This is a genomic window from Bacillus sp. 05T21, from assembly GCF_056396785.1.
Window position 1 is genome coordinate 1 of sequence record NZ_JBFTMD010000030.1, and the last position, 48,625, is coordinate 48,625.

50 protein-coding genes, 2 tRNA genes and 2 rRNA genes are annotated in these 48,625 nt (G+C 36.3%); 53 read left to right on the forward strand and 1 reads right to left on the reverse strand.

Going from position 1 to position 48,625, the window contains the following annotated elements; genetic code table 11:
* The 10 genes from rrf to rsmI form a co-directional block, all read left to right on the forward strand.
* Positions 1 to 112: ribosomal RNA gene (gene rrf, locus AC1DKZ_RS28465) — 5S ribosomal RNA — on the forward strand; the annotation flags it as partial.
* A 199-nt stretch (positions 113 to 311) separates the two neighbouring features.
* A complete protein-coding gene (locus tag AC1DKZ_RS28470; protein ID WP_002091596.1) occupies positions 312 to 491 on the forward strand; it encodes a sigma factor G inhibitor Gin in 180 nt (59 codons plus the stop codon).
* 79 nt (positions 492 to 570) lie between these two features.
* On the forward strand, positions 571 to 1,992 hold the full coding sequence (locus AC1DKZ_RS28475) for an aminotransferase class I/II-fold pyridoxal phosphate-dependent enzyme (protein ID WP_476997570.1): 1,422 nt from the start codon (positions 571 to 573) through the stop codon (positions 1,990 to 1,992).
* A gap of 1 nt (position 1,993) precedes the next feature.
* Complete coding sequence (gene tmk, locus AC1DKZ_RS28480; protein WP_002009634.1) at positions 1,994 to 2,620, forward strand: dTMP kinase; 627 nt, start codon at positions 1,994 to 1,996, stop codon at positions 2,618 to 2,620.
* 35 nt (positions 2,621 to 2,655) lie between these two features.
* Positions 2,656 to 3,639: a DNA polymerase III subunit delta' gene (gene holB, locus AC1DKZ_RS28485; RefSeq protein ID WP_113938530.1), complete on the forward strand. Its 984-nt coding sequence runs from the start codon at positions 2,656 to 2,658 to the stop codon at positions 3,637 to 3,639.
* Positions 3,640 to 3,644: 5 nt separating this feature from the next.
* Positions 3,645 to 4,472, forward strand: coding sequence for a PSP1 domain-containing protein (locus tag AC1DKZ_RS28490; protein ID WP_002009637.1), 828 nt, complete (start codon positions 3,645 to 3,647; stop codon positions 4,470 to 4,472).
* Between the two features lie 14 nt (positions 4,473 to 4,486).
* A complete protein-coding gene (gene yabA / locus AC1DKZ_RS28495; RefSeq protein ID WP_002009639.1) occupies positions 4,487 to 4,837 on the forward strand; it encodes a DNA replication initiation control protein YabA in 351 nt (116 codons plus the stop codon).
* 120 nt (positions 4,838 to 4,957) lie between these two features.
* The gene (locus tag AC1DKZ_RS28500) at positions 4,958 to 5,698 is read left to right on the forward strand and encodes a tRNA1(Val) (adenine(37)-N6)-methyltransferase (RefSeq protein ID WP_002138893.1); all 741 of its coding nucleotides are present in this window, start codon (positions 4,958 to 4,960) and stop codon (positions 5,696 to 5,698) included.
* Positions 5,685 to 5,975 (forward strand): GIY-YIG nuclease family protein, encoded by a 291-nt coding sequence (locus tag AC1DKZ_RS28505; protein WP_002130207.1) that lies wholly within the window; start codon positions 5,685 to 5,687, stop codon positions 5,973 to 5,975. The genes AC1DKZ_RS28500 and AC1DKZ_RS28505 overlap by 14 nt, the downstream gene beginning before the upstream one ends.
* Positions 5,944 to 6,819: a 16S rRNA (cytidine(1402)-2'-O)-methyltransferase gene (rsmI, locus tag AC1DKZ_RS28510; RefSeq protein WP_219300699.1), complete on the forward strand. Its 876-nt coding sequence runs from the start codon at positions 5,944 to 5,946 to the stop codon at positions 6,817 to 6,819. The genes AC1DKZ_RS28505 and rsmI overlap by 32 nt, the downstream gene beginning before the upstream one ends.
* Positions 6,820 to 6,839: 20 nt before the next feature.
* Here rsmI and AC1DKZ_RS28515 read toward each other — a convergent pair whose 3' ends face one another.
* A complete protein-coding gene (locus AC1DKZ_RS28515; RefSeq protein WP_000843037.1) occupies positions 6,840 to 7,124 on the reverse strand; it encodes an AbrB/MazE/SpoVT family DNA-binding domain-containing protein in 285 nt (94 codons plus the stop codon).
* Between the two features lie 520 nt (positions 7,125 to 7,644).
* On the opposite strand from AC1DKZ_RS28515, the gene metG reads away from it, so the two are divergent.
* The 43 genes from metG to AC1DKZ_RS28730 all read left to right on the forward strand — a co-directional run.
* Positions 7,645 to 9,627 (forward strand): methionine--tRNA ligase, encoded by a 1,983-nt coding sequence (gene metG, locus AC1DKZ_RS28520; RefSeq protein ID WP_476997571.1) that lies wholly within the window; start codon positions 7,645 to 7,647, stop codon positions 9,625 to 9,627.
* Positions 9,628 to 9,792: 165 nt separating this feature from the next.
* Positions 9,793 to 10,560 (forward strand): TatD family hydrolase, encoded by a 768-nt coding sequence (locus AC1DKZ_RS28525; protein ID WP_002091591.1) that lies wholly within the window; start codon positions 9,793 to 9,795, stop codon positions 10,558 to 10,560.
* 260 nt (positions 10,561 to 10,820) lie between these two features.
* Positions 10,821 to 11,378, forward strand: a complete 558-nt coding sequence (gene rnmV / locus AC1DKZ_RS28530) for a ribonuclease M5 (RefSeq protein WP_476997572.1) — start codon at positions 10,821 to 10,823, stop codon at positions 11,376 to 11,378.
* The gene (rsmA, locus tag AC1DKZ_RS28535; protein WP_476997573.1) at positions 11,375 to 12,253 is read left to right on the forward strand and encodes a 16S rRNA (adenine(1518)-N(6)/adenine(1519)-N(6))-dimethyltransferase RsmA; all 879 of its coding nucleotides are present in this window, start codon (positions 11,375 to 11,377) and stop codon (positions 12,251 to 12,253) included. Before rnmV ends, rsmA begins: the two co-directional genes overlap by 4 nt.
* A 117-nt stretch (positions 12,254 to 12,370) precedes the next feature.
* On the forward strand, positions 12,371 to 13,234 hold the full coding sequence (yabG, locus tag AC1DKZ_RS28540; protein ID WP_476997574.1) for a sporulation peptidase YabG: 864 nt from the start codon (positions 12,371 to 12,373) through the stop codon (positions 13,232 to 13,234).
* 238 nt (positions 13,235 to 13,472) lie between these two features.
* Positions 13,473 to 13,736 (forward strand): biofilm formation stimulator Veg, encoded by a 264-nt coding sequence (gene veg, locus AC1DKZ_RS28545; RefSeq protein ID WP_002009653.1) that lies wholly within the window; start codon positions 13,473 to 13,475, stop codon positions 13,734 to 13,736.
* Positions 13,737 to 13,827: 91 nt separating this feature from the next.
* Positions 13,828 to 14,007, forward strand: coding sequence for an acid-soluble spore protein SspF (sspF, locus tag AC1DKZ_RS28550; protein ID WP_002094215.1), 180 nt, complete (start codon positions 13,828 to 13,830; stop codon positions 14,005 to 14,007).
* 196 nt (positions 14,008 to 14,203) lie between these two features.
* Positions 14,204 to 15,073 (forward strand): 4-(cytidine 5'-diphospho)-2-C-methyl-D-erythritol kinase, encoded by an 870-nt coding sequence (ispE, locus tag AC1DKZ_RS28555; RefSeq protein WP_012260164.1) that lies wholly within the window; start codon positions 14,204 to 14,206, stop codon positions 15,071 to 15,073.
* 54 nt (positions 15,074 to 15,127) lie between these two features.
* Positions 15,128 to 15,976 carry a pur operon repressor gene (gene purR, locus AC1DKZ_RS28560; protein WP_002091587.1) on the forward strand — a complete coding sequence of 283 codons (849 nt, stop codon included), beginning with the start codon at positions 15,128 to 15,130 and terminating at the stop codon, positions 15,974 to 15,976.
* 123 nt (positions 15,977 to 16,099) lie between these two features.
* Positions 16,100 to 16,474, forward strand: a complete 375-nt coding sequence (locus AC1DKZ_RS28565) for a RidA family protein (protein ID WP_000869819.1) — start codon at positions 16,100 to 16,102, stop codon at positions 16,472 to 16,474.
* A 152-nt stretch (positions 16,475 to 16,626) separates the two neighbouring features.
* Positions 16,627 to 16,920, forward strand: coding sequence for a septation regulator SpoVG (gene spoVG / locus AC1DKZ_RS28570; protein WP_000454042.1), 294 nt, complete (start codon positions 16,627 to 16,629; stop codon positions 16,918 to 16,920).
* 326 nt (positions 16,921 to 17,246) lie between these two features.
* Positions 17,247 to 18,626 carry a bifunctional UDP-N-acetylglucosamine diphosphorylase/glucosamine-1-phosphate N-acetyltransferase GlmU gene (glmU, locus tag AC1DKZ_RS28575; RefSeq protein WP_476997575.1) on the forward strand — a complete coding sequence of 460 codons (1,380 nt, stop codon included), beginning with the start codon at positions 17,247 to 17,249 and terminating at the stop codon, positions 18,624 to 18,626.
* An 18-nt stretch (positions 18,627 to 18,644) separates the two neighbouring features.
* Positions 18,645 to 19,598 (forward strand): ribose-phosphate diphosphokinase, encoded by a 954-nt coding sequence (locus AC1DKZ_RS28580; protein WP_002091580.1) that lies wholly within the window; start codon positions 18,645 to 18,647, stop codon positions 19,596 to 19,598.
* Between the two features lie 72 nt (positions 19,599 to 19,670).
* Positions 19,671 to 20,231, forward strand: coding sequence for an aminoacyl-tRNA hydrolase (gene pth / locus AC1DKZ_RS28585; protein WP_087943057.1), 561 nt, complete (start codon positions 19,671 to 19,673; stop codon positions 20,229 to 20,231).
* 70 nt (positions 20,232 to 20,301) lie between these two features.
* A complete protein-coding gene (locus AC1DKZ_RS28590; RefSeq protein WP_002091576.1) occupies positions 20,302 to 20,526 on the forward strand; it encodes an anti-sigma-F factor Fin family protein in 225 nt (74 codons plus the stop codon).
* Between the two features lie 105 nt (positions 20,527 to 20,631).
* A complete protein-coding gene (gene mfd, locus AC1DKZ_RS28595; RefSeq protein WP_002009668.1) occupies positions 20,632 to 24,162 on the forward strand; it encodes a transcription-repair coupling factor in 3,531 nt (1,176 codons plus the stop codon).
* Positions 24,163 to 24,297: 135 nt separating this feature from the next.
* Positions 24,298 to 24,834 (forward strand): stage V sporulation protein T, encoded by a 537-nt coding sequence (spoVT, locus tag AC1DKZ_RS28600; RefSeq protein ID WP_002009670.1) that lies wholly within the window; start codon positions 24,298 to 24,300, stop codon positions 24,832 to 24,834.
* 231 nt (positions 24,835 to 25,065) lie between these two features.
* On the forward strand, positions 25,066 to 26,667 hold the full coding sequence (locus AC1DKZ_RS28605; protein ID WP_476997576.1) for a putative polysaccharide biosynthesis protein: 1,602 nt from the start codon (positions 25,066 to 25,068) through the stop codon (positions 26,665 to 26,667).
* A 12-nt stretch (positions 26,668 to 26,679) separates the two neighbouring features.
* Positions 26,680 to 28,140: a bifunctional methyltransferase/pyrophosphohydrolase YabN gene (gene yabN / locus AC1DKZ_RS28610; RefSeq protein WP_476997577.1), complete on the forward strand. Its 1,461-nt coding sequence runs from the start codon at positions 26,680 to 26,682 to the stop codon at positions 28,138 to 28,140.
* A 14-nt stretch (positions 28,141 to 28,154) separates the two neighbouring features.
* Positions 28,155 to 28,430 carry an RNA-binding S4 domain-containing protein gene (locus AC1DKZ_RS28615; RefSeq protein ID WP_002009677.1) on the forward strand — a complete coding sequence of 92 codons (276 nt, stop codon included), beginning with the start codon at positions 28,155 to 28,157 and terminating at the stop codon, positions 28,428 to 28,430.
* Positions 28,431 to 28,488: 58 nt separating this feature from the next.
* A complete protein-coding gene (gene yabP / locus AC1DKZ_RS28620) occupies positions 28,489 to 28,797 on the forward strand; it encodes a sporulation protein YabP (protein WP_001059101.1) in 309 nt (102 codons plus the stop codon).
* Complete coding sequence (yabQ, locus tag AC1DKZ_RS28625) at positions 28,794 to 29,447, forward strand: spore cortex biosynthesis protein YabQ (protein WP_476997578.1); 654 nt, start codon at positions 28,794 to 28,796, stop codon at positions 29,445 to 29,447. Before yabP ends, yabQ begins: the two co-directional genes overlap by 4 nt.
* Positions 29,444 to 29,803: a cell division protein DivIC gene (divIC, locus tag AC1DKZ_RS28630; protein WP_002124547.1), complete on the forward strand. Its 360-nt coding sequence runs from the start codon at positions 29,444 to 29,446 to the stop codon at positions 29,801 to 29,803. The genes yabQ and divIC overlap by 4 nt, the downstream gene beginning before the upstream one ends.
* 87 nt (positions 29,804 to 29,890) lie before the next feature.
* Positions 29,891 to 30,379, forward strand: coding sequence for a S1 domain-containing RNA-binding protein (locus AC1DKZ_RS28635; RefSeq protein ID WP_002063394.1), 489 nt, complete (start codon positions 29,891 to 29,893; stop codon positions 30,377 to 30,379).
* 159 nt (positions 30,380 to 30,538) lie between these two features.
* A tRNA-Met gene (locus tag AC1DKZ_RS28640) sits at positions 30,539 to 30,612 on the forward strand.
* Positions 30,613 to 30,625: 13 nt separating this feature from the next.
* Positions 30,626 to 30,697 (forward strand) — tRNA-Glu (locus AC1DKZ_RS28645).
* A 261-nt stretch (positions 30,698 to 30,958) separates the two neighbouring features.
* The gene (gene spoIIE / locus AC1DKZ_RS28650; RefSeq protein WP_002091571.1) at positions 30,959 to 33,430 is read left to right on the forward strand and encodes a stage II sporulation protein E; all 2,472 of its coding nucleotides are present in this window, start codon (positions 30,959 to 30,961) and stop codon (positions 33,428 to 33,430) included.
* 203 nt (positions 33,431 to 33,633) lie between these two features.
* Entirely contained in the window at positions 33,634 to 35,064 is a 1,431-nt protein-coding gene (gene tilS / locus AC1DKZ_RS28655) for a tRNA lysidine(34) synthetase TilS (RefSeq protein ID WP_404449617.1), read from the forward strand.
* Complete coding sequence (gene hpt / locus AC1DKZ_RS28660) at positions 35,061 to 35,603, forward strand: hypoxanthine phosphoribosyltransferase (RefSeq protein ID WP_002124550.1); 543 nt, start codon at positions 35,061 to 35,063, stop codon at positions 35,601 to 35,603. The genes tilS and hpt overlap by 4 nt, the downstream gene beginning before the upstream one ends.
* Positions 35,604 to 35,688: 85 nt before the next feature.
* On the forward strand, positions 35,689 to 37,590 hold the full coding sequence (ftsH, locus tag AC1DKZ_RS28665; RefSeq protein WP_002091565.1) for an ATP-dependent zinc metalloprotease FtsH: 1,902 nt from the start codon (positions 35,689 to 35,691) through the stop codon (positions 37,588 to 37,590).
* Positions 37,591 to 37,812: 222 nt separating this feature from the next.
* On the forward strand, positions 37,813 to 38,601 hold the full coding sequence (locus tag AC1DKZ_RS28670) for a type III pantothenate kinase (RefSeq protein ID WP_002009692.1): 789 nt from the start codon (positions 37,813 to 37,815) through the stop codon (positions 38,599 to 38,601).
* A 6-nt stretch (positions 38,602 to 38,607) separates the two neighbouring features.
* Positions 38,608 to 39,483: a redox-regulated molecular chaperone HslO gene (gene hslO, locus AC1DKZ_RS28675; protein WP_002091564.1), complete on the forward strand. Its 876-nt coding sequence runs from the start codon at positions 38,608 to 38,610 to the stop codon at positions 39,481 to 39,483.
* Positions 39,484 to 39,600: 117 nt separating this feature from the next.
* Positions 39,601 to 40,524: a cysteine synthase A gene (cysK, locus tag AC1DKZ_RS28680; RefSeq protein WP_002130221.1), complete on the forward strand. Its 924-nt coding sequence runs from the start codon at positions 39,601 to 39,603 to the stop codon at positions 40,522 to 40,524.
* Positions 40,525 to 40,747: 223 nt separating this feature from the next.
* On the forward strand, positions 40,748 to 42,145 hold the full coding sequence (gene trpE, locus AC1DKZ_RS28685) for an anthranilate synthase component I (protein ID WP_193665175.1): 1,398 nt from the start codon (positions 40,748 to 40,750) through the stop codon (positions 42,143 to 42,145).
* Between the two features lie 5 nt (positions 42,146 to 42,150).
* The gene (gene pabA, locus AC1DKZ_RS28690) at positions 42,151 to 42,738 is read left to right on the forward strand and encodes an aminodeoxychorismate/anthranilate synthase component II (protein WP_002113273.1); all 588 of its coding nucleotides are present in this window, start codon (positions 42,151 to 42,153) and stop codon (positions 42,736 to 42,738) included.
* The gene (gene pabC / locus AC1DKZ_RS28695) at positions 42,732 to 43,604 is read left to right on the forward strand and encodes an aminodeoxychorismate lyase (RefSeq protein WP_476997579.1); all 873 of its coding nucleotides are present in this window, start codon (positions 42,732 to 42,734) and stop codon (positions 43,602 to 43,604) included. The genes pabA and pabC overlap by 7 nt, the downstream gene beginning before the upstream one ends.
* The gene (gene folP / locus AC1DKZ_RS28700) at positions 43,579 to 44,439 is read left to right on the forward strand and encodes a dihydropteroate synthase (protein WP_113938516.1); all 861 of its coding nucleotides are present in this window, start codon (positions 43,579 to 43,581) and stop codon (positions 44,437 to 44,439) included. Before pabC ends, folP begins: the two co-directional genes overlap by 26 nt.
* Positions 44,440 to 44,802 (forward strand): dihydroneopterin aldolase, encoded by a 363-nt coding sequence (gene folB / locus AC1DKZ_RS28705; protein ID WP_000358063.1) that lies wholly within the window; start codon positions 44,440 to 44,442, stop codon positions 44,800 to 44,802.
* On the forward strand, positions 44,799 to 45,314 hold the full coding sequence (folK, locus tag AC1DKZ_RS28710) for a 2-amino-4-hydroxy-6-hydroxymethyldihydropteridine diphosphokinase (RefSeq protein WP_002138868.1): 516 nt from the start codon (positions 44,799 to 44,801) through the stop codon (positions 45,312 to 45,314). The genes folB and folK overlap by 4 nt, the downstream gene beginning before the upstream one ends.
* Positions 45,266 to 45,469 carry a helix-turn-helix domain-containing protein gene (locus AC1DKZ_RS28715; protein WP_000387027.1) on the forward strand — a complete coding sequence of 68 codons (204 nt, stop codon included), beginning with the start codon at positions 45,266 to 45,268 and terminating at the stop codon, positions 45,467 to 45,469. Before folK ends, AC1DKZ_RS28715 begins: the two co-directional genes overlap by 49 nt.
* Before the next feature lie 23 nt (positions 45,470 to 45,492).
* Positions 45,493 to 46,491 (forward strand): tRNA dihydrouridine synthase DusB, encoded by a 999-nt coding sequence (gene dusB, locus AC1DKZ_RS28720; protein ID WP_002009708.1) that lies wholly within the window; start codon positions 45,493 to 45,495, stop codon positions 46,489 to 46,491.
* Positions 46,492 to 46,651: 160 nt separating this feature from the next.
* The gene (gene lysS / locus AC1DKZ_RS28725) at positions 46,652 to 48,151 is read left to right on the forward strand and encodes a lysine--tRNA ligase (RefSeq protein WP_002009709.1); all 1,500 of its coding nucleotides are present in this window, start codon (positions 46,652 to 46,654) and stop codon (positions 48,149 to 48,151) included.
* A 402-nt stretch (positions 48,152 to 48,553) separates the two neighbouring features.
* Positions 48,554 to 48,625, forward strand: a 16S ribosomal RNA gene (locus tag AC1DKZ_RS28730); the annotation flags it as partial.

Here is a 48,625-nt window from a genome sequence, read left to right on the forward strand (position 1 = left end):
GTGATGATGGCAGAGAGGTCACACCCGTTCCCATACCGAACACGGAAGTTAAGCTCTCTAGCGCCGATGGTAGTTGGGACCTTGTCCCTGTGAGAGTAGGACGTCGCCAAGCAAGATAAAAACACAAGTCTTTTGACTTGTGTTTTTTTGTTTTTAAACGGTACATGAAAGAAGTAAAGGGAATACATAAGTAATACAAACACGTTGCCCAAGAATAAATCATATTATATAAGAAATTGATGTATATTTTCCGGAAATTTGTTAAGGAATAGAGGTATATAATATGTTTATTTAAAAAGGGAGGAAAGATTATGAAATTACCAAGTGAAATTTGCATCGTTTGTGAGACAAAAAGAGGGGAAGGAATATATGTATATAATAATTTAATATGTTACGAGTGCGAAAGAAATCTGGTGAATACTGAGACAAATGACCCGAAGTATATACATTATTTAAAACAACTGCGAAAATTAGAAGTATCATATTTTTAAATAGGCATTATGCCTATTATTTTTTTTGCCCTAATATCTGTATAATAGATACACAATGAATAATAAGGAAGAGATATATATGAATCAAAATCGTATGCCTTTATATGAGGCGCTAATGGAATTTAAAGAAAGGCGACTACTATCTTTTCATGTTCCGGGTCATAAGAATGGTTTAAACTTCCCTCAGAAAGCTTCAGGGGGGTTTAAGGACATATTATCAATTGATGTAACAGAGTTAACAGGATTAGATGATTTACATAGCCCGTTTGAATGTATTGATGAAGCACAGCAATTATTAGCTGAAGTATACGGCGTGCACAAAAGTTATTTTTTAATTAATGGTTCAACAGTTGGAAATTTAGCAATGATTTTGTCTTGCTGCGGCGAACATGATATTGTCCTCGTACAAAGAAATTGTCATAAGTCGATCATTAATGGTTTGAAATTAGCAGGGGCGAATCCGGTCTTTTTAAATCCATGGATTGATGAAGTACATAACGTACCAGTAGGTGTTCGTGATGAAGTTATTAAGGAGGCAATTACAAAGTATCCAAATGCAAAAGCACTTATTTTAACACATCCTAATTACTATGGTATGGGCATTGATTTAGAGGCAAGTATCGCTTACGCACATGCACATAAAATTCCTGTTCTAGTAGATGAAGCCCATGGGGCGCATTTTTGTATAGGGGACCCCTTCCCGAAGTCAGCATTAGTTTATGGTGCGGATATTGTGGTTCATTCCGCACATAAAACATTACCTGCGATGACAATGGGATCTTATTTACATATAAATAGCCATTTGGTGAGCGAAGAAAAAGTTTCCTCCTATTTAAGTATGCTACAATCTAGTAGCCCATCGTATCCAATTATGGCTTCTCTTGATATAGCACGTTTTGCAATAGCAGTTATAAAGGAAGAGGGCCATGATGAAATCGTTGAGTTTTTACGCCGATTTAAAGAAGGATTGCGATTTATCCCACAAATAGCCATTTTGCAATATCCATCGCAAGATGAATTAAAAGTTACGGTGCAAACTCGCTGTCAGTTATCGGGGTATGAATTACAGTCTGTATTTGAAAAAGTCGGTATATATACGGAAATGGCAGATCCATATAACGTCCTACTTATATTACCGTTACAAGTAAATGAGGGGTATATGAAAGCTATAGAGATCATTCGATTAGCTATGCAGCAATATAAGGTAAAAGACAAGACAGCATCAATTCGTTATACTTATAAAGGGGAGATTTCCCCTTTACCGTATACGTATAAACAATTAGAGAGATACGAAACGAAGTTAGTATCTATAGAAGAAGCCGTTGGTATGATAGCTGCAGAAATGGTGATTCCGTATCCACCTGGAATTCCATTGATCATGTATGGAGAGGGAATTACTCAAGAACATACAAAGCAAATTACTCATTTAGAGAAAACAGGGGCTCGTTTTCAAGGTAGTACGAAATATATGAACGTGTATGATATAGAAAGTAGGTTTTAGGATGAAGGGATTATTTGTAACAATTGAAGGGCCAGAAGGTTCGGGTAAAACAACATTAATTAAAAGTTTATTACCATATTTTGAGCAAAAGGAACAAAAGGTAATGGCGACCAGAGAACCGGGTGGTATTGCAATTTCTGAAGATATTAGAACAATTTTACATAAACAAGAGTATACGATGATGGAAGCACGTACAGAGGCGCTCTTATATGCTGCTGCACGTAGACAACATTTAGTGGAAAAAGTTATGCCAGCACTTGAGGAAAACTATCTTGTACTATGTGATCGTTTTATAGATAGCTCTTTAGCATATCAAGGATATGCAAGGGGCTTAGGTATGGATAAAGTATTTGAAATTAATCGTTTCGCAACGGAAGATTGTATGCCTAGTTTAACAATCTATTTAGATATTGAGCCAGAGGTAGGTTTAGCACGAATTGGAAAAGATGCAGGACGTGAAGTAAATCGACTAGATATGGAAGATATCTCTTTCCATAAACGTGTGCGTGAAGGGTATTTACAAGTTGTAGAGCGTTTCTCTAATCGCATTGTATTAGTAAATGCTGATCAACCAATGAAAAAACTTATAGAAGAAGTTGTTCAGATTATAGAAGATAAATTGTTATAATAGAAGGAAAGAATGAAATAAGTGAGGTATGCAGTATGATAAATACGTGGGAGCAGCTTTCTGTTATACAGCCCATCGGTGTCAAAATGTTGATGAATAGCATTGCAAAAGAGCGTATATCCCACGCTTACTTGTTAGAGGGAGGGAAAGGGACTGGGAAGTTTGCCACAGCAATTCAAATGGCAAAAAGTTTTCTCTGTTCACAAAGAAATGGTGTAGAGCCTTGTCATGTATGTACGAATTGTCGCCGAATTGATTCAGGTAACTACCCAAACTTACATATTGTAAAACCAGATGGATTATCTATTAAAAAACAGCAAATTCATGATTTACAAGAAGAGTTTTCAAAAACAGGATTAGAAGCAAATAAAAAAGTATATATTATTGAGCATGCAGATCGTATGACAGCAAATGCAGCGAATACGCTCTTAAAGTTTTTAGAAGAACCAAGTAGTGATACAACAGCTATTTTACTTACTGAACAAAGTCATCAGATTTTAAATACAATCTTATCTCGTTGTCAAGTTGTTACGTTTAGGCCGTTGCCTACAGAATCTTTAATTAAGAGGTTAGAGGAAGAAGGTATTACAGTTTCTTTATCTACACTTGCTGCGCAGCTTACAAATAGTTTTGAAGAAGCTTTATTAATGTGTAATGATGAATGGTTTGCACAAGCGAGAGCTTTAGTGATAAAATTATGTGAAGCGCTCGAAAAAGATAAGGCCTCTATTTTTTTTGTACAAGAAAAATGGGGGAAGCACTTTGGAGAGAAAGAACAATTACAGCAAGGCTTAGATATGTTACTCCTTATTTATAAGGATTTATTATATGTTCAACTTGGAGAAGAAGATCGTCTTGTTTTTCATGAGCAGAAAGAGATGTTTGAATCCTTTTCTTATGCTCAGAAGCGCATTGTATCAGCTCTCTTTAATATATTAGAGGCAAAAAATAGAATCAACGCTAATGTAAATGCGCAGCTTGTGTTCGAACAGTTAGTGTTGCGGTTGCAGGAGGGATGACCGTTTTGTATGATGTAGTAGGTGTTCGCTTTAAGAAGGCCGGAAAGGTATATTACTTTGATCCAAATCAGTTCGATATCTCAGAAAATGAGTTTGTAATTGTAGAAACGGTAAGAGGTATTGAGTACGGAAAAGTAGTTATTACCAAAAAGCAAGTTGATGAAAATGACGTTGTATTACCGCTAAAAAAAGTTATTCGTATTGCAAATGAAAATGATCGTACCATTGTTGAAGAGAATAGGCATGCTGCGAAAGAAGCATATCAAGTTTGTCAACAAAAGGTAGGAGAACATAATCTTGATATGAAGCTTGTAGATGTAGAGTATACGTTCGATCGTAATAAGATTATTTTTTACTTTACTGCGGATGGCCGGATTGATTTCCGGGAACTAGTGAAAGACTTAGCGGCAATTTTTAGGACAAGAATTGAGCTGAGACAGATCGGCGTTCGTGACGAAGCAAAAATGCTTGGTGGTATTGGTCCATGTGGTCGTATGCTTTGTTGTTCTACTTTTTTAGGAGATTTTGAACCTGTATCCATTAAAATGGCAAAGGATCAAAATTTATCATTAAATCCTGCAAAAATCTCTGGTTTATGTGGTCGCTTAATGTGTTGCTTAAAATATGAGAATGATGAATATGAGGCAGCAAAGGAACAACTTCCTGATTTAGATCAACGTATACAAACACCGCACGGTACTGGCCGTGTTATCGGATTAAATATTTTAGAAAGATTAATTCAAGTGGAACTAGTAGACAAGGAACGGATAGTAGAATATACGTTAGATGAATTAATGAATAAAGGGGTCGTTTCGAGTCAAACCACAGATTAATGAGGTGGGTGCTTGTGGAGAAAAAGGATATTTTTGCATCGGTTTCTAGTATGGAAGAGCAAATTGGACATTTATACAAACAGTTGGGGGAATTAAAACAACATCTTGCAGAATTATTGGAAGAAAACCAACATATAAAAATGGAAAATGAAAATTTGCGACATCGTTTTGAAGAAGTGCAGAACAAGGAAAAACAAAAAACTCAAAAGCGCAAAGAAATGAAGGCGAAGACAGATATTGGTGAAGGCTACGATAATCTAGCGAGACTATATCAAGAAGGTTTTCATATTTGCAATCTACATTATGGAAGTGTACGTAAAGAGGGAGATTGTTTATTCTGTCTGTCATTTTTAAATAAAAAGTGAGATTACCTTTCCAATATAATTGGAAAGGTAATTTTTTATACATGAGAGTAGAATGAAATTTATTTTTACATTAATAGAAGATGAAATAGGATAGGTTAAGTGTAAGAAAGGGAGCAATATATGAATTTATATGAAGATGAGCGTTTAGATTACTTATTAGCGCAAGATATGAAGATTGTACAAAGTCCATCAGTATTTAATTTTTCTTTGGATGCTGTTTTACTTGCAGATTTTGCTTGGGTGCCAATTCAAAAAGGTAATTTACTTGATTTGTGTACAGGTAACGCAGTTATCCCTCTTTTATTAAGTACAAGGACAAAAGGGAAAATTACAGGTGTAGAAATTCAAGAGCGCTTATATGATATGGGAATAAGAAGCGTTCAATACAATAATTTAGAAGAAAGAATTCATTTAATCCATGGAGATTTGAAAGATATGCCGGAGAAACTTGGACGTCATCAATATGATGTTGTAACATGTAATCCTCCTTATTTTCAAACACCACAAACTTCTGAGAAGAATATGAATGAACATTTAGCGATAGCTCGTCATGAAATTATGTGCACACTAGAAGATGTTGTATACGCAAGTAGCCAGCTAGTGAAACAGGGTGGGAAAGTAGCATTTGTACATCGTCCAGGTCGTCTGCTCGACATCGTCACATTAATGCGTAAATACAAAATTGAACCGAAACGTGTGCGATTTGTTTATCCTAAGGCTGGTAAAGAAGCGAATACATTGTTAATTGAAGGAATTAAGGATGGGAATGCAGATTTAAAAATCTTACCACCTCTTTTTGTATATGAAGAAAACAATGAATATACAAAGGAGCTTCGTTCAATTTTATATGGAGAAGAATAAGCATTGTTTTTATGTGGTGGAGTGTTCTGATGGGAGTTATTATGCTGGATACACGAATCATATAGAAAAACGGATTCAGACCCATAATAGTGGAAAAGGTGCTAGATATACACGCGCTAGACTTCCAGTTGTTTTAAAATATGTAGAGGATCACGAGGATAAACGAACGGCTATGCAAGCTGAGTATCACTTTAAGCAGTTAACGAGGAAAAAAAAAGAAGAATATATGCAAAAAGGAGAACGCTATGTGGCAGCAAAAAAGCTTTCAGCAAAATGAAAAGGGAGTTTTATATTTAGTACCGACTCCAATCGGAAATTTAGAGGATATGACATTTCGTGCAATCCGAATTTTAAAAGAGGCAGACATTATTGCAGCGGAAGATACAAGGCAAACGAAGAAACTTTGTAATTACTTTGAAATTGAAACACCAGTTATGAGTTATCATGAGCATAATAAAGGAGTAAGTGGACGGAAAATTTTAGATAAGTTAGAAGAAGGTAAGACTGTAGCCATTGTGAGCGATGCTGGTATGCCATGTATTTCAGATCCTGGTTATGATATCGTTGTAGAGGCTGTAGCAGAACAATATCATGTTATCCCGCTTCCTGGGGCAAATGCAGCCCTTACAGCATTGATTGCATCAGGACTTGAGACAAAACATTTTTATTTCTATGGTTTCCTGCAAAGAAATAAAAAAGGACGTAAGCTTGAATTAGAAAAACTACGCTATATTCCAACTACAATGATGTTTTATGAGGCGCCACATCGTTTAGATGATACTTTAATCTCTATGCAAGAAGTATTAGGAAATAGGGAAATCGTATTATGTCGTGAGCTAACGAAAAAATTTGAAGAGTTTATTCGTGGAACAATTGAAGAAGCGATTGAGTGGACGAAGCAAAATGAAGTTCGTGGTGAGTTTTGTATTTTAGTAGCAGGTTCAACAGAAGAACCTACTCCAGAAGAAAAATGGTGGGAAGCTATTTCAGTATATAATCATATTGAACATTATATAAATGAAAAAGGTATGAATTCAAAAGAAGCGATAAAAACAGTCGCTAAAGACCGAGATTTGTCGAAACGAGACGTATATCAAATCTATCATGTGGATAAAAAATAAGCTTCTCATAATTGAGAAGCTTATTTTGCTGTTTCGATATAATCTTGAAGTTCGTTTAAGACTTGTTCAGCGCCTTCTTTACTTAAGATAATTTTACCTTCAGCTAAAGATAGGTTACCATCAGATACTTCACCAGTTACTTGGCAAGTCATGTTTGGTTTATATTTCTTTAAGATGATTTTTTCATCATCAACGTAGATTTCAAGAGCATCCTTTTCTGCAATACCTAAAGTACGGCGTAATTCGATTGGAATTACTACACGACCCAATTCATCAACTTTACGAACGATACCAGTAGATTTCATAATTCTTTTCCTCCTAAATAAATAGTTTATAAGTTTCGAGTCTATTTTTTTGATTCGTCATTTTTCGACAAAATACCCTATGGACATATGATACCAATCATTTACATTTCCGTCAATTATTAAATTCTATATTTTAAAAAAAGATTTATAGATTTTTATACTTCTTATATATGATAGAATGTAAGTCATTTCTACAATTGTTTTGTATTATTTTTTGTAATATTTATACTTTTCGGGAAATATATTGTATATTTTTTTTGAATATGAGTAATAGATGATAAAGATATCGAGCATTAACTCGTTTTATCCCGCTATTTGCGAGCAGTAAGACTCCCACTTCAAAATTTAGCCGGAGCAAAGAAGTTAAGTGGGAGTCGGGCTGCTCGTAAAATCCCGATTGGTGTGGGCTAATAATCCATGGGGGATGAACCCTCTTCACGGATTAAAGTTTCACTTTATATATGAGTTTTTGATATACTGTTTATAAATACATATGAGGTTATTCGGGAGGTCCAAAACGATGAAAGAGGAAAATAAGTCCTTTTATATTACTACCCCAATTTATTATCCAAGTGGAAAGTTACACATTGGACATGCTTATACGACAGTAGCAGGAGATGCGATGGCACGATATAAGCGTATGCAAGGATACAATGTTCATTATTTAACAGGAACTGATGAGCATGGACAGAAGATCCAAAAGAAAGCAGAAGAACTAAATGTTACACCACAGGCATATGTGGATAACATTGTATCAGGGATTAAAGAACTTTGGGAGAAGATGGATATCTCTTATGATGATTTTATTCGTACAACTGAAGATCGTCATAAAGATGTTGTTGAGAAAATCTTCAAGCAGCTAGTAGATCAAGGCGATATTTATCTTGATGAATATGAAGGTTGGTATTCTGTACAAGATGAAACATTCTATACAGCGCATCAATTAGTAGATCCAATTATGGAAGGTGACAAAGTAGTTGGTGGAAAAAGCCCAGATAGTGGTCACGCTGTAGAACTTGTTCGCGAAGAGTCTTATTTCTTTAGAATGGGTAAATATGTAGACCGACTATTAAAGTTCTATGAGGATAACCCTCATTTCATTCAGCCGGAGTCCCGTAAAAATGAAATGATTAATAACTTCATTAAACCAGGATTAGAAGATTTAGCGGTTTCTCGTACTTCATTTGACTGGGGAGTTCGTGTTCCAGGTAACCCAAAACACGTTATTTACGTATGGGTAGATGCGTTGTCTAATTACATTACTGCATTAGGATATGGAACAGAAAATGAAGAGAAGTATAAAAAATTCTGGCCAGCAGATGTCCATTTAGTTGGGAAAGAAATCGTTCGTTTCCACACAATTTATTGGCCAATTATTTTAATGGCTTTAGATTTACCACTTCCGAAGAAAGTCTTTGCTCATGGCTGGATTTTAATGAAGGATGGAAAAATGAGTAAGTCAAAAGGAAACGTAGTAGATCCAGTTACATTAATTGATCGTTACGGATTAGATGCATTGCGTTACTACTTACTTCGCGAAGTTCCATTTGGATCTGATGGAGTATTCACACCAGAAGGATTTGTTGAACGAATCAACTTTGATTTAGCGAATGATTTAGGTAACTTATTAAATCGTACAGTAGCTATGATTGATAAATACTTTAACGGGGAAATCCCTGCATTTAAAGCAAATGTAACTGAGTTCGATGAAACGCTAGTGACATTTGCCGAAGATACATTGAAAAAAGTAGAAGAGGCAATGGAGAATATGGAATTCTCTGTAGCGCTAAGTTCCATTTGGCAATTAGTTAGCCGTACGAACAAATATATTGATGAAACGCAGCCGTGGGTATTAGCGAAGGATGAGAATGATCGTGAAAAACTTGCGTCTGTAATGTCCCACTTAGCTGAGGTACTTCGTCAAACAGGTATTATGCTTATGCCATTCCTAACAGTAGCACCAAGTAAGATGTTTGCTCAACTTGGACTTACTGAAGAGGCGCATAAATCTTGGGAAAGCCTATCTACAATTGGATGTATTCCAGCTGGAACAAAAGTAGAAAAAGGAAACCCAATTTTCCCTCGTTTGGAAATGGAAGTAGAAGTGGGATATATTAAAGAACAAATGCAAGGTTCTGCTCCTAAAGTAGAAGAGAAAAAAGCAGAAGAACCAAAGGCAGAAGAAATTACAATTGATGATTTCTTTAAAGTAGAATTACGAGTAGCTGAAGTAATATCCGCTGAACCTGTGAAAAAAGCAGATAAGTTGTTAAAAATTCAGCTTGATTTAGGTACAGAGAAGCGCCAAGTGGTTTCTGGGATTGCTAAATTCTATTCCCCAGAAGAACTAAAAGGTAAAAAGGTTATTTGTGTAACGAATTTAAAACCTGTAAAATTACGTGGTGAATTATCACAAGGTATGATTTTAGCAGGTGAAGAGAATGGCGTATTGTCATTAGCATCAATTGACCAGAATTTACCAAATGGTGCAAAAATCAAGTAATTGAGACAAGAAAAGAGATGTTTCACGTGTAACATTAGTGAAGCGTCTTTTTTCTTTTTACATTCCGTTTTTTGCATTAAAATTGAAGTATTGTTATCGTTAAGTTAGAAAGAGTGTAGTTTTTCTATGAGAGAATTGATTTCAATATAAAAGGAGTTATTTATTATGTTGTTTGATACACATTCACATTTAAATGCAGAGCAATTTGAAGAAGATTTACAAGAAGTTATCGCGAGAATGAAAGAAGCGGGAGTTACATATACAGTTGTTGTTGGATTTGATGAAGTAACGATAAAGAAAGCAATTGAATTAGCAGAGGCTTATGATTTTATTTACGCTGCAGTTGGATGGCATCCTGTTGATGCAATCGATATGAAAGAAGAACATTTAGCTTGGTTAGAAGAATTAGCGGCTCATCCTAAAGTAGTTGCAATTGGGGAAATGGGATTAGATTATCACTGGGATAAGTCTCCAAAGGAAATACAGAAGGAAGTATTCCGTAAACAAATTGCATTAGCGAAAAAGGTGAAATTACCGATTATTATACATAACCGCGATGCAACTCAAGATATTGTTGATATCCTAGAGGAAGAGAATGCAGCTGAAGTAGGGGGCATTATGCATTGCTTTAGCGGTAGTGTAGAAGTAGCGCAGCGATGTGTCGATATGAACTTTTTAATTTCATTAGGTGGGCCAGTAACATTTAAAAATGCCAAGAAACCGAAAGAAGTTGCTATGGAGATTCCGTTAGAAAAATTATTGATAGAGACAGATTGCCCGTATTTAACACCACATCCATTTCGAGGGAAACGAAATGAACCTAGTTATGTAAAACTGGTAGCAGAAGAAATTGCGAATTTAAAAGGAATTTCTTATGACGAAGTAGCACAAGTAACAACAAAGAATGCCAAAGCCTTATTTGGTGTTGAATAAAAAAGAATGGGGAGTCCCATTCTTTTTTTGTTTTTTGAGAAGAGAGATAATAGAAGTGATAAGAACCCACTATTTACGCATAACATAAGTGTAGAAATACTGCGGATAAATTAAGATGGAGATAGAAGTGTTACAATAAGGATAGTGAACAAAGATTTTTCTCTTCTACTTTTTAAAATGTAAGATTGGGAAAATAATAATGGAAAAGTCGTCATTTTTTTGTTTTACTAAGTAGAGATGAAAAGAGTGTGGAGGCAAGCATGAAAATTAAAGAGATTATCGTTGTAGAAGGTAAAGATGATACAGTTGCGATTAAACGTGCTGTTGATGCGGATACAATCGAAACGAACGGTTCAGCAATCGGTGATCACGTTATTGAGCAAGTTAAATTAGCGCAGCAAAAACGAGGCGTTATTATTTTCACAGATCCAGATTATCCTGGAGAGCGTATTCGAAAAATTATTTCTGACAAGGTTCCTGGATGTAAGCATGCTTTTTTAACGAAGGAAGAAGCACTTGCTAAAAGGAAAAAAGGTGTTGGAATCGAACATGCTTCTAATGAGTCGATTCGCCGTGCTTTAGAGAATATACATGAAGAAATGGAAGCTTACACAAGTGAAATTAGTTGGAGTGATCTAGTCGATGCGGGCTTAGTGGGCGGAGAAATGGCAAAGAGTCGCAGAGAAAGAGTGGGTAAGTTATTAAAGATTGGTTATACAAACGCAAAACAGTTACATAAACGTTTACAAATGTTTCAGGTTTCAAAGGAATCATTTACAGAAGCTTATAAGCAAGTAATACAGGAGGAAAAAAAATGAAGGATATCGCAACACCAAATCGTACGAAAGACATTGTTGAAAAGTATGGATTTTCATTCAAAAAAAGTTTAGGACAAAATTTTTTAATTGATACGAATGTATTAAATCGTATCGTTGATCACGCAGAAATCGGTTCAGAAAGTGGCGCAATTGAAATTGGACCAGGTATTGGTGCGTTAACAGAGCAATTGGCAAAGCGTGCTAAAAAAGTAGTGGCTTTTGAAATTGATCAGAGATTATTACCAATTTTAGACGAGACGTTAGCTCCATATAGCAACGTTACAGTTATAAATAAAGATGTACTAAAAGCAGATGTACATGAAGTGTTTAGTGAGCAATTTGAAGAAGGACAAGATGTAATGGTAGTAGCTAACTTACCATACTATATTACAACGCCAATTTTATTTAAATTGCTTGAAGAAAAATTACCGGTTCGTGGATTTGTTGTTATGATGCAAAAAGAAGTTGGGGATCGTTTAGCTGCTAAACCAGGAACGAAAGAGTATGGTTCTTTATCAATTGCCATTCAGTATTATACAGAGGTAGAAACAGTTATGACTGTACCGCGTACAGTGTTTGTGCCACAACCAAATGTTGATTCTGCGATTATCCGTCTTCTAAAGCGTCCTAAACCAGTTGTAGAAGTGACAGATGAAACTTTCTTCTTTGAAGTAGTACGAGCAAGTTTCGCACAGCGTCGTAAAACTTTAATGAATAATTTATCAAATAATTTAAATGGTTTCCCGAAAGATAAAGAGATGTTGGATCGAATTTTGACAGAAGTAGGAATTGATCCGAAGCGAAGAGGCGAAACGCTATCTATCGAAGAGTTTGCAACATTAAGTAATGCATTAATTCTTCATAAATTGTCATAAGAATATGAAAGGGACAGTTCAACTTGAGCTGTCCCTTTTGTCACCTTTCCTTTCCTAAATTCATACTTTAAAAACAGGTAAGATGGCCTAACGAGTTTGGAGTTTGGAGGTAGGAGAATGGCTTTACATGTTGGAGAATTAGTTGAACGATATTCTCATAATAGGGATATTCTTTTTCGTATTATAGAAATAAAAGGCGATATGGCAATATTATTTGGAGAGGAAATTAGACTTGTGGCGGATGCACCACTTGCAGATTTAGTTAGTATAGATCAACGAGAACATAAAAATAGAGTGAAGCGTGAAAAAGAAACGATAGAGCGTACTTACCGGTTGTTTCAGCAAGATTACGTGTTGATGAAACAAAGACATGAACATACTTCAACTGGTGGATATACAAGTGAAGTGAATTATTTTCAAATGCCAGGACGTGTATTGCATATAGATGGAGATCCTTTATATTTGCGCAAGTGCTTAGATTTATATAATAAAATAGGCGTTCCTGTTCAAGGTATTCATTGTAAGGAAACGGAGATGCATGAAAAGGTAGTAGACTTAATAGATCATTTTCGCCCAGACATTTTAGTTATTACAGGACATGATGCATATACAAAGTCAAAAGGAGTTATGGGAGATTTAGCGGCATATAGACATTCTAGACATTTTGTACAGGCTGTTCGAGAAGTGCGAAAAAAATATCCATCATTGGATCAACTCGTTATTTTTGCTGGAGCGTGTCAATCACACTTTGAGGCGTTGATTCGAGCAGGTGCTAATTTTGCTAGTTCACCGTCTAGAATTAATATTCATGCTCTAGATCCTGTATATGTAGTTGGCAAAATTAGTTTCACTTCATTTATGGAAAGAGTAAATGTATGGGACGTTGTGCGTAATACAATTACTGGCGAAAAAGGACTAGGCGGAATTGAAACAAGAGGGATTTTACGAACAGGATTGCCCTTTCAACATTATGACGAATGAGCAAGGTACATACGTATCTTGCTTTTTTATGTGGAAATGATTTAAATGAGTCTGGATAAAAAGCGGCAAGAACGTGCAGACTATACAATGATACTTTTAGAATATAGTATTTCTTCTATCTATTTGAACGCATGATGCTTTTATAATGATATTGTCTGTGAATTGCGGTTAATAATTGGGATAGATATATCGTGTTTTAAGTGTTCAATCTAAATTACAGCGAGGTGTAGCAAAGTATATGTCAAAACGTTTAGATGAAATTAAAAGCGAATTAGATCACCATCTTGGACAGCGACTTATGTTAAAGGCAAATAGTGGGAGAAGAAAAACTGTGGAGCAATCAGGTGTACTTGCAGAAACGTATCGTTCTGTGTTTGTTGTACAATTAGACCAGCAAGAAGATGCATTGCAACGTGTATCTTATAGTTATGCAGATGTTTTAACAGAGACAGTAGAGCTAACATTTTACGATGAATCTCAAAATGAAGTATTTTATAATTAATGTATTTTTTGTTACATATATTCCCATAAATGAAAAGCTATATTATTTTGCATACTAATTATACCGTAGCAAAATAAGGAGGGACTCTGCATTGAGTAGACGAAGAGGAGTCATGTCAAATCAATTTAAAGAAGAGCTTGCAAAAGAGCTTGGCTTTTATGATGTTGTTCAGAAAGAAGGATGGGGCGGAATTCGTGCGAAAGATGCTGGTAATATGGTGAAACGTGCTATAGAAATTGCAGAACAGCAATTAATGAAACGAAACCAGTAGTTGTAAGATACTTTCTATGCTACGGTAGCCGAGGAGAGATTCCTCGGCTTTTTGCACGCTAAAAGGTGCCATCATTTGACATAAGTAGTTTCATTCTGAATGCTTTTCGATATAATTAGGGAAGTGTCATCGTCTTACTATAAATTTATGGTAAAATAAACGATAAAAGATTGAGTACATAGAGTGGGTGAATAGATTGAAGCTACTAGTGAAAGCACCAGCAAAGATTAATCTGTCGTTAGATGTACTGGGAAAAAGACAAGATGGATATCATGAAGTGAAAATGATTATGACAACAATCGACTTGGCAGATCGTTTAGAGCTAACGGAATTAGCAGAAGACCGTATTGAAATTTTGTCCCATAATCGGTATGTCCCAGACGACCAACGCAATTTAGCTTATCAAGCAGCGAAATTATTAAAAGTGAAGTTTAATGTAAAAAAAGGTGTGTCTATTACTATTGAAAAAACGATTCCAGTAGCCGCTGGATTAGCAGGTGGAAGTAGTGATGCAGCAGCGACATTACGTGGCCTTAATAAGTTATGGAATTTAGGGCTAACAATCGATGAATTAGCAAAGCTTGGCGCAGAAATTGGGTCAGATGTATCGTTCTGTGTATATGGTGGAACTGCTATTGCCACTGGAAGAGGAGAAGAAATTGAACATATAAAGACTCCGCCTTCTTGTTGGGTTGTTTTAGCAAAGCCCCACATTGGTGTATCTACTGCTGACGTGTACGGAAATTTAAAATTAAATCGTGTTACTCATCCAAATGTAGATAAAATGGTTGAAGTCATTAACCATGGCGATTATAAAGGAATTTGTGATACTGTTGGTAACGTTTTAGAAGATGTGACGTTTGCGATGCATCCCGAGGTTGCACGTATTAAATCACAGATGAAACGCTTTGGGGCAGATGCCGTATTAATGAGTGGAAGTGGCCCAACTGTATTTGGTCTTGTACACCATGATTCGCGAATGCACCGCATATATAACGGGTTAAAAGGATTTTGCGAGCAAGTATATGCAGTGCGTTTATTAGGAGAGCGAGAAACGCTTGAATAAAGACGTATAATACGTTATGATTTGTTTAGAATATTCGTGATTTGAGGTGAGAGTATGAAAATTAGACGAAGTACAAGATTGGTCGATCTGACGTATTACTTGTTACAAAATCCTCGTCAGCTAGTTTCTCTCACTTTTTTTGCTGAAAGGTATCAATCGGCTAAATCTTCCATTAGTGAAGATTTGGTTATAATTAAGCAAACGTTTGAACAACAAGGTGTCGGCACATTGCAAACGGTACCAGGAGCAGCAGGAGGAGTGAAATATATTCCCTATATAAGTGAAGAAGAGGCAAATCTGATTATTAACGAGCTTTGTAGCTTATTTGAAAACCCAGACCGTATTTTGCCTGGCGGTTACTTATATATGACGGATCTTTTAAGTAATCCTCGCCAGATTAATGGCGCAGGTCGTTTATTTGCTTCTGTTTTTGCTAGGCAACCAATTGATGCGGTTATGACGGTAGCGACAAAAGGAATTCCGCTTGCTTATGCAGTAGCGAACTACTTAGATGTACCGGTAGTAATTGCGAGAAAAGATAATAAGGTAACAGAAGGACCCACTGTTAGTATTAACTATGTATCAGGTTCCTCTAAGCGAATCCAAACGATGACTTTAGCAAAGCGTAGCCTTCCAGAAGGGTCCAATGTTTTAATTATTGATGACTTTATGAAAGCTGGCGGAACCATTCAAGGTATGATGAGCATGCTAGAAGAGTTTAAAGCTAATGTTGTTGGGATTGGCGTATTAGTAGAGTCTACGGATATTGAAGAAAGACTTATTAATAACTTTGTATCATTAATTCGTTTGTCAGAAGTTGATGTGAAAGAAAAAGCGATTCAAGTGGAAAAGGGGAATTATGCACTTGCACCATTTGATAAAGGGCTTGTAGAGGCTGAGTAAAAAGGTAAAGCAGATAGCTTTACCTTTTTTTATTCCTATTTATAAATTACAAAATAGATGGACAAACTGCCTTTGGTACACTATTTTTAAAGAGTAAAAATAAATAATAAAAGGGTGAAAAGTATGAAAGTTGTTCAAACAAGCAAAGCACCACAGGCAATCGGACCATATTCACAAGGGATTATTGTAAATAATATGTTCTATAGTTCAGGACAAATTCCGTTAACGGCAAGTGGAGAACTTGTAACAGGAGATGTAACAGTACAAACAGAGCAAGTATTTGAAAATTTACAAGCGGTATTAGCAGAAGCAGGTGCTTCATTTGATACAGTGGTAAAAACAACAGTATTCTTGAAGGATATGGATGATTTTAATGCTGTTAATGAAGTATACGGTTCTTATTTCTCTACTCATAAACCAGCGCGTTCTTGTGTACAAGTAGCAAAATTACCGAAAGATGTTTCTGTTGAAATCGAAGTAATTGCCCTAGTTAAGTAACTCTTTGTAAGCGATAACCTCTACTAATCCTTATATTCAACTACAATAAAAATTTTTATCTTAAAAATTTTTAAAAAATTAAAGGGAAAATAGAAATTTTGTGGAATTTATACAAATATATCGCTTATTTAGAAAAGGGTGGTGAACACAAGATGGAAGTGACTGACGTAAGATTACGCCGCGTAAACACAGAAGGCCGCATGAGAGCAATTGCCTCTATTACTCTAGACCATGAATTTGTTGTTCATGATATTCGTGTAATTGATGGTAATAATGGATTATTTGTAGCAATGCCAAGTAAACGTACTCCAGATGGAGAATTCCGTGACATTGCACATCCAATTAATTCTAATACACGCTCTAAAATTCAAGATGCGGTTTTAACAGAGTATCATCGTTTAGGCGAGTTAGAAGAGGTTGAGTTTGAAGAAGCAGGCGCTTCGTAAAATTCGAATGAAAAGGGCTTTTGAAAGAAAGTCTTATAATTTTGTAGCAAACTCCTGTAAGCATTTACAGGAGTTTGTTTTTTTTTTTGAATAATACACGTTTCTAATTATAAAAATTCATATTTTGAAAAAATAAAGATGAAAAACTTCTAATTTTTTCATCTTTATTTAAAATAGTATAGCTTATTCCTTAAAAAAGATACTAAAGAGTAAAACATCTTATAAGAATTATGGTAAAATTTAATAGTTATAATGTGTTTCTTGAAATATATGATGATTTAGGATAATATCGTTAATGGATAAATAGGTTGCGATGGAGGGTCTATATGTCAAACAGATTTGCAGTGATTCTAGCTGCAGGTAAAGGCACACGTATGAAGTCCAAGCTATACAAAGTGCTGCATCCTGTATGTGGAAAACCAATGGTACAACATGTAGTCAATGAAGTATCTCAATTAGGATTGCAGAAACTTGTAACAGTCGTTGGACATGGTGCTGAAAAGGTACAAGAACAGCTAGGAAACGTAAGTGAGTTTGCATTACAAGCAGAACAACTTGGTACAGCTCATGCTGTCGATCAAGCTGCAAGTGTACTTGCAAATGAAGAGGGAACAACTTTAGTTATTTGTGGTGATACACCTCTAATAACTGCTGAAACGATGGAAGCATTACTTCAGCAACACGAAGAAGCGGGAGCAATGGCGACGGTACTAACAGCGTACATAGAAGAGCCTGYTGGATATGGCCGTATCGTTCGTAATGAGAATGGTCATGTTGAAAAGATTGTTGAGCATAAGGATGCGAATGAAAAAGAATTAGCTATTAAAGAAATCAATACAGGTACGTATTGTTTTGATAATAAAGCTTTATTTGCTTCACTTTCTAAAGTTTCAAATGATAATGTACAGGGCGAATATTACCTTCCGGACGTTATTGAAATTTTAAAAAATGAAGGTCATATTGTATCAGCTTATCAAACAGAGCACTTCGATGAAACGTTAGGTGTTAACGACAGAGTCGCTCTATCGCAAGCGGAAATTATTATGAAAAATCGTATCAACAGAAAGAACATGGTAAATGGTGTTACAATTATTGATCCAAGTAACACATACATTTCTGCGGATGCAATTATTGGTAGTGATACAGTCCTTCACCCAGGAACGGTTATTGAGGGGAACACTGTAATTGGTTCTGATTGTGAAATTGGACCGCATACAGTAATTCGCGATAGTGAAATTGGAGATCGTACGGTAATTCGTCAATCTACTGTACATGACAGCAAACTTGGTACAGAAGTATCAGTTGGTCCATTTGCACATATTCGCCCAGATTCAGTTATTGGAGATGAAGTGCGCGTTGGAAACTTCGTAGAAATCAAAAAAACTGTTTTTGGTAATAGAAGTAAAGCTTCACACTTAAGTTATATCGGGGATGCACAAGTTGGAGAAGACGTGAATCTTGGTTGTGGTTCAATTACGGTGAACTACGACGGCAAGAATAAATTTAAAACTGTAATTGGTAACGGGGTATTTATTGGATGTAATTCAAACCTTGTTGCTCCTGTAACAGTTGAAGATGGTGCTTATGTGGCAGCAGGCTCTACAATAACAGAGAATGTTCCATCAAAAGCATTATCAGTAGCACGTGCACGTCAAGTTAACAAAGAAGACTATGTTGATAAATTGCTGAATAAGAAAAAATCATAATGTGGAGGGTTAATCTAGATGTCGACTCAATATCTAAATTCTAATTTGAAAGTATTCTCTTTAAACTCTAATAAGGAACTTGCTGAGCAAATCGCAAAGCATATTGGAGTAGGACTAGGAAAATGTTCTGTTGATCGTTTTAGTGATGGAGAAGTTCAAATTAACATTGAAGAAAGTATCCGTGGTTGCGATGTATTCATTATTCAATCTACAAGCTTCCCAGTAAACGAACATATCATGGAATTACTTATTATGATTGATGCATTAAAACGTGCATCTGCAAAAACAATTAATATTGTTATTCCTTACTATGGTTATGCGCGTCAAGACCGTAAAGCGCGTTCTCGTGAACCAATTACATCGAAACTTGTAGCAAACTTGCTTGAAACAGCAGGTGCAACTCGTGTAATCACTCTAGATTTACATGCTCCGCAAATTCAAGGATTCTTTGATATCCCGATCGACCACTTAATGGGTGTACCGATTCTTTCAGACTACTTTGAAGCAAAAGGCCTTAAAGATATCGTAATCGTATCTCCTGATCACGGTGGTGTAACGCGTGCTAGAAAAATGGCGGATCGCCTAAAAGCGCCAATCGCTATTATTGATAAGCGTCGTCCTCGTCCGAATGTATCTGAGGTAATGAACATTATCGGTAACATCGAAGGCAAAACAGCAATTTTAATTGATGACATCATTGATACAGCTGGTACAATTACATTAGCGGCAAACGCTCTTGTTGAGAACGGTGCTTCTGAAGTATATGCTTGCTGTACACACCCAGTATTATCTGGTCCAGCAATTGAGCGTATTCAAAATTCGAATATTAAAGAGTTAGTTGTAACGAACTCTATCGTATTACCAGAAGAGAAGAAAATTGATAAAGTACATGAACTTTCAGTTGCTCCATTAATCGGAGAAGCAATCATTCGTGTATACGAAGAAGAATCTGTAAGTGTATTATTCAATTAATTGGATAGAATGAGACGTAACCAAGCTTGGTTACGTCTTTTCGTATCGAAAAAAGAAAGTAGTGGTACAAGAATGAAATTAATAGTAGGACTTGGGAACCCAGGTAGAGAATATGAATTAACAAGGCATAATATTGGATTTATGGCAATCGATGAACTTGCAAAACGTTGGAGTATTTCTTTGAATGAACAAAAGTTTAAAGGGGTATTTGGCGCAGGTTTTGTTAATGGGGAAAAAGTAATCTTACTAAAGCCACTTACATATATGAATTTATCTGGGGAAAGTATCCGTCCACTCATGGATTATTATAAAATTGATGTCGAGGACTTCATTGTTATGTACGATGATTTAGATATTCCTGTAGGTAAATTACGCCTTCGCATGAAAGGTAGTGCGGGTGGACATAATGGTGTGAAGTCAACAATTTCACATTTAGGAACACAAGAATTTCAACGTATCCGCATGGGAATCGATCGTCCGAAAAATGGGATAAAAGTAGTGGATTACGTATTAGGACGTTTTACATCTGAAGAAATATCTGGCGTTAATCAATCCATTGAAAATGCAGCAGATGCATGTGAGGAATGGTTAAATAAACCTTTTCTCCAAATCATGAATACTTTTAATAGTTAAGCGCACAATCTGGAATATTTTATTTTGTTTTATCCCATACTAGTAGCAATTGGATATTTAGGAGGCTAGTATGGAAGGTTATTATTACTGTAGACATTGTGGAAGTAATGTGGGCTCCATTATCGCAGAAAAAGTATATAGCGACGTTTTGTTTCAACTAACAGAGCAAGAAGTAGTGGATATGATTCATTTTCATGAGAATGGAAATATATATATAAAAACGATTTGTGAATCGTGTCAAGAAACGCTCGCATCTTATCCTGAGTATTATGAATATGAAAAATTTCTGCAATAAAATGTTGTCGCTTTGGCGTGTCCAAAGCATTTTTCTGTTTTCTTTTTCCAAAATATTTGCATAAAATATAGTAACTTGCTCTTTATGTTGAGAGGAGTTTTGAAAATGATAGGTTTATTAGAGCAATTTTATAAAAATGAAGAAATACAATCGGTTATTAATGGGCTAGAAGATGGGTTGAAAGAACAACTTGTATCGGGTATGGCAACATCCTCTCGTTCATTATTAATGGCAGCTTTATATAAAAAGACAAAGCAATCACAACTTATCGTGACGCACAATTTATACCAAGCACAAAAAGTACATGAAGATTTAGTGGCGTTACTTGGTGAAAAAGATGTTTGGCTATATCCGGTAAATGAATTGATAGCATCGGAGGTTGGTGTTGCAAGTCCAGAATTGAAGGCACAGCGTATTGAAGTGTTAAATCGCTTAGCTGCAGGAGAGAATGGGATTATTGTAGCGCCAGTTGCAGGGCTGCGTAGGTTTTTACCAATAAAAGAATTATGGAAGCAAAGGCAAATTGAAATCAATCTAGGGCAAGAGATTGATTTAGATGCACTCTTGCATACCTTACATCATATTGGTTATGAGCGTAAGTCGATGGTAGAAGCTCCAGGAGATTTTAGTCTACGCGGGGGAATATTAGATATTTACCCATTAACTGAAGAATTACCATTTCGTATTGAATTCTTTGATACACAGGTTGATTCTATTCGATTATTTGATGTGGAAGAACAGCGCTCTCAAGATAAAAGGGAAAGTGTTCGGTTTGGTCCGGCAACAGAGTTTTTATTTTCACAGGAAGAATTGAAATCGGGAATTAAGCATCTTGAAGAAGGTTTGACTAAGACGATGCAAAAGCTTTCCGATGATAAATTAAAGACTACTGTGCTTGAGACGGTTAGTCATGAACTTGAAATGTTGAAAAACGGGCAAAGTATAGAACAAATGTTTAAATATTTATCTATTTTCTATAAAGAACCTGCTAGTCTGATAGATTATTTACCAGAAAATGGTGTTGTGATTTTAGATGAGATTTCCCGTATTCAAGAAACAGCATCACATCTTGAAACAGAAGAAGCGGAATGGTATATCTCACTTCTTGGCGAAGGAACAATTATTCAGGATTTATCTTTCTCCCACTCGTTTGAGGAGTTTCTTCATAATAAAAAAAGAAGTTTTGTATATTTAACGTTATTCTTACGCCATATAGCACACACACATCCTCAAAATATTGTGAATGTGACATGTAAAACGATGCAAGATTTCCATGGACAGATGCATTTGTTAAAAACTGAAATTGATAGATGGAATGAAGGTAATTTTACGACCGTTGTGCTTGGAACAGATGATGAACGTGTAAAAAAACTACAACATATTTTAAGTGATTATGATATTGATGCAGACATTGTAGAGGCGACAGATATCTTATTGCCTGGAAGGTTACAAATTGCTGTAGGTGATTTACATGCAGGCTTTGAAATGCCGATGCAAAAGTTTGTTGTCATTACTGAAAAGGAGCTTTTTCATAAGAAGGTTAAAAAATCACAACGTAAGCAAAAGTTATCTAACGCTGAACGTATTAAAAGTTATTCGGAATTAAAAGTTGGAGACCATGTAGTTCATGTAAATCATGGTATAGGTAAATTTTTAGGTATTGAGACATTAGAGATTAATGGTGTTCATAAAGATTATTTAAATATTAAATATCAAGGTAATGATAAGTTATACGTTCCAATTGAACAAATTGATCAAGTGCAAAAATACGTAGGGTCTGAAGGTAAGGAACCAAAAGTTTATAAATTAGGCGGAAATGATTGGAAGAAGGTCAAAACGAAAGTTGAAAAATCTGTACAAGACATTGCAGATGACCTAATTAAATTATATGCCGAGCGTGAAGCCTCAAAAGGTTATGCATATACACCAGATACGGCAGAGCAACAAGAGTTTGAATCTTTATTCCCATATCAAGAGACAGAGGATCAATTACGTTCTATTGAAGAGATTAAGAAAGATATGGAACGCGGACGTCCGATGGATAGGCTTCTTTGTGGTGACGTAGGATATGGAAAGACTGAAGTAGCTATTCGTGCGGCATTTAAAGCAATTATGGATGAAAAACAAGTTGCGATTTTAGTACCAACAACAATCCTTGCACAACAACACTATGAAACAATTCGAGAGCGTTTTCAAGATTACCCGATTAATATAGGGTTACTAAGTAGATTCCGCACACGAAAACAACAAAATGAAACGATTAAAGGTTTAAAAGATGGAACGGTGGATATTGTAATCGGAACGCATCGTATTTTATCTAAAGATGTTACTTATAAAGATTTAGGACTTCTTATTATTGATGAAGAACAGAGATTCGGCGTTACACATAAAGAAAAAATTAAACAATTGAAAGCAAATGTTGACGTGTTAACATTAACGGCAACTCCGATTCCACGTACACTTCATATGTCTATGCTTGGTGTGCGCGATTTATCTGTTATTGAGACACCACCAGAGAATCGTTTCCCAGTACAAACATATGTAGTAGAGTATAATCCGGCGTTAATGCGAGAAGCGATAGAGCGAGAGTTGGCAAGAGGCGGTCAAATTTACTTCCTATATAACCGTGTGGAGGATATTGAAAGAAAAGCAGATGAAATTTCGATGTTGGTTCCAGATGCTCGTGTAACATACGCACATGGGAAAATGAATGAAGGTGAATTAGAGTCTGTTATGCTATCGTTTTTAGAAGGGCAGCATGATGTTCTTGTAAGTACAACAATTATTGAGACGGGTGTAGATATTCCGAATGTAAATACATTAATTGTATTTGATGCAGATCGTATGGGATTATCACAGTTGTATCAGCTTCGTGGTCGTGTTGGACGTTCTAATCGCGTCGCGTATGCATACTTTGCATACAAACGTGATAAAGTGTTATCGGAAGTTGCAGAGAGGCGTCTGCAAGCGATTAAAGAGTTTACAGAGCTTGGATCTGGTTTCAAAATTGCGATGAGAGACTTATCAATTCGTGGTGCGGGTAATTTGTTAGGGGCAGAACAACATGGATTTATTGATTCTGTTGGATTTGATCTATATTCTCAAATGTTAAAAGATGCAATTGAGCAACGTAGAGGAACAGACGGAGTTGAAAATACCGTTAATGTTGAAATTGATTTAGAAGTAGATGCATATTTACCGGATGCGTACATTTCAGATAGTAAACAAAAAATTATGATGTATAAACAATTTAGAGGTATTTCTGCAATTGAAGATATTGAAGAGTTGCAGGAAGAGATGATCGACAGATTTGGTGATTATCCACAAGAAGTTGGTTATTTATTACAAATTGCAAACATTAAAGTGTTGGCAATGAAAGAACAAATTGAGTTAATTAAGCAAAATAAATTTGAAGTAACATTCCTGTTTTCTGAACAAGCGAGCCAAAATATAGATGGTGGAAAATTATTCATGCTAGGAAGTAGTTTTGGCCGTATGATCGGTCTTGGTATGGAGGGGTCACAATTGAAAATTGTGATGAAAACGAATGGATTAGAGACGTCGAAATGGTTAACAATTGCTGAAAATTTATTAAAAGGCTTGCCAGATGTAAAAAAAGAAGTAATAAATGCCTAATATAAGATAAAAAATACAATTCGACGTGCATAGAAGAACTAATGTGTAAAATACTATGTTTAATAGTTGGTGATTTTTACATGAACAGGTAAATTCACCACTTTGATCATCAGTAGAAAGTGAGGCAGCATTAGAATGAAAGCAACTGGAATCGTACGTCGAATTGATGATTTAGGCAGGGTAGTAATTCCGAAGGAAATTCGTAGAACTTTACGTATTCGTGAGGGAGATCCACTAGAAATATTTGTTGATCGCGATGGAGAAGTGATTTTGAAAAAATATTCTCCAATTAGTGAACTAGGTAATTTTGCAAAGGAATATACGGAAGCTTTATACGATAGCTTAGGACATAATGTGCTTGTATGCGATCGTGATTCTATTATCGCAGTAGCAGGCGCATCTAAAAAAGAATACTTAAATAAAAGTGTTGGCGATTTAATTGAGAAGACAATGGAAGAGCGTAAGTCTGTAATTATGACAGATGAAAGCGAAATTTCAATTATTGATGGAGTAACAGAAAAAGTGAGCTCTTATACAATTGGCTCGATTATTGCAAATGGAGATCCAATCGGAGCTGTCGTTATCTTCTCTAAAGAGGCTATTATAAGTGAAGTAGAGCATAAATCAGTAAATACAGCTGCAAGCTTTTTAGCGAAACAAATGGAGCAGTAGCGAAGTGTAATTTCTATAAGTAGCAATCTTTCCTAATTATGATATTTCTATTTGAGAAATTAACTATTTGGAGATATAAGTATATTGAACGAAGGTAGCGCTTTGCTACCTTTTTTCATTGAATATTTTTGCTGTTGAAAGAAGTCAGTGAATGTAAGGAATATGAAGGAGAGCCAGTTTTTCTTTGTGATATAATACGAGGGGTGAGAATAGAAAAAGGAGTTTTCTTGTATGGAAGCGAAGAAGTACCAAGCCTTTTGGCGTGGGGCTATTATATTAACAATCGCAAGTTTTGTTACGAAGGTATTAAGCGCTTTTTACCGTATTCCATATCAAAATATAGCGGGTGATGTTGGTTTTTATATTTACCAACAAATTTATCCGTTTTATGGATTTTGTTTGATTTTAGCTACTTATGGGTTTCCCATTATTATTTCAAAAATGGTCGCAGAAAGATTAGAACGAGGAAAACAAAAAGAAGCAGAAGAAATTATTTGTGTATCTTTTTGGTTTTTATTAGGAATTGGCTTTATAGGATTTTTCACATTATTCTTTGGGGCCAAAACAATTGCATCGGCTATGGGCGATATACATTTAGATAAATTATTACGTGTTATTTCGTTTTCATTCCTACTAATGCCATTTTTATCTGTAGCGAGAGGATATTTTCAAGGTTTCAATAATATGATGCCGACGGCTGTTTCGCAAGTAATTGAACAAACGATTCGTGTTTCTATTATTGTATTTTTATCACTATTCCTTATTGCTCATGGATTTGATTTATATACAGTTGGTGCGGGTGCCATGCTAGGTTCAATTGCAGGCGGGCTTATTGGGATTATCGTACTTTTACTTTATATGCGTCATGATTTCCATGCTATTTTCTTCAAAAGTTGGAAGGGAATTGGAAATAAAAAAAGGGTTGTTCGAATCCTTTTTTGGCAGGGATTAGCGATTTGTGTTAGTAATTTAGTCCTTATTTTTATACAAATGGCGGATTCTATTTCCTTGTATACTTTGCTTATTCGTGCGGGAGAGCAAATTGAAAATGCAAAGGTACTAAAAGGTGTTTATGATAGAAGTATCCCGCTTATGCAATTAGGTACTGTTGTGACAACTTCTTTCTCATTGTCACTTATTCCTATTATTACAGCGGCGAAAGAAAGAGGAGATCTTTCATTTATTCAAGAAAAGGTAAAGTTAGCAATGAAAATAACATTTGTTATTGGATTTGCAGCTGCTATTGGATTAACTTGTATTATTCAACCTACAAATATTATGTTGTTTGAAAATAGTGATGGATCAGATGTGTTATCGATTTTATCTTTATCTATTTTATTTAGTTCATTGTCAATTACAACTGCTTCCATTTTGCAAGGAGTGGGACAAACATTAAAACCAGCAATATTCGTTGTATTTGGAGGTTGTTTGAAGTTAGTTTTAAACTATATATTAATGCCGTATTTTGGTGTAAAGGGAGCTGCAATTGCAACTTTAGTTGCGCTTATTGTAATTGCCTTGCTAAATAGTGTGTTACTTATGCGAGCTGTATCGGAGCCGCTTATTGATAGGCGGAATATGTTAGGTGTAGCTATTAGTGGTATCGGTATGGGGTTTGTATTAATAATCTTTATGCGTATGTTGCGAATGTCCGGATTAGTAATTGATACAGGACATAGAGGAATTGCGACGCTTGAAGCGCTGTTAGGTGTAGCTATCGGTGGATTAGCATATATGTTTTTAATTTTAAAATTACGTGTATTTACAAAAGAAGAATTAGGAACCGTTATGAAACAAGAGAAAAAAGAAGGTTCATTGAAGAAGAGTGGATAGAGGTGACTGGTTGTGAGTGGAATCATTACTATTTTAGGATTAGGTGCTGGTGAGTTAGATCAGTTAACGATGGGTGTATATCGAAAGATAAAAGAAGCAGACCATATGTTTGTTAGAACGAAGGAACACCCAGTTATAGAAGAATTGGAGAAAGAAGCTATAAAGTATACGGCCTTTGATAATGTATATGAGGCACATGATACATTTGAAATCGTATATGAAACAATTGCGAATACATTGCTAGAACAAGCTAAAGGCGCAGAAATTATTTATGCTGTTCCAGGTCATCCGCTTGTAGCAGAAAGAACAGTTCAGCTACTTTTGGAAAAAGGAGAAGCAGCAAATATTGAAGTGCGAATTGAAGGTGGACAAAGTTTCCTTGATCCGATGTTTGCAAGTCTAAAAATTGATCCGATTGAAGGGTTCCAATTAATTGATGCTACATCATTTGAAAGAGGGCAATTAGAATTACGTCAACATTTAATCTTTTGCCAAGTGTATGATGCATTCGTTGCTTCAGATGTGAAGCTAACGTTAATGGAGATTTTGCCAGATGATTACGAAGTGTATATCGTAACAGCTGCAGGGACTTCATTCGAGCAAGTGAAAAAGGTATCGTTATACATGTTAGATCACGAAACAGAATTAAATAATTTAACGAGTGTGTATGTACCGCCGGTTAAGGAACGTGCGTCCTTATATCAGCAGTTTGATGTGCTTAGAGCAGTTATTGCTGATCTTCGTGGACCGAATGGTTGCCCATGGGATAAAAAGCAAACTCATCAATCTTTAAAGAAATACTTAATTGAAGAAGCGTATGAAGTGCTAGAAGCAATTGATGAAGAGGATGATGATCATTTAGTAGAAGAACTAGGTGATATATTATTACAAGTTATGCTTCATGCCCAAATTGGAGAGGATGAAGGTTGGTTCTCTATAGATGACATTATTCGGACTTTAGCTGAGAAAATGGTTCGTCGTCATCCGCATGTGTTTGGGGATACGGATGTAAATAATGCTGATGAAGTGATTGCAAATTGGGAAGAAATTAAAAAACAAGAAAAGGGATTCGTGAAAGAATCTGTTTTAGCGGGTATTCCAAAAAGCTTGCCACAACTAATGCGTGCTTATGAAATTCAGAAGAAAGCTGGAAAGGTTGGATTTGATTGGGTTGATGTGCAGCCGATGATAGAGAAGGCCTTAGAAGAATGGCAAGAATTCCAACAAGAAGTTGTAAACATGGATGAGAAAAAGATGCTAGGTGAATTTGGTGATTTACTATTTGCATTTGTTAATATAGCTCGTCATTATAAATTAGATCCAGAAGAAGCGTTACGTTCAACTAATGAGAAATTTATGGCTCGCTTTTTATACATGGAAGCAAAAGTAGCTGAAATGAATAAGGAAATGCAAGATTTATCATTAGAACAGTTAGATATTTTATGGGAAGAGGCAAAACAAACAGAGCGTTAATAGGGGGATTTGATATGCGTCTAGATAAATTTTTGAAAGTATCACGTTTAATTAAAAGAAGAACATTAGCAAAAGAAGTGTCTGACCAAGGAAGAATTTCGATTAATGGCCAAGTGGCAAAAGCGAGTTCAGATGTGAAGGTAGAGGATGAATTAACAATTCGTTTCGGGCAAAAAATAGTAACTGTGAAAGTAAATGAATTGAAAGAAACAACTAAAAAAGAAGATGCAGCAAACATGTATAGTCTTGTTCGTGAGGAAAAAGTGAAAGCGGAAGAAGGCTTGTTCTAAAATAGGTTAGCCCTTCATACATTACTATTAGCTAGTATAAAGCTATGGGGGGATTTTCGTGAATAATGGTTACTCACCTATGTCTTCTAATCAACAAAATGTTTCTGTAGAGCATGATATTATCATGCGTGGCAGGCGTGTAATCGATATTACTGGTGTAAAGCAAGTAGAGAGTTTTGATAGCGAAGAGTTTTTACTCGAGACTGTAATGGGTTTTTTAACAATTCGTGGTCAAAATTTGCAAATGAAGAATTTAGATGTAGAAAAGGGTGTTGTATCAATTAAAGGGAAAGTTCATGAAATGCTGTATATTGATGAGAACCAAGGGGAGAAAACTAAAGGCTTCTTTAGTAAGCTGTTTAAATGAGCCTAACAATTCAGTTGTATACAATGCTTTCGATGATTGGAATGGGTGCTTGGATTGGTGCTTCTTTAGATACATACCAACGGTTTTTAAAACGCCAAGAGCGTAAACGTTGGCTTGTATTTATACATGATATACTATTTTGGATTGTCCAAGCATTATTCGTTTTTTATGTATTACTGCGTGTAAATGAAGCCGAACTACGTATATATGTATTTTTGGCGTTACTATGTGGTTTTGCAGCATATCAAAGCTTATTGAAAGTACTATACATGAAGATGTTAAATTTTCTCATCTATATTTTTGTACAAACAACACAATTTTTTGTTCGAATTATACAGCTACTCATGATAAAACCTGTTATTATTATAGCACAGCTATTTATTGCATTTATATTATTCTTATTTCGTATACTGCTTTCAATTGGACATGTGTTATGGAAAATGGTGATTTGGATATTACTTTTCATATGGAAAGTTTTTTTCTCGCCTGTTCGGTTTATTGTTTCGCTCATATGGAAACTTCTCCCTAATCGTGTTAAACTTTTTATAATGAAGCATGTAGGGTTCCTGCAATATGTAGCAAAATTGAAGGGACATATCTTCCAATTATGGGTGCGTATAAAAAAGAAGTTAGGGGGACCTCGGAAATGAGGGAACTGAGACAAAGAACAATCGAAAAACAGAGTCCAAATCCTGTTAAAGAACATATAATACAAACGGATGAGAACAGGAAGCGACTTTATCGCCGTTTAGCGGTTTTTCTTGTCTTTGCTTTTACAATTATTGCTAGTATTAGTGTGACGTTTTATCAACAAAACAGTTCCATTAAAGCAAAAGAAGCAAAAGTTAAGGACATGAAAAAAGAACTGGATTCATTAACGAAAAAAGAAAAGAATCTAAAAGATGAAGTTCAAAAGTTGAATGATGAAGAGTACGTTTTAAAGATTGCTAGAAGGGATTATTTCTTCTCCGGAAAAGGGGAGATAATTTTTCCTGTTTCTAAGTAGAGTATGTCTTATTGACACTACATTTTAGGATTATATATAATAAAGTAAAATTTGACTTTTTAACCACTAAGGAGGAGCATTTTTTTTATGTCAATCGAGGTAGGCAGCAAGTTACAGGGTAAAGTAACAGGTATTACAAATTTTGGGGCTTTTGTGGAGCTGCCAGAAGGCTTAACAGGTCTTGTTCATATTAGTGAAGTTGCTGATAATTATGTGAAAGATATTAACGATCACTTAAAAGTAGGCGACCAAGTAGAAGTAAAAGTTATCAATGTTGAAAAAGATGGCAAAATTGGCCTATCTATTAAGAAAGCGAAAGAACGTGAAAAAACAGAAGGAGATCGTCCGCGTGGTGAATACCAACGTGGTGGTGATCAACAACGTTCTGGACGTCCACAACGTAATAATAATCGTTCTTCCAACAGAGATAACCGCGGTGGCGGTAACGAACGAGCTCCAAAAGAAACATTTGAGCAAAAGATGGCACGCTTTTTAAAAGATAGTGAAGATCGTTTAACTTCTTTAAAGCGTAACACAGAATCTAAACGTGGTGGCCGTGGCGCACGTCGCGGATAATAAGTCCGTTTAATTCTTAACATATAGAGAGGTACCCAGAGTAATTACTCGGGTACTTTTTTATGTGAGAGAATATATTTTTAAAAAAGTTTTTGAGATGTATTGACTTTAAAATATATCTGATGTAATATACTAATTGTCCGTTAAATACGACGACATGGCGGTGTAGCTCAGCTGGCTAGAGCGTACGGTTCATACCCGTGAGGTCGGGGGTTCGATCCCCTCCGCCGCTATATTTAATTTAACGGCCCGTTGGTCAAGTGGTTAAGACACCGCCCTTTCACGGCGGTAACACGGGTTCGAATCCCGTACGGGTCATCTAAAAAGATCATGCAAATTTGCATGGTCTTTTTTTGTTAAATATAAATTAAGACGTACAATACTTCTACAAAATCACCCTATATTTTCTGAACATTCTTTCAACTCACTTTAAATAAATTAAATACTATGTATATATGTAGATTTATTTCGAATAAAAAGTCGAACGATTATAAAAGTCAAAACTGTTGTTTTGACAAAAAAACCAATAATCATCTTTTATAATAACAGTAATTAAACTATGCAGGTGGTGTTAAAAATATGCCTAAAGCAGGAAGGAATACTATGAATACAAGTGCATTGGCGATGAATGAAAGTCAGCTTGGAACAATAAAGTGGACGAGTAAGTTGCGAATGAAGTTTGAAAAAGTTTTCTTTAGATGGGGATTCATTATTGCTGTTATTGGTTTTCTTTTGGGACGAGCATATATATTAACAAACATTTTACCGTTTGCATTGCCGTTTTTTGCTGCTGTTTATGTTATGAAGCGAGATAAAATGCCGCTCGCGTTCTTAGCCCTAATGGGGGGGGCACTTTCAGTTTCAATAGATAATTTATTTTTTACTTTTGCATCTATCTTTACCTTCTTTATTTATAATATCTTCTTTAGTCGGTTTACACGTAAAACTGTTGGACTTGTACCATTCCAAGTATTTATCTCCGCATTAACCGCACATTTAGTTGTTGTATATTTTGCACAGCAAACCGTCACCATGTATGATCTGCTCGTCAGTACGATCGAAGCGGGGCTTAGCTTCGTATTAACGATGATATTTTTACAAAGTGTTCCGCTTTTAGTGGAAAGGAAAGGGAAGCAACAAGCGTTAGAAACAGAAGAAATTGTTTGTTTAATTATATTACTAGCATCTGTTTTAACGGGCACAACGGATTGGTTTGTTTATGATGCTTCTATTCAACATATTTTCACTAGATATTTAGTATTAGTATTTGCCTTTATTGCAGGGGCAGCTACAGGGTCCACCGTAGGAGTTGTCACTGGGTTAATATTAAGTTTAGCAAATGTGGCGAGCTTGTCTCAACTTAGTCTCCTTGCCTTTTCAGGATTGCTTGGGGGATTGTTAAAAGAAGGGAAGCGTATAGGAGTTAGTTTAGGTTTATTAATTGGTACAAGCTTAATTACATTATATGTAGACAAGCAAACAAGTATTGTAACAACTTTAATTGAATCTGGTGTAGCGATTGTTTTCTTCTTATTAACACCGAAGCTTGTTATGGATCGTATTGCTAAATTTATGCCGGGTACACAGGAACATTCACAGGATCAACAACAATATTTAAGAAGAGTGCGCGATGTTACAGCAAACAAAATCAATCAATTTGCTAATGTATTTGCTGCTTTGTCTAATAGCTTTTCTGTATACGGGTATGTGGAGGAGGAAGATAAAGAAACAGAAGCTGATTTATTTTTAAGTACAATTACTGCAAAAACATGTCAAACATGCTTTAAGAAGGATCAATGTTGGGTAGTTAATTTTGATAAAACATACGATTATATGAAACAAATAATGAGTGAAACAGAAGAAGGAACGCTGCAGCATAATCGGAAGTTAGTTCGTGAATGGGACAAGCATTGTGTGAGAGGGAAGAAAGTAACGGATTTAGTAGCGGGTGAATTAGATCACTTCTATGAGGGGCAGAAATTAAGAAAACAAATGAAGGAAAATCGTAGAATTGTAGCGGAGCAATTACTAGGTGTATCAAAAGTGATGGAGGATTTCGCTAAGGAGATACAACGAGAAAGAGAGAACCATCAAGCGCAGGAGGAGCAAATTTTACAAGCGTTTCGTGATTTTGGTGTCGAAGTGGAGCATGTTGATATTTATTGTTTAGATAGAGGAAGTATTGATATTGAAATGTTGATTCCGGCTGCATCTAATGAACATGGGGAATGTGAGAAGTTGGTTGCTCCAATGCTTTCAGATATTTTAAAAGAGAATATCGTCGTTAAGCATGAAGAGAAATCCTCATATCCAAATGGGCACAGTTTAATATCATTTGGTTCAGCGAAGACGTATTCTCTTGATACAGGATTGGCCACAGCTGCAAAAGGTGGTGGGTTTATTTCAGGTGATTCCTACGCGATGATGGATTTGAGCGTTGGTAAATATGCACTTGCGATTAGTGATGGTATGGGAAATGGACAAAGGGCTCATATGGAGAGTAGGGAAACGGTAAAATTATTACAAAAGATACTTCAATCAGGTATTGATGAAGAAATAGCGATTAAGTCCATCAATTCGATTCTTTCTTTAAGGACGACAGAGGAGATGTATACAACGCTTGACTTGGCTATGGTAGATTTAAGGGATGCGAGTGCGAAGTTTTTAAAGATTGGATCGACGCCGAGTTTTGTTAAACGCGGAAATAATATTTTGAAAATTGAGGCAAGTAATTTGCCGATGGGAATCATTGAAGATGTTGAAGTTGATGTGGTTGGTGAGCAATTAAAAACGGGCGATCTTCTTATCATGATGAGTGACGGCATTTTTGAGGGAGCGCAACATGTGGAGAATCACGAATTATGGATAAAACGTAAAATTAAAGAACTACAAACAGAGGACCCACAGGAAATCGCTGATATTATTATGGAAGAAGTAATTCGCTCTGGTGATGGTTATATAAATGATGATATGACTATTGTGGTGGCGAAAGTAAAGAAAAATATGCCGAAGTGGGCTACGATTCCAATAGTAGGAATGCAGGCGCAATAAAATAATCAAAAAACCTAGGTAGATGCCTAGGTTTTTTTGATTAAAAAGGTAATGTGATTACTTTGTTAAATATACAGGAGGGATGTAAGATAAAAATATGGATTTTGTACATCTTTTTTTTGCACAATGTTTGTAAAAGTTGTACCATTATATACAAGGTAACTAATGTTGTTGTTCTTGTTTAATGAAAGGTGATTGCGAAGTTGAAAGATGCATTTGTTGAAAAAGTAGATGACTTTGTAAAGCAGCATGATGTATTAAAGAAACATTCAACAATTGTTGTAGGGGTTTCTGGTGGTCCTGACTCTTTGGCTCTTTTATATTATTTGTTAGAAAAAAGGGCAGAAAAACAGCTAGAAATTGTAGTAGCACATGTGGACCATATGTTTAGAGGTAATGAATCTTATGAGGATTTACAGTTTGTACAGGGTCTTTGCAAAGAGCTAGGAGTTATTTGTGAAACGCTAAGGATTAATGTGTCGCAATATCAACAGCAATATGGAATGAATGCACAAGTTGCAGCTAGAGAATGCAGATATGCATTTTTGGAAAGAATAATGAAGAAATATGATGCGAGTTATGTAGCTCTTGGTCACCATGGAGATGATCAAGTAGAGACGATTTTAATGCGCCTTGTACGAGGGAGTACTCCGAAAGGATACGCAGGAATTGCAGTGAAGCGATCTTTTCATAATGGATATTTAATTAGGCCGTTACTTGGGGTAACTAAGGAAGAAATTGTTGATTACTGTAATAAATTAAAAGTTATTCCGCGTATAGATCCGAGTAATAAAAAAGAAGTATATACAAGGAATCGATTACGTAAATATGTCCTTCCTTATTTGAAAGAAGAAAATCCACAAATGCATGAGAAATTTCAAAAATTTAGCGTGCAGATGCAAGAGGATGAGGCTTATTTGCAGGAATTAGCTTTTGAGAAAATGAATAAAGTAATTACAAAAAAAAGCGATAAACAAATTAGCTTATCAATTCCTGCCTTTGAATCCATGTCTATGCCTTTACAAAGAAGAGGGATTCAACTAATATTAAACTATCTTTATGAATATAAGATTCCATCTTCGCTTTCTTCTATACATATTGACAAGGTGATTGAATTTTTTAAGCGGGCACAACCTTCAGGGTCACTAGATTTTCCAGGTGGTTTGAAAATTGTTCGCACATACGAAGAATGTGGTTTTGGATTTAAACAAGAAATTGTTTCTCCTTTTTCGCAAGATTTATCAGTACCTGGGACAATTATATTGCCGAATGGGGATAAACTTGTAACAGAGGTGAGCGAAGATATACCGAGTAACATGAATGAAACAGTATTTGTTGCTAAGTATAATGATATATCGTATCCACTTCGTATTCGGTCTAGGGAAAATGGAGATCGCATGTCAATGCAAGGTATGGATGGTACAAAAAAGATAAAAGCTGTTTTTATCGAAGCAAAAGTACCAAAAGAAAAAAGAGAAGAATGGCCGATCGTTTGTGACGCAAGTGGAAATATTATTTGGGTACCCTTGTTGAAACGATCTGCGTTTGCTACTTCGAAAGAGCTAGCAAAGAAGGGTAAATACATGATTATTCACTACAAAAGCAAGGAGTCTTCCGGGAGGATAATGAAATGATGAATCAAGATATCGAAAAAGTATTAATTTCTGAAGAACAAATACAAGAAAAGGTGCACGAACTAGGTGCAGTTATTGCAGAGGATTACAAAAATACAGTACCTCTTGCGATTGGTGTACTAAAGGGTGCAATGCCATTTATGGCAGATTTATTAAAGAGAACAGATACATATCTTGAAATGGATTTTATGGCTGTATCTAGCTACGGTCACTCTACAGTTTCGACAGGCGAAGTAAAAATCTTAAAAGATCTTGATACTTCGGTAGAAGGTCGCGATATTTTAATCGTTGAAGATATTATTGATAGCGGTCTTACACTAAGCTATTTAGTGGATCTGTTTAAATATCGTAAAGCGAAATCTGTAAAAATTGTTACTTTATTAGATAAGCCAACAGGCCGTAAGGTTGATCTGAAAGCAGATTATGTTGGATTTACTGTTCCTCATGAATTTGTTGTAGGATATGGATTAGATTATAAAGAGCAGTACCGTAATCTTCCTTATGTAGGAGTATTAAAACCAAGTGTTTACTCAAATTAATTAAATATAGGCGTTACAATTGTATAGGAAATTTTTTTTATGTTACGATTTACTATAGTGTTTATGCCGTGAGAGGAGGTTAGGAATGAATCGTATCTTCCGTAATACCATCTTTTATTTACTGATATTCTTAGTAGTAATTGGAATCGTGAGCTATTTTAATGGTTCGACGCAAAAAACGACATCAGTTAGCTACGATAAATTCATTACTCAACTTGAAAAAGGTGAAGTGCGTAATGTGCAGCTTCAACCGAAAAATGGTGTGTTTGAGGTAAAGGGACAATTCAAGACTTCTAGCCAAGGAGAACAATTTGTTACTTATGCACCAAATACTGAGGAATTACAAAAGAAAATTAATGATAAAGCGCAAGGGGCTGAAGTTAAGTATCAACCAGCAGAAGAAACAAGTGCTTGGGTAACGTTCTTTACTTCTATCATTCCGTTTGTCATTATCTTCATTTTATTCTTCTTCTTATTAAACCAAGCTCAGGGCGGCGGTAGCCGTGTTATGAACTTCGGGAAAAGTAAGGCGAAGCTATACAATGATGAAAAGAAAAAAATTCGTTTCAGAGATGTTGCTGGAGCGGATGAAGAGAAACAAGAACTTGTTGAGGTAGTTGAATTCTTGAAAGACCCTCGTAAGTTCGCTGAAGTTGGTGCCCGTATTCCGAAGGGTGTTCTATTAGTGGGACCTCCAGGTACAGGTAAAACTTTACTAGCACGTGCTGTTGCAGGTGAGGCAGGCGTTCCGTTCTTCTCTATTAGTGGTTCTGACTTCGTAGAGATGTTCGTCGGTGTCGGTGCATCCCGTGTACGTGATTTATTTGAAAATGCAAAGAAAAATGCTCCTTGTATCATTTTCATTGATGAAATTGATGCAGTAGGACGTCAACGTGGCGCGGGTCTTGGCGGTGGTCATGATGAGCGTGAACAAACGTTGAACCAATTGCTTGTTGAAATGGATGGATTCGGTGCAAACGAAGGTATTATTATCATCGCTGCGACAAACCGTCCTGATATTCTTGATCCAGCGTTATTACGTCCAGGTCGTTTTGACCGTCAAATTACAGTAGATCGTCCAGATGTAAATGGTCGTGAAGCTGTACTTAAGGTACACGCTCGTAATAAACCGCTTGATGAGAATGTCAACTTAAGAGCAATTGCAACTCGTACACCAGGATTCTCTGGTGCCGATCTTGAAAACTTATTAAACGAAGCTGCTTTAGTAGCTGCGCGTCAAGATAAGAAGAAAATTGATATGAGTGACATCGATGAAGCGACGGATCGTGTTATTGCAGGTCCAGCTAAGAAAAGTCGCGTTATCTCTGAAAAAGAACGTAATATCGTTGCATTCCATGAGGCTGGCCATACTGTAATTGGTGTTGTCCTTGATGAAGCAGATATCGTTCATAAAGTAACAATTGTCCCTCGTGGTCAAGCTGGTGGATATGCGGTAATGCTTCCGAAGGAAGATCGTTACTTCATGACAAAACCAGAGTTACTTGATAAAATCACTGGTTTACTTGGTGGTCGAGTAGCTGAGGAGATTGTATTTGGTGAAGCAAGTACAGGTGCTCACAACGACTTCCAACGTGCGACTGGTATTGCAAGACGTATGGTTACAGAATTCGGAATGAGTGATAAGCTTGGACCGATGCAATTTGGTAGCTCACAAGGTGGTCAGGTATTCTTAGGAAGAGACTTCCATTCAGAACAAAACTACAGTGATGCAATCGCGCATGAAATTGATGTGGAAATGCAAATAATTATTAAAGACTGTTATGCTCGTGCGAAACAAATTCTTACTGAAAAACGAGATAAGCTTGATATTATCGCGAAAACGTTACTTGAAGTAGAAACATTAGATGCAGAGCAAATTAATCATTTATATGATTATGGCAGATTACCTGAGCGTCCAACATCTTCAGATGATGTGAAAGTAAACATCAATATGAAGAAAGACGATGAAGATACAGAAGATAAGTAAGAAACGAAGGAGTGACAATAGTCACTCCTTTTTTTTGTGGAATGAATTTAAGTGGCAAAAAAAATTGAATGAAACTATTATTAAAAATTGAAATAGAGAGTAATCTTTTTGTACAATGATGAGTATAGAAAAACTGATTATATAAGTATGTGTGATATGATGTTTTTATAAGTTTTATACATACTGCGCAAATATAGATTAAATAAGATAAGTGGTGAGAATATGATTTTTGTATTGGATGTAGGGAACACAAATGCGGTACTAGGTGTGTTTGAAGAGGGGGAACTTCGTCAGCATTGGCGCATGGAAACAGATCGTCATAAAACAGAAGATGAGTATGGGATGCTTGTAAAGCAGTTACTTGAGCATGAAGGTCTTTCTTTTGAAGATGTGAAAGGTATTATTGTGTCTTCAGTCGTACCGCCAATTATGTTCGCTTTAGAGCGTATGTGTGAAAAGTATTTTAAAATTAAACCGCTTGTAGTGGGGCCTGGGATAAAAACTGGCTTGAATATTAAATATGAAAATCCACGTGAAGTAGGCGCGGACCGAATTGTAAATGCAGTAGCAGGAATCCACTTATATGGAAGTCCGCTTATTATTGTTGATTTTGGTACGGCTACTACATATTGTTATATTAACGAAGAGAAGCATTATATGGGTGGCGTTATTACGCCAGGAATTATGATTTCGGCAGAGGCTTTATATAGCAGGGCAGCAAAGCTTCCTCGTATTGAAATTACAAAACCGGGTAGTGTTATCGGGAAGAATACAGTAAGTGCAATGCAATCAGGTATTCTTTATGGATACGTTGGACAAGTGGAAGGTATTGTTAAGCGTATGAAGGAAGAAGCTAAGCAAGAACCGAAAGTTATTGCAACAGGTGGATTGGCAAAATTAATTTCAGAAGAATCAAATGTAATTGATATTGTAGATCCGTTTTTAACGTTAAAAGGTTTGTATATGTTATATGAGCGTAATGCAAATTTACAACATGAGAAGGGTGAATAAATAAGTATGAAAGATTATTTAGTAAAAGCGTTAGCGTTTAATGGAGAGGTTCGTGCTTATAGTGTACGTACAACAAATACAGTAAGTGAGGCGCAAAAACGTCATGATACATGGAGAACAGCTTCAGCGGCACTTGGTCGTTCTTTAACTGCGGGTACAATGATGGGTGCTATGTTAAAAGGCGAGCAGAAGTTAACGATTAAAGTAGAGGGGAACGGCCCGATTGGTCCTATCTTAGTCGATGCTCATGCAAATGGGGATGTACGTGGTTATGTAACGAATCCGCATGTTGATTTTGAAGGAACGGAACAAGGAAAATTACGTGTATATCAAGCGGTAGGTACAGAAGGATTTGTAACGGTAATTAAAGATATCGGTATGCGTGAACCGTTTATTGGTCAATCTCCCATTGTTTCAGGAGAACTAGGGGAAGATTTCACATATTATTTCGCGGTTTCTGAGCAGACGCCTTCTTCTGTAGGTGTTGGTGTTCTTGTAAATGGAGATGATAGCGTATTAGCGGCGGGTGGATTCATTCTTCAAATTATGCCAGGTGCGCAGGAAGAAACAATTTCATTTATTGAAGAGCGTCTTCAACAAATCCCGCCAGTATCACAATTAATCGAACAAGGTCTTTCTCCAGAAGAATTACTGTATGAAGTGCTTGGAGAAGATAAAGTGAAAGTGCTAGAAACAATGGATGTTCAATTTAATTGTACATGTTCACGTGAGCGTATTGAAAGTGTGCTAATTAGTTTAGGTAAAGCGGAGTTAGAACAAATTCGTGCAGAAGAAGAAGAGACGGAAGTTCACTGTCACTTCTGTAATGAACGACATAAATTCGCTAAAGAAGATATTACAAGTCTAATTGAAAACCTGTAATAAAGAAGTTTAGGCGGAGAATCAGCCGCCCAAATAGATTGACAAATAGGGAATTTTCTGACAAAATCTAAATATAGATAAAACCAATAAAAATACTCGGTGTTAGGAGTGACAGGAATGCGAGTGGCACAATCAGTTTCAGAATTAATCGGGAAAACGCCGATCGTTAAGTTGAACCGCATCGTAGAATCAGACAGCGCAGATGTATACTTAAAATTAGAATTTATGAATCCAGGAAGCAGTGTTAAAGATCGTATCGCGTTAGCTATGATTGAAGATGCTGAAAATAAAGGATTATTAAAAGAGGGCGATACAATCATTGAGCCGACAAGTGGTAACACAGGTATTGGCTTAGCGATGGTAGCAGCTGCTAAAGGATATAAGGCAATTTTAGTAATGCCAGAAACAATGAGTATTGAGCGTCGTAATTTATTACGCGCTTACGGTGCTGAATTAGTATTGACTCCAGGACCTGAAGGAATGGGCGGAGCAATTCGAAAGGCAACTGAATTAGCAGAAGAACATGGGTACTTTATACCGCAACAGTTCCAAAATCAAGCAAATCCAGAAATCCATCGTATAACAACAGGTCCAGAAATTGTTGAACAGATGGGGGATCAATTAGATGCGTTTATCGCAGGTATTGGTACAGGTGGAACAATTACAGGTGCCGGTGAAGTGCTGAAAGAAGCTTATAAAGATATCAAAATTTACGCGGTAGAACCTGCGGATTCACCAGTATTATCTGGTGGAAAGCCAGGACCACATAAGATCCAAGGAATTGGAGCGGGGTTTGTTCCGGAGACATTGGATGTAGAGGTATATGATGAAATTATTCAAGTGAAAACGGAGCAAGCGTTCGAATATGCGAGAAGAGTGGCTAAAGAAGAAGGTATTTTAGTTGGTATCTCTTCGGGAGCAGTCGTTTATGCAGCGACAGAAGTTGCGAAGAAATTAGGTAAAGGGAAAAAGGTACTTGTTATTATCCCAAGTAACGGTGAACGTTATTTAAGTACACCACTTTATCAATTTGAGTCATAATTGAATGTGATTTGAAAAGCATCCTTAAAAAAGGATGCTTTTTCTTTTTTGATTGGAAAAAGGAAAAGAGTGAATGACTAGAAAACTTCATGTAAAATAAGAAGTAGTATAATTAATTTATTTTCACTAGCCCTCAAGTATAATCATTCTCTATATAAATAATTTTATGTAGTTTGAGTTGATTGGCTTAAGAGGGTGGGATAACAGAAGACGGGGTGTTGATATGCAACGAAGAAAATCTTTAGCGCTTTCTATTCCATATCAGTTAGATTTCTTTAAGCAATATAAATTTCTTTCTCAGGATAAGCCACAACATATTTTGTTAGAAAGTGGACGTGGTGGTCGTTATAACATTGTTGGGCTGGATCCAGTAGCGGTAATTCAGGGTAAGAATGAGACGTTACATATAAGCGAAAGTGGTAAGGAAACAATAGAGCGAGGGAATCCATTAGATTTAATGCAAGCGTATATGGAGAAATGGAAAACGGATTATAATCCGGAGTACCCACCTTTTCAGGGTGGGGCAATTGGATACTTTAGTTATGATTGTATCCGTTATATTGAAAAACTTTCTTCTCTTGCGGAGGATGATATTAATATACCTGACATATTCTTTTTGTTATTTGATGACGTGTTTGTGTATGATCAACAGGAGAAAGTATTATGGATTATTACGCATTATGTAGATGAGTGTGAAGAGGCAGAAGAACGATTAAATGAATGGAAGGGTCTTTGGATGAAAGAAGCCCCCGAAGTGACTATGCCGTTTGAATGTCCTGAAAAGAAAAATGAAGCAGTCGCTTTTACGGAAGAGGGCTTTATGAAGGCCGTTGAACGTATTCAAGAATATATTGGAGCGGGTGATGTGTTTCAAGTAAACTTGTCGACAAGACAAGAAAGAACATTACAAACACATCCATTAGAAATATATACAAGTCTTCGTGAAATTAATCCATCTCCATATATGGGTTACTTGGAGTTTGGAGATTTTCAAATTGTTAGTGCTTCGCCTGAATTGCTAATTAAAAAGCAAGGAAAAGAAGTGAGTACAAGACCGATTGCTGGTACGCGCTCTCGAGGAGCAAGTGAGCAAGAGGATGAAGAATTAGCGAAAGAATTAATTGAAAATGAAAAGGAAAGAGCAGAGCATGTAATGCTTGTGGATTTAGAACGAAATGACTTGGGCCGGGTTTGTAAATATGGCACTGTTGAAGTAGATGAATTTATGGTAATTGAAAAATACTCACACGTTATGCATATTGTTTCTAATGTGCGTGGTGAGGTGGAAGCAGATAAAGATGCTTTCGATTTGGTGAAGGCTGTATTTCCTGGTGGGACAATTACCGGCGCCCCGAAAATACGTACGATGGAAATTATTGAAGAATTAGAACCTGTTCGCCGAGGAATTTATACGGGTTCAATTGGTTGGATTGGTTATTCTGGAGATACGGAATTGAATATTGTAATCCGAACACTACTTGCTAAAGATGGACAAGCGCATGTGCAAGCTGGAGCGGGTATTGTAATTGATTCAAATCCAAAAGATGAATATAAAGAGTCGTTAAAAAAAGCAATCGCTTTATGGCGTGCAAAAGAAAGTAGCGAAGAAACGGTTAGGTGAGAGAAATGATATTAATGATTGATAATTATGATTCTTTTACATTTAATTTAGTGCAATTTCTTGGAGAACTTGGACAAGAGCTTGTTGTTAAGCGTAATGATGAAGTGACTATTTCGGATATTGAGAATATGAAACCAGATTTTTTAATGATTTCGCCAGGTCCATGTAGTCCTAATGAGGCGGGAATCAGTATGGATGTTATTAAATATTTTGCAGGTAAGCTTCCGATTTTTGGGGTCTGTCTTGGACATCAATCAATTGCGCAAGTATTTGGAGGGGATGTTGTCAGGGCAGAGCGTTTGATGCATGGAAAAACATCTTTAATGCATCATGATGGGCAGACGATTTTTTCTGATATCCCAAATCCATTTACCGCGACACGTTATCACTCTCTTATCGTTAAAAAAGAGACGTTACCGAATTGTTTAGAGATAACATCTTGGACTGAAGAAGGTGAAATTATGGCGCTTCGTCATAAAACGTTGCCGATTGAAGGGGTACAATTCCATCCGGAATCTATTATGACTTCTCACGGGAAAGAGTTGCTACAGAATTTCATTCGCAAATATAGCCCAAGTGTGACATCGTGTTAATTTACGTAAATGGCGCGTATGTAGAAGCGAGTGAAGCAAAAATTTCTCCTTATGACCACGGTTACCTATATGGGCTTGGGGTTTTTGAGACATTTCGTATTTATAATGGTCATCCCTTTTTATTGGATGATCATTATGAACGCTTAATGGATGCGCTCGATATATTGCAAATCAAATGGACAATGACAAAAGATGAAGTGATGCTTATTTTAAAGAATCTATTTGTTAAGAATGAGTTAAAGCATGCGTATGTGCGCTTAAATGTATCGGCGGGTATAGATGAAATAGGATTACAAACGGAAGTATATGAAGAACCGTCTGTTATTGTTTTTATAAAACCTTTAGCAGCTCCAGGGAATGTAGTGGAAAAAGAAGGAGTTATTTTAAAGCAAGTGAGAAATACACCTGAGGGTGCATTTCGCTTGAAGTCCCATCATTATTTAAATAATATTTTAGGGAAACGCGAAATTGGAAATGTTGTGAATAAGGAAGGCATTTTTCTTACCGAAACAGGTTATGTTGCAGAGGGTATTGTTTCGAATCTCTTTTTTGTTAGAGGAGGTATTTTATATACTCCTTCATTAGAAACAGGGATTTTAAACGGAATCACTCGTGCGTTTATTATAAAGGCTGCTGAAGAGCTAGATATAGAAGTAAAGGAAGGTTTCTTTACAAAAGATGAATTGCTTTCAGCGGATGAAGTGTTCGTAACGAACTCTATTCAAGAGATTGTCCCCCTTTATCGTATAGAGGAGAAAGATTTCCCGGGTAAAGTGGGAGTGGTTACAAAAAGACTTATGGATCTTTATGGAGTGCAGAGAGAGAAATTGTGGAGCAGAAATGAATTGCGAAGAGGAGATGTGTAGTTTGAAGTGGGATTATGATTTGCGCTGCGGCGAATATACATTGAACTTAAATGAAAAGACATTAATTATGGGGATTTTAAATGTAACGCCAGATTCATTTTCTGATGGTGGGAGTTACAACGAAGTAGATGCTGCGGTGCGACATGCGAAAGAAATGAAAAATGAAGGTGCTCATATTATTGATATCGGTGGTGAATCTACCCGCCCGGGTTTTGCTAAAGTTTCGGTAGAAGAAGAAATAAAGCGAGTCGTTCCGATGATTCAGGCGGTTTCGAAAGAAGCGAAATTACCTATTTCTATCGATACGTATAAAGCTGAAGTTGCAAAACAAGCGATTGAAGCTGGTGCTCATATTATTAATGATATTTGGGGAGCGAAGGCGGAACCGAAGATTGCTGAAGTTGCAGCCTATTATGATGTACCTATTATCTTAATGCATAACCGAGATAATATGAACTATCGCAACTTAATGGCTGATATGATTGCTGATTTGTATGAAAGTATTAAAATTGCTAAAGATGCTGGTGTACGAGATGAGAATATTATTTTAGACCCAGGTATCGGTTTTGCGAAAACACCTGAACAAAATTTAGAAGCGATGCGTAATTTAGAACAGTTAAATGTACTGGGTTATCCAGTCCTCTTAGGTACTTCAAGAAAGTCCTTTATTGGTCATGTATTAGATTTACCAGTGGAGGAGCGTCTTGAAGGAACGGGTGCTACCGTTTGTCTTGGTATTGAAAAGGGCTGTGAATTTATCCGTGTTCATGATGTGAAAGAAATGGCGCGTATGGCTAAGATGATGGATGCGATGATTGGTAAGGGGGTAAAGTAATTGGATAAAATTTATATCCATGATATGGAGTTTTACGGTTATCATGGTGTATTCCCAGAAGAGAATAAATTAGGTCAGAGATTTAAAGTAGATTTAACGGTGGAGTTGGATTTAAAACGCGCAGGAGAAAGTGACGACTTAGAGCATTCTGTCAATTACGGGGAACTTTTTGAGCTGTGTAGAAAAGTTGTTGAAGATAGAACTTATAAGCTTGTAGAGAGTATCGCTGAAAATATCGCTACAGATATATTGAAACAATATGAGAGTATTTCACGGTGTACAATTAAGGTAATTAAACCGGATCCGCCGATACCAGGACATTATCGTGCTGTAGCGGTAGAAATTACGAGAGAGCGTCCATGAATAATATAGCGTACATTGCATTAGGTTCCAATATTGGGGAGCGTTATACTTATTTAACTGAAGCAATTCAGTTTTTAAATAAAAACCAGCATATCCAAGTTGATGATGTTTCGTCTGTATATGAAACCGATCCGGTTGGCTATACTGACCAAAATTGCTTTTTAAATTTAGTTATAAAAATTTCTACCAATTTATCACCGCAAGAATTATTGAAAGTAACACAAAGGGTAGAGAATGACCTAGGAAGAAAAAGGGAAATTAGATGGGGCCCGAGAACCATCGACCTTGACATTTTACTATATAATCAAGAAAATATTGAAGCAGAGAATCTTATTGTTCCGCATCCGCGGATGTTCGAAAGAGCTTTTGTTATCGTTCCGTTGTTAGAAATCAATCAAGATATAAAACAAGACATTTCACGTTCACAAGTAGAAGAAATGAAAAGGCGAGAGGGAGTAACGGTATGGAAGCAGAAAAATGGGGAAGACGCATTCGTGCTTTTCGAAAGCTAAAAGGCTATACACAAGAAGGTTTTGCGAAAGAATTAGGGGTATCTGTATCTGTTTTAGGTGAAGTTGAGAGAGGGAATCGATCGCCTTCCCAAGATTTTGTAGTAGAAGTTGCTAAAGCATTAAAGGTCTCGATAGATGAACTAATGCCGAAGTGACTATGAAGGAAGGAGTAAATCGAGTGTTAAAGATTGCAAATATTGAGATGAAAAATCCGGTTGTATTAGCACCGATGGCGGGAGTGTGTAACTCTGCATTCCGTTTGACAGTAAAAGAATTTGGTGCAGGTTTAGTTTGTGCCGAAATGGTAAGTGATAAGGCAATATTACTTAATAACAAAAGAACATTAGATATGCTATATATCGATGAGAGAGAAAAGCCATTAAGCTTACAAATTTTTGGTGGAGAGAAAGAAACTCTTGTGGATGCTGCGAAATACGTAGATAAATATACGACAGCAGACATTATTGATATTAATATGGGGTGCCCAGTACCGAAAATCACTAAGTGTGATGCAGGAGCAAAGTGGCTTTTAGACCCAAATAAAATATATGAGATGGTAGCGGCGGTTGTAGATGCTGTTGAAAAGCCAGTTACAGTTAAAATGCGTATTGGTTGGGATGAAGAACATATTTTCGCAATAGAAAATGCTAGAGCTGTTGAGCGTGCTGGTGGACAAGCGATAGCGGTTCATGGGCGTACACGAGTACAAATGTATGAAGGTAAAGCGGATTGGAATATTATTAAACAAGTAAAGCAGGCTGTAAATATTCCGGTTATCGGAAATGGTGATGTCGAAACACCACAAGATGCAAAGCGTATGCTTGATGAAATTGGTGTAGATGGTGTTATGATTGGTCGCGCTGCTCTTGGAGATCCGTGGATGATTTATCGTACGGTAAAGTATTTAGAGACAGGTGAGTTAATGCCGGAACCAACAGTGCGTGAGAAAATTGATGTATGTATGTTGCATCTAGATCGTCTTATCGATTTAAAGAACGAAAATGTTGCCGTAAGAGAGATGAGAAAGCATGCAGCTTGGTATTTAAAAGGTGTTCGTGGTAATGCGAGTGTGCGTAATGGTATCAATACTTGCGACACACGTGAAGACCTTGCGAATGTATTAGGTGCATTTGTAGAAGAAGTAGAAGCGAAACAACAAACAATTTATGTTGGTTAATAAGGGGGCATAGGAGATTGACATTCTTCTATACACTTCCTATAATTACGTGAAAGAAAGAAGAACTGCCAGTTAGTTGCTGGCAGTTTTTCTAGTTGAGTAGAAAATGCTATACTGTATATATTGTAAAAATTAATAGAGCTGGAGTGATATTAATATCATGGATAACATGAACCACGAAGAATTAAACGACCAATTGCTTGTTCGTCGTGAAAAGCTACATAATTTGCGTGAGCAAGGAATCGATCCGTTCGGTAAACGATTTGAACGCACAAATTCAACAACTGACTTAGTAAGTCTATATGGAGAATTCTCTAAAGAAGAATTAGAAGAGAAAGAAATCACTGTTTCTATCGCTGGTCGTATTATGACAAAACGCGGTAAAGGAAAAGCGGGATTTGCGCATATTCAAGATTTACAGGGGCAAGTTCAAATTTATGTTCGTAAAGATACTGTTGGAGATGAAGAGTACGAGTTATTTACGACAGCAGATTTAGGTGACTTAGTAGGTATTGAAGGTAAAGTGTTCAAAACAAACGTTGGAGAACTTTCAGTAAAAGCAATAGGATTTACACTTTTAACGAAATCCCTTCGTCCATTACCGGATAAATACCATGGATTAAAAGATGTTGAACAACGCTATCGTCAACGTTACTTGGACTTAATTACAAGTATGGAAAGCCGTGAAACGTTCGTTACCCGTAGTAAAATCATTCGTGAAATGAGAAGATATTTAGATGACAACGGTTATCTTGAAGTAGAAACGCCTATGATGCACGCGATTGCAGGTGGAGCGTCTGCTCGTCCTTTCACTACACACCATAATGCGTTAGATATGGAATTATATATGCGTATCGCAATTGAACTTCATTTAAAACGTCTTATTGTGGGTGGATTAGAAAAGGTTTATGAGATCGGCCGTGTATTCCGTAATGAGGGTGTATCAACTCGTCATAACCCTGAGTTTACGATGATTGAATTATATGAAGCGTACGCTGATTATAATGATATTATGAAACTGACAGAAAATATGGTTGCTCATATCGCGAAAAAAGTATTGGGTACAACAACAATCCAATATGGTGATTATGAAATTAATTTAGAGCCAGAATGGACACGTCTTCATATGGTAGATGCAATTAAGCAACACTCTGGAGCAGATTTCTGGAATCCAATGAGTGTAGAAGAAGCGCGTGAACTTGCAAAAGAACATAATGTGGAAATTAAGAATACAATGGAAGTTGGTCATATTATTAATGAGTTCTTCGAACAAAAAGTAGAAGATAAATTAATCCAACCAACATTTATTTACGGTCATCCGGTAGAAATTTCACCACTTGCGAAAAAGAATGACGAAGATCCACGATTCACAGATCGTTTCGAGTTATTTATCGTTGCACGTGAACATGCAAATGCATTCACTGAGTTAAATGATCCAATCGATCAAAAAGAACGTTTTGAAGCTCAACTAAAAGAGCGCGAGCAAGGTAATGACGAAGCTCATATGATGGATGATGATTATATCGAAGCTCTTGAGTACGGTATGCCTCCTACGGGCGGGTTAGGAATCGGTATTGATCGTCTTGTTATGTTATTAACAAACGCACCATCTATTCGTGACGTATTATTATTCCCAGCTATGCGCCATAAACAAGACTAAGCTTTGGAGATTTCTCCAAAGCTTTTTTTATTTCTTTATTTGAGGGGAGAGAAACCTTCTATTAAAAGGAACGCGAGATTATTACTCGTTAAATGGATGCCAGATTAAAAAAACTATACTTATATAGAAGAAAGGTGCTGTTTTTATGCTTTTTTACTAAGTTAAAAATTTTATTAGAAAAACTATTGCATTTCATTTTTCTACATGATATATTAATAACCGTCGCTGATGCGGAAACGCAGAAAACGACAAAAAAGAAATTGAAAAACTTAGTTGACATCGAAAAATGAAGATGTTAACATAAGGAAGTCGCAAATGAGCGACTAAGTAGTTCTTTGAAAACTGAACGAAACAAACAACGTGAACGTCAATTTTTATTTTTAGATGCTAGACAAACTAACTTTATTGGAGAGTTTGATCCTGGCTCAGGATGAACGCTGGCGGCGTGCCTAATACATGCAAGTCGAGCGAATG

Coding starts and splice junctions, on each gene's coding strand:
- AC1DKZ_RS28470 (WP_002091596.1), top strand. CDS start 312: ATGAAATTACCAAGTGAAATTTGCATCGTTTGTGAGACAAAAAGAGGG.
- AC1DKZ_RS28475 (WP_476997570.1), top strand. CDS start 571: ATGAATCAAAATCGTATGCCTTTATATGAGGCGCTAATGGAATTTAAA.
- tmk (WP_002009634.1), top strand. CDS start 1,994: ATGAAGGGATTATTTGTAACAATTGAAGGGCCAGAAGGTTCGGGTAAA.
- holB (WP_113938530.1), top strand. CDS start 2,656: ATGATAAATACGTGGGAGCAGCTTTCTGTTATACAGCCCATCGGTGTC.
- AC1DKZ_RS28500 (WP_002138893.1), top strand. CDS start 4,958: ATGAATTTATATGAAGATGAGCGTTTAGATTACTTATTAGCGCAAGAT.
- AC1DKZ_RS28505 (WP_002130207.1), top strand. CDS start 5,685: ATGGAGAAGAATAAGCATTGTTTTTATGTGGTGGAGTGTTCTGATGGG.
- rsmI (WP_219300699.1), top strand. CDS start 5,944: ATGTGGCAGCAAAAAAGCTTTCAGCAAAATGAAAAGGGAGTTTTATAT.
- AC1DKZ_RS28515 (WP_000843037.1), bottom strand. CDS start 7,124: ATGAAATCTACTGGTATCGTTCGTAAAGTTGATGAATTGGGTCGTGTA.
- metG (WP_476997571.1), top strand. CDS start 7,645: ATGAAAGAGGAAAATAAGTCCTTTTATATTACTACCCCAATTTATTAT.
- AC1DKZ_RS28525 (WP_002091591.1), top strand. CDS start 9,793: ATGTTGTTTGATACACATTCACATTTAAATGCAGAGCAATTTGAAGAA.
- rnmV (WP_476997572.1), top strand. CDS start 10,821: ATGAAAATTAAAGAGATTATCGTTGTAGAAGGTAAAGATGATACAGTT.
- rsmA (WP_476997573.1), top strand. CDS start 11,375: ATGAAGGATATCGCAACACCAAATCGTACGAAAGACATTGTTGAAAAG.
- yabG (WP_476997574.1), top strand. CDS start 12,371: ATGGCTTTACATGTTGGAGAATTAGTTGAACGATATTCTCATAATAGG.
- veg (WP_002009653.1), top strand. CDS start 13,473: ATGTCAAAACGTTTAGATGAAATTAAAAGCGAATTAGATCACCATCTT.
- purR (WP_002091587.1), top strand. CDS start 15,128: ATGAAAATTAGACGAAGTACAAGATTGGTCGATCTGACGTATTACTTG.
- AC1DKZ_RS28565 (WP_000869819.1), top strand. CDS start 16,100: ATGAAAGTTGTTCAAACAAGCAAAGCACCACAGGCAATCGGACCATAT.
- spoVG (WP_000454042.1), top strand. CDS start 16,627: ATGGAAGTGACTGACGTAAGATTACGCCGCGTAAACACAGAAGGCCGC.
- AC1DKZ_RS28580 (WP_002091580.1), top strand. CDS start 18,645: ATGTCGACTCAATATCTAAATTCTAATTTGAAAGTATTCTCTTTAAAC.
- pth (WP_087943057.1), top strand. CDS start 19,671: ATGAAATTAATAGTAGGACTTGGGAACCCAGGTAGAGAATATGAATTA.
- AC1DKZ_RS28590 (WP_002091576.1), top strand. CDS start 20,302: ATGGAAGGTTATTATTACTGTAGACATTGTGGAAGTAATGTGGGCTCC.
- mfd (WP_002009668.1), top strand. CDS start 20,632: ATGATAGGTTTATTAGAGCAATTTTATAAAAATGAAGAAATACAATCG.
- spoVT (WP_002009670.1), top strand. CDS start 24,298: ATGAAAGCAACTGGAATCGTACGTCGAATTGATGATTTAGGCAGGGTA.
- AC1DKZ_RS28605 (WP_476997576.1), top strand. CDS start 25,066: ATGGAAGCGAAGAAGTACCAAGCCTTTTGGCGTGGGGCTATTATATTA.
- AC1DKZ_RS28615 (WP_002009677.1), top strand. CDS start 28,155: ATGCGTCTAGATAAATTTTTGAAAGTATCACGTTTAATTAAAAGAAGA.
- yabQ (WP_476997578.1), top strand. CDS start 28,794: ATGAGCCTAACAATTCAGTTGTATACAATGCTTTCGATGATTGGAATG.
- divIC (WP_002124547.1), top strand. CDS start 29,444: ATGAGGGAACTGAGACAAAGAACAATCGAAAAACAGAGTCCAAATCCT.
- AC1DKZ_RS28635 (WP_002063394.1), top strand. CDS start 29,891: ATGTCAATCGAGGTAGGCAGCAAGTTACAGGGTAAAGTAACAGGTATT.
- spoIIE (WP_002091571.1), top strand. CDS start 30,959: ATGCCTAAAGCAGGAAGGAATACTATGAATACAAGTGCATTGGCGATG.
- hpt (WP_002124550.1), top strand. CDS start 35,061: ATGATGAATCAAGATATCGAAAAAGTATTAATTTCTGAAGAACAAATA.
- ftsH (WP_002091565.1), top strand. CDS start 35,689: ATGAATCGTATCTTCCGTAATACCATCTTTTATTTACTGATATTCTTA.
- AC1DKZ_RS28670 (WP_002009692.1), top strand. CDS start 37,813: ATGATTTTTGTATTGGATGTAGGGAACACAAATGCGGTACTAGGTGTG.
- hslO (WP_002091564.1), top strand. CDS start 38,608: ATGAAAGATTATTTAGTAAAAGCGTTAGCGTTTAATGGAGAGGTTCGT.
- cysK (WP_002130221.1), top strand. CDS start 39,601: ATGCGAGTGGCACAATCAGTTTCAGAATTAATCGGGAAAACGCCGATC.
- trpE (WP_193665175.1), top strand. CDS start 40,748: ATGCAACGAAGAAAATCTTTAGCGCTTTCTATTCCATATCAGTTAGAT.
- pabA (WP_002113273.1), top strand. CDS start 42,151: ATGATATTAATGATTGATAATTATGATTCTTTTACATTTAATTTAGTG.
- folP (WP_113938516.1), top strand. CDS start 43,579: ATGAATTGCGAAGAGGAGATGTGTAGTTTGAAGTGGGATTATGATTTG.
- folK (WP_002138868.1), top strand. CDS start 44,799: ATGAATAATATAGCGTACATTGCATTAGGTTCCAATATTGGGGAGCGT.
- AC1DKZ_RS28715 (WP_000387027.1), top strand. CDS start 45,266: ATGGAAGCAGAAAAATGGGGAAGACGCATTCGTGCTTTTCGAAAGCTA.
- lysS (WP_002009709.1), top strand. CDS start 46,652: ATGGATAACATGAACCACGAAGAATTAAACGACCAATTGCTTGTTCGT.